Annotated in this window: 42 protein-coding genes, 2 pseudogenes and 1 riboswitch (1 of these 45 running past the window's edge); of the genes and pseudogenes, 20 read left to right on the forward strand and 24 right to left on the reverse strand. The window is 65.4% G+C overall.

Annotated features, from left to right (window positions below; all coding sequences use genetic code 11):
- Positions 1 to 135: 135 nt before the first annotated feature.
- Both CH285_RS01975 and CH285_RS01980 read right to left on the reverse strand, forming a co-directional pair.
- On the reverse strand, positions 136 to 765 hold the full coding sequence (locus CH285_RS01975) for a lipocalin family protein (RefSeq protein ID WP_094644408.1): 630 nt from the start codon (positions 763 to 765) through the stop codon (positions 136 to 138).
- The gene (locus CH285_RS01980) at positions 762 to 2,816 is read right to left on the reverse strand and encodes an MMPL family transporter (protein ID WP_255032210.1); all 2,055 of its coding nucleotides are present in this window, start codon (positions 2,814 to 2,816) and stop codon (positions 762 to 764) included. The genes CH285_RS01975 and CH285_RS01980 overlap by 4 nt, the downstream gene beginning before the upstream one ends.
- Positions 2,817 to 2,963: 147 nt before the next feature.
- On the opposite strand from CH285_RS01980, the gene CH285_RS01985 reads away from it, so the two are divergent.
- Both CH285_RS01985 and CH285_RS01990 read left to right on the forward strand, forming a co-directional pair.
- Positions 2,964 to 3,443 (forward strand): MarR family winged helix-turn-helix transcriptional regulator, encoded by a 480-nt coding sequence (locus CH285_RS01985; protein ID WP_032371734.1) that lies wholly within the window; start codon positions 2,964 to 2,966, stop codon positions 3,441 to 3,443.
- 280 nt (positions 3,444 to 3,723) lie between these two features.
- The gene (locus CH285_RS01990) at positions 3,724 to 4,062 is read left to right on the forward strand and encodes an STAS domain-containing protein (RefSeq protein ID WP_230073692.1); all 339 of its coding nucleotides are present in this window, start codon (positions 3,724 to 3,726) and stop codon (positions 4,060 to 4,062) included.
- Between the two features lie 143 nt (positions 4,063 to 4,205).
- Here CH285_RS01990 and CH285_RS01995 read toward each other — a convergent pair whose 3' ends face one another.
- The 4 genes from CH285_RS01995 to pruA form a co-directional block, all read right to left on the reverse strand.
- A complete protein-coding gene (locus CH285_RS01995) occupies positions 4,206 to 4,394 on the reverse strand; it encodes a hypothetical protein (protein ID WP_027495777.1) in 189 nt (62 codons plus the stop codon).
- Between the two features lie 231 nt (positions 4,395 to 4,625).
- Entirely contained in the window at positions 4,626 to 6,488 is a 1,863-nt protein-coding gene (locus CH285_RS02000) for an HNH endonuclease signature motif containing protein (protein ID WP_094644409.1), read from the reverse strand.
- Between the two features lie 63 nt (positions 6,489 to 6,551).
- Positions 6,552 to 7,496 carry a proline dehydrogenase family protein gene (locus CH285_RS02005; RefSeq protein WP_032367516.1) on the reverse strand — a complete coding sequence of 315 codons (945 nt, stop codon included), beginning with the start codon at positions 7,494 to 7,496 and terminating at the stop codon, positions 6,552 to 6,554.
- Entirely contained in the window at positions 7,493 to 9,142 is a 1,650-nt protein-coding gene (gene pruA / locus CH285_RS02010; protein ID WP_032371593.1) for an L-glutamate gamma-semialdehyde dehydrogenase, read from the reverse strand. Before pruA ends, CH285_RS02005 begins: the two co-directional genes overlap by 4 nt.
- A gap of 100 nt (positions 9,143 to 9,242) precedes the next feature.
- Between pruA and CH285_RS02015 the strand changes: the two genes are divergently transcribed.
- Complete coding sequence (locus tag CH285_RS02015; RefSeq protein ID WP_094644410.1) at positions 9,243 to 10,814, forward strand: PucR family transcriptional regulator; 1,572 nt, start codon at positions 9,243 to 9,245, stop codon at positions 10,812 to 10,814.
- On the opposite strand, the gene CH285_RS02020 is transcribed toward CH285_RS02015, so the two are convergent.
- The 8 genes from CH285_RS02020 to CH285_RS02055 all read right to left on the reverse strand — a co-directional run bounded on the left by CH285_RS02020 (position 10,799) and on the right by CH285_RS02055 (position 19,059).
- Entirely contained in the window at positions 10,799 to 11,824 is a 1,026-nt protein-coding gene (locus CH285_RS02020; RefSeq protein ID WP_032367931.1) for a LacI family DNA-binding transcriptional regulator, read from the reverse strand. The genes CH285_RS02015 and CH285_RS02020 overlap by 16 nt on opposite strands.
- Positions 11,825 to 11,897: 73 nt before the next feature.
- Positions 11,898 to 13,226, reverse strand: a complete 1,329-nt coding sequence (gene mmsB / locus CH285_RS02025) for a multiple monosaccharide ABC transporter permease (RefSeq protein WP_027495782.1) — start codon at positions 13,224 to 13,226, stop codon at positions 11,898 to 11,900.
- Complete coding sequence (gene mmsA / locus CH285_RS02030) at positions 13,223 to 14,761, reverse strand: multiple monosaccharide ABC transporter ATP-binding protein (protein WP_057473943.1); 1,539 nt, start codon at positions 14,759 to 14,761, stop codon at positions 13,223 to 13,225. The genes mmsB and mmsA overlap by 4 nt, the downstream gene beginning before the upstream one ends.
- An 8-nt stretch (positions 14,762 to 14,769) precedes the next feature.
- Positions 14,770 to 15,906, reverse strand: coding sequence for a multiple monosaccharide ABC transporter substrate-binding protein (gene chvE / locus CH285_RS02035; protein ID WP_032374214.1), 1,137 nt, complete (start codon positions 15,904 to 15,906; stop codon positions 14,770 to 14,772).
- A 198-nt stretch (positions 15,907 to 16,104) separates the two neighbouring features.
- Entirely contained in the window at positions 16,105 to 16,908 is an 804-nt protein-coding gene (locus CH285_RS02040) for a hypothetical protein (RefSeq protein ID WP_027495785.1), read from the reverse strand.
- 32 nt (positions 16,909 to 16,940) lie between these two features.
- A complete protein-coding gene (locus CH285_RS02045; protein ID WP_094621575.1) occupies positions 16,941 to 17,255 on the reverse strand; it encodes a DMT family transporter in 315 nt (104 codons plus the stop codon).
- A gap of 13 nt (positions 17,256 to 17,268) precedes the next feature.
- A riboswitch (guanidine-III (ykkC-III) riboswitch) is annotated at positions 17,269 to 17,332 on the reverse strand.
- A 45-nt stretch (positions 17,333 to 17,377) separates the two neighbouring features.
- On the reverse strand, positions 17,378 to 18,112 hold the full coding sequence (locus CH285_RS02050) for a TIGR03943 family putative permease subunit (protein WP_032407171.1): 735 nt from the start codon (positions 18,110 to 18,112) through the stop codon (positions 17,378 to 17,380).
- Positions 18,109 to 19,059, reverse strand: a complete 951-nt coding sequence (locus CH285_RS02055; protein WP_228139357.1) for a permease — start codon at positions 19,057 to 19,059, stop codon at positions 18,109 to 18,111. The genes CH285_RS02050 and CH285_RS02055 overlap by 4 nt, the downstream gene beginning before the upstream one ends.
- Before the next feature lie 151 nt (positions 19,060 to 19,210).
- Between CH285_RS02055 and CH285_RS02060 the strand changes: the two genes are divergently transcribed.
- Complete coding sequence (locus tag CH285_RS02060) at positions 19,211 to 19,918, forward strand: response regulator transcription factor (protein ID WP_240934918.1); 708 nt, start codon at positions 19,211 to 19,213, stop codon at positions 19,916 to 19,918.
- On the forward strand, positions 19,915 to 21,327 hold the full coding sequence (locus tag CH285_RS02065; protein WP_032381603.1) for a HAMP domain-containing sensor histidine kinase: 1,413 nt from the start codon (positions 19,915 to 19,917) through the stop codon (positions 21,325 to 21,327). The genes CH285_RS02060 and CH285_RS02065 overlap by 4 nt, the downstream gene beginning before the upstream one ends.
- 5 nt (positions 21,328 to 21,332) lie before the next feature.
- Here CH285_RS02065 and CH285_RS02070 read toward each other — a convergent pair whose 3' ends face one another.
- From CH285_RS02070 to CH285_RS02080, 3 genes are read right to left on the reverse strand one after another with little or no spacing between them, the layout of a single operon-like run.
- Complete coding sequence (locus CH285_RS02070; protein WP_094644413.1) at positions 21,333 to 22,436, reverse strand: AbrB family transcriptional regulator; 1,104 nt, start codon at positions 22,434 to 22,436, stop codon at positions 21,333 to 21,335.
- Positions 22,433 to 22,843, reverse strand: coding sequence for a universal stress protein (locus CH285_RS02075; RefSeq protein ID WP_027495792.1), 411 nt, complete (start codon positions 22,841 to 22,843; stop codon positions 22,433 to 22,435). The genes CH285_RS02070 and CH285_RS02075 overlap by 4 nt, the downstream gene beginning before the upstream one ends.
- A 35-nt stretch (positions 22,844 to 22,878) precedes the next feature.
- The gene (locus CH285_RS02080; RefSeq protein WP_094644414.1) at positions 22,879 to 24,264 is read right to left on the reverse strand and encodes a CitMHS family transporter; all 1,386 of its coding nucleotides are present in this window, start codon (positions 24,262 to 24,264) and stop codon (positions 22,879 to 22,881) included.
- 169 nt (positions 24,265 to 24,433) lie between these two features.
- Here CH285_RS02080 and CH285_RS02085 point away from each other — a divergent pair, with 169 nt between their 5' ends.
- Together CH285_RS02085 and CH285_RS02090 are read left to right on the forward strand one after the other, a co-directional pair.
- The gene (locus CH285_RS02085) at positions 24,434 to 26,098 is read left to right on the forward strand and encodes a sensor histidine kinase (protein ID WP_094644415.1); all 1,665 of its coding nucleotides are present in this window, start codon (positions 24,434 to 24,436) and stop codon (positions 26,096 to 26,098) included.
- Complete coding sequence (locus tag CH285_RS02090; protein ID WP_032388913.1) at positions 26,095 to 26,751, forward strand: response regulator; 657 nt, start codon at positions 26,095 to 26,097, stop codon at positions 26,749 to 26,751. Before CH285_RS02085 ends, CH285_RS02090 begins: the two co-directional genes overlap by 4 nt.
- On the opposite strand, the gene CH285_RS02095 is transcribed toward CH285_RS02090, so the two are convergent.
- Positions 26,734 to 28,116 carry an MFS transporter gene (locus tag CH285_RS02095; RefSeq protein WP_094644416.1) on the reverse strand — a complete coding sequence of 461 codons (1,383 nt, stop codon included), beginning with the start codon at positions 28,114 to 28,116 and terminating at the stop codon, positions 26,734 to 26,736. The genes CH285_RS02090 and CH285_RS02095 overlap by 18 nt on opposite strands.
- A gap of 74 nt (positions 28,117 to 28,190) precedes the next feature.
- Between CH285_RS02095 and CH285_RS02100 the strand changes: the two genes are divergently transcribed.
- Positions 28,191 to 28,715 (forward strand): winged helix-turn-helix transcriptional regulator, encoded by a 525-nt coding sequence (locus tag CH285_RS02100; protein WP_032367528.1) that lies wholly within the window; start codon positions 28,191 to 28,193, stop codon positions 28,713 to 28,715.
- A gap of 10 nt (positions 28,716 to 28,725) precedes the next feature.
- Here CH285_RS02100 and CH285_RS02105 read toward each other — a convergent pair whose 3' ends face one another.
- Positions 28,726 to 29,151 (reverse strand): HIT family protein, encoded by a 426-nt coding sequence (locus tag CH285_RS02105; RefSeq protein WP_027495798.1) that lies wholly within the window; start codon positions 29,149 to 29,151, stop codon positions 28,726 to 28,728.
- A gap of 88 nt (positions 29,152 to 29,239) precedes the next feature.
- On the opposite strand from CH285_RS02105, the gene CH285_RS02110 reads away from it, so the two are divergent.
- The 3 genes from CH285_RS02110 to purD all read left to right on the forward strand — a co-directional run bounded on the left by CH285_RS02110 (position 29,240) and on the right by purD (position 33,829).
- A complete protein-coding gene (locus CH285_RS02110; protein ID WP_094644417.1) occupies positions 29,240 to 30,511 on the forward strand; it encodes a bifunctional glycosyltransferase family 2/GtrA family protein in 1,272 nt (423 codons plus the stop codon).
- Positions 30,508 to 32,502 carry a glycosyltransferase family 39 protein gene (locus CH285_RS02115; RefSeq protein ID WP_094644418.1) on the forward strand — a complete coding sequence of 665 codons (1,995 nt, stop codon included), beginning with the start codon at positions 30,508 to 30,510 and terminating at the stop codon, positions 32,500 to 32,502. The genes CH285_RS02110 and CH285_RS02115 overlap by 4 nt, the downstream gene beginning before the upstream one ends.
- Before the next feature lie 76 nt (positions 32,503 to 32,578).
- The gene (purD, locus tag CH285_RS02120) at positions 32,579 to 33,829 is read left to right on the forward strand and encodes a phosphoribosylamine--glycine ligase (RefSeq protein ID WP_094644419.1); all 1,251 of its coding nucleotides are present in this window, start codon (positions 32,579 to 32,581) and stop codon (positions 33,827 to 33,829) included.
- A 67-nt stretch (positions 33,830 to 33,896) separates the two neighbouring features.
- On the opposite strand, the gene CH285_RS02125 is transcribed toward purD, so the two are convergent.
- Positions 33,897 to 34,733, reverse strand: a complete 837-nt coding sequence (locus CH285_RS02125; RefSeq protein WP_094644420.1) for a DUF559 domain-containing protein — start codon at positions 34,731 to 34,733, stop codon at positions 33,897 to 33,899.
- Between the two features lie 167 nt (positions 34,734 to 34,900).
- On the opposite strand from CH285_RS02125, the gene CH285_RS02130 reads away from it, so the two are divergent.
- The gene (locus tag CH285_RS02130) at positions 34,901 to 36,049 is read left to right on the forward strand and encodes a pyridoxal phosphate-dependent aminotransferase (RefSeq protein WP_094644421.1); all 1,149 of its coding nucleotides are present in this window, start codon (positions 34,901 to 34,903) and stop codon (positions 36,047 to 36,049) included.
- Positions 36,050 to 36,114: 65 nt separating this feature from the next.
- On the opposite strand, the gene CH285_RS02135 is transcribed toward CH285_RS02130, so the two are convergent.
- On the reverse strand, positions 36,115 to 37,128 hold the full coding sequence (locus CH285_RS02135; RefSeq protein WP_255032205.1) for a GntG family PLP-dependent aldolase: 1,014 nt from the start codon (positions 37,126 to 37,128) through the stop codon (positions 36,115 to 36,117).
- 58 nt (positions 37,129 to 37,186) lie between these two features.
- Between CH285_RS02135 and CH285_RS02140 the strand changes: the two genes are divergently transcribed.
- On the forward strand, positions 37,187 to 37,834 hold the full coding sequence (locus CH285_RS02140; protein ID WP_032367536.1) for a TetR/AcrR family transcriptional regulator: 648 nt from the start codon (positions 37,187 to 37,189) through the stop codon (positions 37,832 to 37,834).
- A 136-nt stretch (positions 37,835 to 37,970) separates the two neighbouring features.
- Here the strand turns inward: CH285_RS02140 and CH285_RS02145 are convergent, their stop codons facing one another.
- Positions 37,971 to 38,621: a DsbA family oxidoreductase gene (locus tag CH285_RS02145; protein ID WP_176458421.1), complete on the reverse strand. Its 651-nt coding sequence runs from the start codon at positions 38,619 to 38,621 to the stop codon at positions 37,971 to 37,973.
- Positions 38,622 to 38,751: 130 nt separating this feature from the next.
- On the opposite strand from CH285_RS02145, the gene purB reads away from it, so the two are divergent.
- Positions 38,752 to 40,176: an adenylosuccinate lyase gene (gene purB, locus CH285_RS02150; protein WP_032367933.1), complete on the forward strand. Its 1,425-nt coding sequence runs from the start codon at positions 38,752 to 38,754 to the stop codon at positions 40,174 to 40,176.
- Positions 40,177 to 40,222: 46 nt separating this feature from the next.
- On the opposite strand, the gene CH285_RS02155 is transcribed toward purB, so the two are convergent.
- Positions 40,223 to 41,014 carry an HAD-IIA family hydrolase gene (locus tag CH285_RS02155; RefSeq protein ID WP_032381794.1) on the reverse strand — a complete coding sequence of 264 codons (792 nt, stop codon included), beginning with the start codon at positions 41,012 to 41,014 and terminating at the stop codon, positions 40,223 to 40,225.
- Positions 41,015 to 41,105: 91 nt separating this feature from the next.
- Here CH285_RS02155 and CH285_RS02160 point away from each other — a divergent pair, with 91 nt between their 5' ends.
- Positions 41,106 to 41,531: an HIT family protein gene (locus CH285_RS02160; protein WP_094621587.1), complete on the forward strand. Its 426-nt coding sequence runs from the start codon at positions 41,106 to 41,108 to the stop codon at positions 41,529 to 41,531.
- Here the strand turns inward: CH285_RS02160 and CH285_RS02165 are convergent.
- The gene (locus CH285_RS02165; RefSeq protein ID WP_094644424.1) at positions 41,518 to 42,729 is read right to left on the reverse strand and encodes an ABC transporter substrate-binding protein; all 1,212 of its coding nucleotides are present in this window, start codon (positions 42,727 to 42,729) and stop codon (positions 41,518 to 41,520) included. The genes CH285_RS02160 and CH285_RS02165 overlap by 14 nt on opposite strands.
- Positions 42,730 to 42,845: 116 nt before the next feature.
- On the opposite strand from CH285_RS02165, the gene CH285_RS02170 reads away from it, so the two are divergent.
- From CH285_RS02170 to CH285_RS02185, 5 genes and pseudogenes are all read left to right on the forward strand, one after another.
- On the forward strand, positions 42,846 to 46,337 hold the full coding sequence (locus CH285_RS02170; RefSeq protein WP_094644425.1) for a non-ribosomal peptide synthetase: 3,492 nt from the start codon (positions 42,846 to 42,848) through the stop codon (positions 46,335 to 46,337).
- Positions 46,338 to 46,380: 43 nt separating this feature from the next.
- Complete coding sequence (locus tag CH285_RS02175) at positions 46,381 to 48,036, forward strand: (2,3-dihydroxybenzoyl)adenylate synthase (RefSeq protein ID WP_094644594.1); 1,656 nt, start codon at positions 46,381 to 46,383, stop codon at positions 48,034 to 48,036.
- An 8-nt stretch (positions 48,037 to 48,044) separates the two neighbouring features.
- Positions 48,045 to 49,457: pseudogene (locus tag CH285_RS28770) on the forward strand (condensation domain-containing protein); the annotation flags it as partial.
- 78 nt (positions 49,458 to 49,535) lie between these two features.
- A pseudogene (locus tag CH285_RS28775) lies at positions 49,536 to 51,353 on the forward strand (amino acid adenylation domain-containing protein); the annotation flags it as partial.
- A gap of 75 nt (positions 51,354 to 51,428) precedes the next feature.
- Positions 51,429 to 57,671: the 5' portion of a non-ribosomal peptide synthetase gene (locus CH285_RS02185; protein WP_094644427.1), read on the forward strand. 1,395 nt of this gene lie beyond the right edge of the window; 6,243 of the gene's 7,638 nt are visible here — the first part of the coding sequence; the start codon lies at positions 51,429 to 51,431; the stop codon falls past the right edge of the window.

Consider the following 57,671-nt stretch of genomic DNA (forward strand, 5'->3'; position numbering starts at 1 on the left):
GGTCGATAACCCTTCGCCACCAACACATTGTCCCGCACCACCGACAATGGGGTGCCTCGACACTCGAGACACCCCACCATCAAAATGCAACAGCCCCTCTGCGGCACATAACCACGCCACTGCGGCTCCGCCGCACTACACGGTCGAGAGCTGCTGAATCGTCGTCGCGCCGCCCGGGGTGGGCGTCGTGGTGATGAAGTTGGAGTCGTAACCCAGCGATTCGACGACGCTGCGGATCTCGCGGAACTGCTCGACGCTGACGTCGGGCGTGCGCTTGAGCACGAATCCGGACGTGCGGTTGGGGCTTCCGACGAAAGCCCACGAGTAGTCGTCTGCGATGTAGGCCACGATGTAGTTGGTCGGCCCCTCCTGGCTCTCCTGCGTGGGGACGCCCGGGAAGCTCACGTGCAGTTGGGCTTTGGTGACGGTGTCGTTGACCCGAGCATTGCCGACGATGCGGTTCTCGCCGCCGGTCCAGGTGGTGCAGGTGTTCTCGACGCGAATGTTGAGTTCGTCGATCATCTGGTAGTTCGCCTGCGTGTCACGGGCGCAGATCAGGTTGAACGGCTGCGGCACCGCGGCAACCTGGTTCCAGGTGCCCAGGTACCGTTCGACATCGAGTGACGGGATCGGAGCCAGTGGATCGAGACCGACCGACCCCAAAGGGCCGACCGGTTGCGCTTGCGCCGGGGCCGCGCCGAGCAGGGCGCCTGCTGCGACTGCTCCTGCAATTGCGGTGCGGCTCAACATCGTACGTACCTTCATGAATTTCGCTCCTTGGTTGCGGTCGTCTCGTTGTCGATCGTGCTCGGCCACCAAATCCCCGGGCCGATGAGGGTGAACAGGGCGGGAATCACGACGGTGCGTACCACGAAGGTGTCGAGCAGAATGCCGAGACCGACGATGATTCCCAACTGGGTGAGGGTGATCAGGGGTAGGACGCCGAGTACGCAGAACACTGCTGCCAGAACGATTCCCGCGCTGGTGATGACGCCGCCGGTGGCCGAGACCGCCCGCACGATCGCAGATCTGGTGCCGTGTCGAGCCGTCTCCTCCCGGGTCCGCGTGACCAGAAAGATGGTGTAGTCGACACCGAGTGCGACGAGAAACAGGAACGCGAACAGGGGAGTGTTGTCGTCGAGCGCGGGAAAGCCGAAGACGTGCAGGCTCACCCAGCTACCGATCCCGATGGCGGCCACAGCACTCAGGACCGTGGTGGCGACGAGAATCAACGGTGCGACGACAGCGCGAAGCAGTATCAACAGCACGAGTAGGACGACCGCCAGGATCGCCGGGATCACCACGAGCCGATCGCGGGCGGCAGCGTCGGTGGTGTCGAGGGCCTTGGCGTCACTGCCGCCGACTCGTGCGTCGTCGACACCCGCAAGGGCGGACCGAAGGTTGTCGACGACGGTGAAGGATTCGTCGGAGGCGGGGGCCGCGTCGGTGACCACCGACAGCCGGGTCAGTCCTATATCGGAATCGGCAACCCGATCCACCGAGACGACGCCGTCGACGTCCCGGACGGTGGCGACGACGCCGTCGATGTCCGTGGTGGGTGCGAGCACCGTCATCGGGTCGGCGGATCCGGCCGGAAAGTGTTGCGAGAGAGTGTCGAAGCCTTCGACGGATTCGGCGCTCACCCGGAATTGCTCGGTCTGCGACAGCCCGATCTGTGTGCCCACCAGGGCAGCGCAGCAGGCGAGCAGTACGGCGATCGTGATGGACGCGGTCGCCACCGGACGGCGAGCGACACCGGCGGCGACCGAATGCCAGACGCCCTCGGTGGTGGTGTCGCGATCGGACGGTTTGGGGACGAACGGCCAGAACAGCTTCGGGCCGCACAGCGCCAACAACGGCGGCAGTACGAACAGCACGAACACCGATGCGACGACGAGTCCGGCCGCGGCCAGCGCTCCCAAGCTGCGAGTGCTGGGGAGGATGGCGAGCAACAGAGTCAGCAGTGCGAGGACAACCGTCGCGTTACTGGCGAGGATGGCCGGGCCCGCGTTCCGGACGGCGTGGCGCAACGCGAGCCGGTGATCGGACTCGCGGCGGAGCTCTTCGCGGTAACGAGAGATCAACAGCAGGGCGTAATTGGTGCCTGCGCCGAAGACGAGCACGCTGGTGATCCCCGAGGTCGAGCCGTCGAACGACAGCCCGGTCGCCTGGGCGAGGGCTGTGCCGACGGTGGAGGCGAACCGATCTGCGAAACCGATGACGGCAAGCGGAACCAACCACAGAATGGGCGATCGATAAGTGGCGATGAGGAGCACTGCCACCACGAGTGCGGTGACGGCCAGCAACGTGAAATTGGCCCCGGAGAACGAGTTGGCGATGTCTGCTCCGAATGCCGGCCCGCCGGTGACCTGGGCGTTGAGATCGGACGGTAGGCCGTCCGTCGCCGCGGATCGGAGGCTTGTGATCAGGTCGTTCAGGGTGAAGCCGGACAGTTCCGCGTTCACCTGAACGAACGCGATTGCGGCCTTCCCGTCCGGTGCGACGATCGGAGGCGGTCCAGGTTCATCGGTCACCGACCGGTCGACGGTGAGCAGCCTGGCCTGCGCAGCAGCGGCTGCCTCGATATCGGCCTGGGTCAGGTCACCGCCATCGACGCGGCTCAGAACGAGGATCACCGGTGCGGTGTCGGAGTCCGGGAACTGAGAGAGCAGCTCGTCCACCTGGTAGGACTCGGCGGAGGTCGGCAAGGAGTTCGGCGACTGACCGGCAGAATCGTTGCTACCGACGAGCCCGATCACGGCAATCGAGAGAATCAGAATGGCGAGGGCGAGCGCCCACGATCGACGATGCGTCACGGCCGCGGCGATGCGGTCCCAGGCTGCGGTGGTCTCGGTACGGGTGCTGTCCACGAAGAAACAATCTCATTTACTTAGATATTAAGCAACTGAATCTCTTGCGGGCAGTAGTCTGACCATGACCGCAGCGAAGGAGTTACCACCGCCATGACCGACCGAAACCATCTCGAATCCGCGATATCGGCGGACCTTCGGGCGCTGTCATCGGTGTCGGAACAGATCGGTCAGGTATTCGGTGCGTTGCACAGCTTGCGGCCCAACGACTTTCGCGCTCTGCTGCATGTGATGGTCGCCGACGTCGAGGGCGCGCCCCTCACCGCGGGTGAGCTCGGCACGATGCTCGGACTGTCGTCCGCGGCGATGACGTATCTGGTGGAGCGGATGATCGCGTCCGGTCATATTCGACGCGAATCCGACGCGTCGGACCGACGTAAAGTCATACTTCGCTACGACGAGCACGGTATGGAGGTTGCTCGCGGGTTCTTCGGACCACTGGGAGCGCGCACCAGCGCTGCGCTCGAGGACCTACCGGATTCGGATCTCGACGCTGCCCACCGAGTGTTCGAAGCGCTCATCGGAGCCATGCGCGAGCATCACGCCGACCTGGGAAACAGCACCCGCACGTAGCCCGCGTTCGCATCGGGATGTTCGAACCGCTGGTGGGGGCCCGCATTGTGCCAATGCTGGACTCCGAGCGTGCCGGTGCCGTAGGGTTGGCCGTGGTTGAGCTAACAGCCGGTCACGGGGAAACGCAGCGAAGTGTGCGCCCGGGTCAGGCGGAGAATTCTGCTCCCGTTGCGTAGATCGGTTTCCCCTTCAGTTCGACCGATCGATGGGATCTGCCATGAGTGTTGAATCACGAGGCAACAAAGTTCGAACCACTTCGGTGAGCGTCGCGGAGAAGTCCGTGTCCGTTGCAGCAACCGGAGCCATCTTCACCGCGCACGACGGCACCGACGGTTCACTCGTCGTCGCCGTCCACGGCGACATCGACATGCTCAGCGCGCCGATGTTCTCCGATTTCGTCTGCAGTCGCGTGTCCAGCAAACGGCATCTGACTCTCGACCTGTCCAATGTCGAGTTCTTCGGCATCGCCGGACTCTCCGTCTTCGATGCAGTTCGTGAATACACGGCTGGCATCGGTGCTTCGTGGTCGATCGTGGCAAGCCGATCGGTGACCCGCCTGCTGCAGGTTGCCGACCTCGAGTCGACGATTCCGACCTCCCGACCGACGACCGACCAATAGAACTGGCGGCGACATCGCCGCGACAAGAGGTGGGCAGCTCCTGCACAGGGGCTGCCCACTGTCGTTTGCCGTCCCCCCGCACAACGATCGGGCGGTCCCGCGAATCACTGGGACCGCCCGATTGTCGTGTGAAAGCACAAGGTCTAGTCCTTGGTGCCTTCCGAGTCGCTGAAGAATGCCCAGTCGCCGTCGTGCTCGACTTCGAGGCGCCAGCCCAGCTCCTCGTTGTCGGCGCGGCTGTCCTTGAACCAGGCGTGCGCGTCCTCGGAACTGGTGATGTCCTTGGTGGCGACGACGGTTCCGTGCGGGTCGATAACTCTGTAATTTGCCATGCGGTGAGGGTGCCCCGATGTTGCGCAACCTAACCCAGCCGCATCACCGGCACCGGCCGCTAAGAGAAGCAGAAGCCAATGCCGCGTACTCCGGATAGAGCTGGGCAGAAGCCGGGGCTGGGTAGTAAGGCCGGGTTGTCTTGGAGGCCGGGCTGTGTGGGGACGGCCGGGCTGTGTGGGAGGCGAGGCTGTGTTGAAGGCAGAGCTGTGCCGTGGTGGTGGTGTGGGTCGTCAGGCGGGTTGTCGTGGTTCTTCGTCGCCGGTGTCGCGGGTGTTGTCGTTGTGCTGGTCGGGTGGGTAGAGGACTTCTTCTGGGTGGTGTGCGTGGTTGATCAGCCCACGGCGTGTGGGGTCCATCCCTGTCGGTGGATGCCACAGGGTGCGGCCCGGATAGCGATGTCCTGCTGTGGTTTTGGTGGTGGCCCACTTGCCGGGTCCGGTGCCGACAAGTGCGTGGTGCATATCGCAACCGAAGGTGAGGGAGTCGATGTCGGTGGGTCCGCCCTCGACCCAGTCGTCGAGGTGGTGGGACTGGCACCAGGTCGCGGGGCGGGTGCAGGAGGGGAAGCTGCAGCCGCGGTCGCGGGCGATGAGCACGATGCGTTGGTCGGCGGAGGCGATGCGTTTGGATCGGCCGAGGTAGAGGGCTCTGCCGTTGTCGTCGAAGATGGTCAGGTAGTGGTGGGCGTGCGAAGCCATGCGGATGGCGTCGCGGATCGAGACGCGGGATCCGGTGGCGGTCATGGCGTATCCGCAGCCGGCGTCGAGGTCTTTCAAACTCATGGTGACGATGGCGGTGACGGGTAGGCCGCGGTGGGTGCCGAGGGTGCCGGAGGCGAGGGTGTGCCGGAGCGCCATCTTCAGTGCATCATGACGGCGTTCGTTCTGGGTGCGTCGATCCCGCGCGGCGGCAGCATCACGAGCAGCGGTGTCCGATGCGTCGGCGTCGGCGTGGCCGCCGGGTTCAGCAGTGCTGTCGGAGCCGGCATCGTCGTTGGTGTCGTTGGTGTCGGGCGTGCTGTGTGGCGTTGTGCCGCAACCACAATCGCTGCTGTCGGTGCACTCACCCTCACCGCGGTCTTCGCCACTGCGGTCGTCGCCACTGCGGTCGTCGTGACCGTAGAAGTTGGCACCGTTGTCGTCGGTCCCATCCCACAGGTATTCGTCATGCGATCGAGCATCGCTGGATCCTGCCTCGTCGGGCATCGGCCCGGGCTTTGGCGTAGCCGCACTGCCACTCCCGCCGCCGTCCTCGTCGCCGGCGGTCTCATCCTCGTGGACGATCGATGTCGGGTCGGCAGGGTTGTTGACTCCCGGCTTCGCGGCCTTGGAGAACAAGGCTTCGAGGTAGGCGCGTAGTTCGGAGTCGACGCAGAACTTCCCCTCGGACATTCCGTCGGAACCCTGCTCACCGAGGTAGAAGAACGCATCCCGTTTCCGTGGTCTCGGCTTTCCGTTCTTGTCCTCGTCTTCGTTCTCGTCGAAGTCGCCGTCGGGGTCGAGTATCGAGTCCAGATGCGCCACCAGTGGCGCGAAGTCGTCGGGCCGCCTCGTCGAGGCGAGACCCACCAACTGCTGCTCGGCGCGATCGCGGGTCTGCGGATCCACACTCGACGGCAGATGCCGGAAGAATTCGCGGATCATCTGCACGTGCTGGGCATCGAGCAATCCCGCCCGCACCGCTGCAGCGGTGTGCGGCAACAACGGAGGCAGCACTTCGCCGGACAATGCGGTGCGGTCACCCAACTCCGCGGCCAGACGTACTCGCGCCCCGGCCGCGCGTGGGGTGATTCGCAGCATCCATGCCACCGAGCACGGCACCGAACCCGGATAGACGTCGAGGCCGTGTTGTGCGATCAGTTCGTTGAGCCAGGTGTGCGAGTACGCCGTCACAGACCGCGACACAGTTTCCATGCGTTGGATCACCGCACGCCGGTCGGTATTCGACCATGCCGCCGACCCTTGCCCCGCCAACTCGGCGACCGCCGACTCCACCGCGTCGACCAACCCCGCCAAGACAGGGTCGGACACGTCAGGGGCAGGCGGCACCGTCTCGATGCCGTCCACCCCTGATCCGCCGTCCCCCGAAAGCATGAACAGAATCTACCGCGACCCACCGACACACTTTCGAACACACGTTCGCCGATCCGAGTGAAGTCAGTTGCGAGAGAGCAGCGACCGCGCGAAGAACATGAGGTTGGCCGGCCGCTCTGCGAGTCTGCGCATGAAGTAGCCGTACCACTGCTCTCCGTAGGGCACGTAGACACGCACGTGCTGGCCGGCGTCGACCAGTCGTCGTTGTTCCTGGTCGCGGATTCCGAACAGCATCTGGAACTCGAAGTCGGCTGCGGACCGTCCGGCGTTCGCGGCGAGCCGCTCCGCCGCCTCGATCATCTCGGGATCGTGGGAGGCGACCATGGGGTAGCCGCTGCCGTTCATCAGCACTTCCAGGCACCGTAGGTAGGAGTCCGAAACGTCCCGTGCACTCTGGAACGCCACCGACGCGGGCTCGTTGTACGCGCCCTTGCACAGTCGGATGCGAGATCTCGGTCCGGACAGTTCTCGGCAGTCGGCCTCGGTTCGTTTCAGGTACGCCTGCAGCACCGTGCCGAGATCGGGAAAGTCCTGCCGCAGTTCGCGCACGATGGACAGGGTCGAGTCGGTGGTGGTGTGGTCCTCGGCGTCGACGGTCACCCACACTCCCGCCGCTGTTGCCGCGGTACAGATTTCGCGCGCGTTCTCGAGCGCCAGCGTCCGGTCGATTCCCTGACCGAGGGCCGAGAGTTTGAGCGATACCTCGAGCGCGGTCTCGGCGGTACTACGCGTCGAAAAGCGTTGTATCAGTGACAGGTACGACTGAACGGTGGCTGTCGCCTGCGCGCGGTCGGTGGTGTCCTCGCCCAGATAGTCCACCGAGACGAATCGTCCCGACGCCAGCAGGGCATCGACGGCGGTGACCACGGCGGGCTCCGATTCACCGGCGACGAAGCGGTCGACGAGCGATCGGGTGGCACGCAGCCGCGTCACGGTGGCCTGCAATTTCGGTGAGCGTGCGGCCGCCAGCAGAGCCGGCCGCAGTGGGTTGCTCAGCACTGTGGTCATCGTGTGCCCTCGCCTTCCTGATGGGGGTAGCCGTGTGCGGTCGGCGGGACGAACGTTTCCTTGACCGTGCGTGCCGATGCCCAGCGCAACAGGTTCTGCGGTGAGCCGGCCTTGTCGTTGGTACCCGACGCACGCGCTCCGCCGAACGGTTGCTGACCGACGACCGCGCCGGTGGGCTTGTCGTTGACGTAGAAGTTTCCGGCGGCGAATCGCAGTGCCGAATGGGCCTGCTCGACGGCCGTGCGATCGGTGGCGATGACGGCACCGGTCAGTGCGTACTTCGATCCGGTGTCGACGGTGCGCAGTACGTCGGCATAGGCGTCGGGCCGGTTGTCGTCGTAGACGTGCACGGCCAGAATGGGGCCGAAGTACTCGGTGGTGAAGGCTTCGTCGGTGGGATCGTCGCCGAGAAGGACCGTGGGAGAAACGAAGTACCCTTCCGTGTCGTCGCACGTTCCACCGGCGGCGATGGTCAGGCCGGTCACGGATTTCGCGCGGTCGAGCGCTGCTGCGTTGCGGTCGAACGCCTTTCGGTCGATGACGGCACCGCCGTAGTTCGACAGGTCGGTGACGTCGCCGTACTTCAGGGCCGACACCTGCTCGATGAACGTCTCACCCATGCGAGCCCACAGCGACTTCGGCACGAATGCCCGCGAAGCGGCCGAGCACTTCTGCCCCTGGAAGTCGAAGGCACCGCGAATCATGGCCGTGGTCAACACGTCCGGATCGGCCGAGCTATGCGCGACTACGAAATCCTTGCCGCCGGTCTCGCCGACGAGCCGCGGGTAGGAGTGGTAGTTCGAGATGTTGTTGCCGACCTCGCGCCACAGCGTCTGGAAGGTCGCAGTGGATCCGGTGAAGTGGATGCCCGCCAGGCGTGGATCGGCCAGGGCTACTTCGGAGACCATCGGACCGTCGCCGAGGACGAGGTTGATCACTCCCGGCGGCAGACCTGCCGCCTCGAGGAGCTGCAGCGTCAGGTACGCGGCAACTGCCTGGGTGGGAGACGGCTTCCACAGCACCGTGTTGCCCATCAGTGCAGGCGCTGTGGGCAGGTTGCCGGCGATGGCGGTGAAGTTGAACGGTGTGATCGCGTAGACGAAACCCTCGAGCGGGCGGTACTCGACGCGATTCCACACGCCCGGGGCCGACACCGGCTGATCGGCGAGGATCTGTCGTGCGAACGCGACATTGAACCGCCAGAAGTCGATCAGCTCGCACGGTGCGTCGATCTCGGCCTGGTAGGCCGACTTGGACTGCCCGAGCATCGTTGCGGCAGCGATCCTTTCGCGCCACGGACCCGACAGCAGATCGGCCGCGCGCAGGAACACTGCAGCTCGCTCGTCGAACGGAAGATCGCGCCAGGCCGGTGCAGCTGCGGTCGCCGCCGAGATCGCGTCCTGCACGTCCCGGTGCGTTGCCTCGGCGAAGCTACCGATGACCGACGCGTGCTTGTGGGGTTCGACCACATCGGTATCGGTGCCGGCGGCGTCGCGGTGGACACCGCCGATCACCTGATGGATGCGGACGGGGTTCGCACGCAATTCGTCCAAGCGGATGCGCAGCCTGGCGCGCTCGGCGCTTCCGGGGGCATAGGTGTTGACCGGCTCGTTGACCGGGGTGGGAACTGATGTGACCGCGTCCATGGTGACTCCTCGCACTCGGGTGTGTGCTGCTCATTGAAGTCGCCTCGACGTCCCGTTCAATCAGCTCATCGGCCAAAGAATTCGTGGTGTACTTGTCCGCATGGCCAATACTGTGACGCTGCGGTCTCTGCTGACGTCGCTGCACAGCGCCGTGGTCGAGCTCGTGGTCGCGCCGGCGGGAACCGAGATCGCCGTCGAGTCCGTGGCCCTGCTCGACGGCGACGACCTTCGTCGACCACCGGGAACGGCTGCCGATCTGACCCTGCTGGTCGGCGTCACCGAGACCAATGCGCTGCGTTGGTTCGACGATCTGGCGTTGCGTCCGGTGGTCGACAGGCCCCTTGCGGTGCTGACCAAGGTGGCCGACTCGACCGCGTTGGCCCACGCTGCCCGAGAGACCGGAATCGCCTTGGTCGCGGTACACCACCAGACCCGCTGGGAATTGCTGCTGTCGACGATGCGCGGGGTCCTCGACCAGTCACGCTCACCGGCCTCGGACGACGGGCTGTTCGGGGCGGACACCGATCTGTACGAGCTGGCGCAGACGGTTGCGTCCTTGACCAAGGGCATGGTGAGCATCGAGGACGAGCGCTCGCACGTATTGGCGTACTCGGCATCGGACGACTCGGCCGACGAGTTGCGGACCCTGTCGATCCTGGGGCGAGAAGGACCGGCCGACTACCTTCGCCGTCTGCACGAGCGCGGGGTGTTCGACCGACTCCGCCGTACCGACGACGTCATCGACGTACCGGCCGATGCCGAACTCGGTATTCGTCGACGCCTTGCCGTCGGGATACGTCGAATAAGCGGCGCAGCAACAACACTGGGAACGATCTGGGTTCAGGAAGGCGCGCGTCCGCTGTCGGTGGACGCCGATGCGGTGTTGCGCGGAGCGTCGGCGGTCGCCGCCCGGCTGATCACCCGCATCGCGAACGCCCCGACCAACGAGGCGCTGCAGATTCAGCGACTGCTCGGCGCGCGGGGTGGCGGCGTGGACATTCCGTCGCTGGCCGCGGCGCTGTCGATTCCGACCACGGGGACGGCCGCGGTCGTCGGATTCGCCGCCTGTGGTGAATTCGACATCACCGGTCTGGCTCCGTCGATCCGGTTGCACGCCAGCGCATTCAGGCGAGACTCGCTGGTGACCGTCATCGGCGAGAGAATCTACGTACTGTTCTCCGGAGCTGCGTCGGGGACGGTGATTCCGGTGTGGACCGCAGATGCCGTGTCGCGCATCGAGACTCGAACCGGACTGTGCTTGCGCGCTGCGGTGGCCGCGCCGATCGCCGATCTCGACGGGGTGGCTGCAGCCCGGTTCGAGGTCGACCGAGTATTGGACGCGACCACCGGCGACGTTCGGGTCACCACGCTCGCAGAGTCGAGAACGTCTGTGCTGCTGGGTGAGATCGTCGACATCATCTCGAATCACGAGCAGTTGCGTGACCCGCGCATCGCAGCGCTGGATCGGTACGACGCCACCCACGACGGCGCGATGCGAGAGAGTCTCGAGACGTATCTGGCGTGCTTCGGTGACGTGCGTGCCGCAGCGGAGAGGCTGCACATCCACCCGAACACGGTGCGTTACCGCATCCGACGCGTCGAGCAGATTCTGGAGTTGGATCTGTCGGATCCGGACGCGCGGTTGTTGGTGGAGATTCAGCTGCGGATGTGAGCGTCGCGGGCCTCGGCAGTGCTGGACCGGATCACCAGGCTCGGCTCGATACGCGAACGTCGGGTACTGCGGTTGCCGGAATCGATCTGGGCCAACAGTATTTCGACGCTGCGGATGCCGACCTCGCTGAATTCCTGACGAATCGTCGTCAGGGGAGGGGAGAAGAACTCCGCGTCGGGAACGTCGTCGAAACCGACCACGCTGACGTCCGTCGGAACTTTTCGGCCGTGCACTTCGAGGGCGCGCAACACCCCGAGGGCCATCGCGTCGTTCCCGGCGAACACCGCTGTGACATCCGGGTTCTCGGCCAATCGGCAGCCGGCCTCGAAGCCGGACTTCGCGGTCCAGTCGCCGGCGAGAACGAGTGGCGGTTCGACACCGGCCTGCTCGTGGGCCGAGCGCCACCCGATGACGCGGTCGGCCGCCTCGTACCAACCCGAGGGGCCTGCGACGTGCCAGACGGCGCGGTGACCGAGTGAGAGCAGATGTGTGGTGGCGGATTGCGCGCCGGCGACCTGATCGACCGAGACAACCGCCAGATCGCCTTCCGGCGATCCTTCGACGGCCACCAGTGGCAGTTCGGCGGCCAACTCGGCGATGTCGCCGCCGTCGGTGCTCAACGGCGCGATGACGACGACGCCGTCGACGCCCTGTTTCTGCAACCTGCGCACGCAGGTGCTGATCGCCACCTCGTCGAACGAGGTGGGGACACCGACGACGACGGAGTATCCGGCCTGTCGTGCGGCCTGTTCGACGCTGTAGAGCGTCGACACCGGCCCGTACAGAGCGTTGCCGGTGCCGACGATCCCGATGGTGCTGCTGCGGCCGGTGACCAGAGCACGAGCTGCGGTGTTCGGCCGGTAGCCTAGCTCCGCGATCGCCTGCTCGACCCTCGTTCTGGTCGCCTCGGTGACGTTGGGATGGCCGTTGATGACCCGAGAGACGGTCTGGTGGGACACACCCGCGAGCCGAGCGACGTCGGTCATGGCCGGTCCGCGGGTCGGCGTCATCGCACGCATCCTCCTTCGCTGGTCGAACACCATCTCAGCATGCCCGGACCGGATCGGCGCGTCACCGCCCGGATCACGTCGTTTTCGTCATCGATGCAGAGGTCGGCGGTGCGGGCTTTCCGGGCTCGCCGGGGGAGAACATCTCGGCGGGTACCGGTACGCCCAGGTAACTGGTGGGGGACGCGGCTTTGTCTCCCTTGCCGCCCTTACCGCTCGCCGCACGACGCTTGGTCCAGATGTCGAACGCCACGGCGGCGAGCAGCACCAGACCCTTCACCAATTGCACTCTCTCGCTGGGTGATCCGATCAGCGACATGCCGCTGTTGATCACGGCGATGATGAGTCCACCGGTCAACGCGCCGACGATGCGGCCGACGCCGCCCTGTACGGCTGCGCCGCCGATGAACGCCGCCGCGATGGCGTCGAGCTCGAAGCCGTTGCCCGCAGTAGGACCGGCCTGGTTGAGGCGTCCGGCGAAGATGATTCCGGCCAGAGCCGAGAGGACACCCATGTTGACGAAGATCCAGAACGTGACCGGCTTGACCTTGATACCGGACAGGGACGCGGCGTGAATGTTGCCGCCGATGGCGTACACGTGCCGACCGAATACGGTCTTGCCGGCCAACGTCGAGTAACCCATGACCAACACGGCGAGCAGGATCAGCACGTACGGCAGGTTCTTGAAACGAGCCAACTGGACGGCGATCGCAAGCACGAGAGCGGCGGCGAACGCCATCTTGATCAGGAACAGCGGCATCGCGTCCACGGTCTGGCCGTACTTCTGCCGGCCCGTTCGAGAACGCCACTGGCTGAACACGATTCCAGCGACCGCGAGAATCGCGACGAGCAACGTGAAGATGTCCGCCCCACCCAATGGCCCGAGTCCCACATTGCCCATGAAGCCGGGCAGGAAGCCGTTGGACAGTGTGCGTACCGGTCCGGGGAACGGCCCGATGCCCTGGTTGCCGAGGACGATGAGAGTCACCGCGCGGAAGACGAGCATTCCGGCGAGGGTGACGATGAACGCGGGAATGCCGAAGTACGCGACCCAATAACCCTGCCAGGCACCGATCAGGCCGCCGACGATCAACGTGATCAGCACCGCCAGTGGCCACGGCACGTTCTGTTGGACCATGAGGACACCGGCGATGGCTCCGGTGGCCGCCACCACCGATCCGACGGACAGGTCGATATGGCCGGCGATGATGATGACGACCATGCCGATGGCCAGAATGAGAATGTACGAGTTCTGCACCACCATGTTGCTGATGTTCTGCGGCACCAACAGCTGACCTCCGGTCAGCACGGTGAAGAGCACGATGATCAGCGCGAACGCGATGAAGATTCCGCTCTGTCGGAGGTTTCGCGTGAGCAGCCCCCGAACGGTCGACAGCTGGTTCATCGAAGTACTCCTGTTCCACGGGTCATGAGATGCATGAGAGATTCCTGGGTTGCGTCCTCGCGGTCGACCTCACCGGTGATCCGGCCGGCGGACAGCGCGTAGATCCGGTCGCACAGACCGAGAAGTTCCGGAAGTTCGGACGAGATCACCAGCACTGCCTTTCCGGCGTCGGCGAGTTGGTTGATGATCGAATAGATTTCGAATTTCGCGCCGACGTCGATTCCTCGCGTCGGTTCGTCGAGGATGAGCACGTCGGGATCGCTGAAGATCCATTTGCTCAGCACGACTTTCTGCTGATTGCCGCCGGAGAGTTTGCCGACCACGGCGGAGACGTTCGGTGCCTTGATGTTCATGCTCTTGCGGAAGCCCTCGGCGACCTTGTATTCCTGGTTGGCGTCGACGAAGCCTCCCGTCACCAACTTGTCCAGCGCCGCGGTGGAAATGTTGCGCTTGATGTCGTCGATCAGGTTCAGCCCGTACCGTTTCCGGTCCTCGGTGGCGTACGCGATGCCGTGATGGATGGCATCGTTGACGGATTTGACGTGAATTTCCTTGCCGTACTTGTAGAGCCGTCCCGAGATGTCGATCCCGTAGCTTCGGCCGAAGACGCTCATGGCCAACTCGGTACGGCCGGCACCCATCAACCCGGCGAGGCCGACGATCTCACCGCGCCGCAGCGTGAGGTTCGCCTTGTCGACGACGGTTCGGCCCTGCTGGGTCGGACTGTGCACGGTCCAGTCCTCGATGCGCAGAACTTCCTCTCCCACAGTCGATTCGTGGGGCGGAAACCGGTGCTCGAGATCGCGGCCGACCATCAGTGAGATGATGCGATCCTCGGTGACGTCCGGGTCTCGCATGTCCAGCGTCTTGATGGTCTTGCCGTCCCGAATGATCGTGGTCCGGTCGGCAATGGCCGCGATCTCGTTGAGCTTGTGCGAGATGATCACGCACGTGATGCCCTCGTCCCGTAGACCGCGCAACAGATCCAGCAGATGTGCGGAGTCGGAATCGTTGAGTGCCGCAGTGGGTTCGTCGAGAATCAGCAGGGTCACGTCCTTGGACAGTGCCTTGGCGATCTCGACGAGTTGCTGCTTGCCGACGCCGAGATCGCTCACGACGTTGACGGGATTCTCCCGCAGCCCTACCCGGTTCAGTAGGGCTGCGGCCTCGGAATTCGTTCGGTTCCAGTCGATGAACCCGCGCTTGGACCGCTCGTTGCCGAGAAAGATGTTCTCGGCAATGGAGAGATGCGGACTCAGTGCGAGTTCCTGATGGATGATGACGATGCCCTCGGCCTCGCTACTCCGGATGTCGGAGAACGAGCGCTCTCGACCGTCGAACACGATGTCGCCGTCGAATGTGTCGTGAGCGTACACACCCGACAACACCTTCATGAGCGTCGACTTGCCTGCTCCGTTCTCGCCGCAGATCGCGTGGATCTCGCCGCGATTCACCGAGAGAGTGACATCCTGTAGCGCCTTGACGCCGGGAAATGTTTTGGTGATGCCGCGCATCTCCAGAATCGGGCTCGTCATCGCCGAACTCACTTCAACTGATCCTCGGTGTAGTAGCCACCCTCGACGAGCAGCTTCTCGTAGTTGTCCTTGTAGACGATCTCGGGCTGCAGCAGGTACGCCGGAACGACCTTCTCGCCGTTGTCGTAATCGGTGGTGTTGTTGGTCTCGGGAGTTTGACCGTTGAGCATGGCCTGAGCCATCTGGATCGTGACCTCGGCCAGCTGGCGCGTGTCCTTGTAGATCGTGGAGTACTGCTCACCGGCGATGATCGACTTGACCGACGGCACCTCGGCGTCCTGTCCGGTGACGACCGGGTAGGGCTGACCGGCGGTTCCGTAGCCGTTGCTCTTGAGCGCGGACAGAATTCCGATCGACAGACCGTCGTACGGGGAGAGCACGCCCTGAACCTTCTGGCCCGAGGAGTACGTCTTGGTCAGCAGGTCTTCCATGCGCTTCTGTGCCGTCGCCGGATCCCAGCGCAGGGTGGCAGCGGTTCCGAAGTCGGACTCGCCACTACCGATCTTCAGAGTTCCCTTGTCCAGGTACGGCTTCAGGGTCTCCATGGCACCGTCGAAGAAGAAGGTGGCGTTGTTGTCGTCGGGCGAACCGGCGAAAACCTCGATGTTGAGCGGGCCGGCGGGCGCGTCGGCCTTGTCGGTGCCGTCCTCGTTCTTCAGCCCGAGGCCGACCAACAGTGAGGTGGCCTGGTCGACGCCGACCTTGTAGTTGTCGAACGTCGCGTAGTAGTCGACGTCCGGGGAGTTGCGGATGAGCCGGTCGTAGGCGATGACACCGATGCCGTTGTCCTTGGCTTCCTGCAGCTGGGTGGTGATGGCGGTGCCGTCCACCGAGGCCACGATCAGCAGCTTCGCGCCCTGGGTGATCTGGTTCTCGATCTGGTTGACCTGGGTGGGAATGTCGTTCTCCGCGTACTGCAGGTCGACCTTGTATCCCTGGCCCTCCAACGCGCTCTTGAGGTTGTCGCCGTCGGCGATCCAACGGGCGGAGGACTTCGTCGGCATGGTGACGCCGATCAACGCACCTGCGGTGCTGCCGCCCTCGGCCGGAGCCTCGTCTGCGGTCTTGGTACTCGATCCGCACGCACCGAGCGTGAGGGTGAGGGCCACCGCGGCCGTAGCCACGGATAGCTTTCGAAACTTCATCGTTTCTCCCTGTGTTGTGAGGTAGACCGTGAAGCGGAGGCCGTCGGGTGGTCCCGTGTGGTTCGCATCACATCAAAACGAAAGTGTGAGCGATAACATCGGCATTGTCAAAGTTTTCTTTTTGCACCCCACGTGAGCGGTGTGAGCGCTAACATTTGTCGCCTACGACTCTCGGCGAAGCGCCGAAGTTGCGGCCCGTCAGTGCAGCTCGTGCACCGACTGCTTACCGCTCTTGAGCCAGCGGCTCGGCAGCCGGCCGACCAGCTCGCCGAGTGGATGCACCGCCGCCGAGAGGATCTCCACGGAATCCTGCAGGATGTCGATCGAGATACTCATACGCTCGATGTTCGGAGCCACGGACGTCAGCGTCTCGGAGAGTTTGACCAACTGGTCCAGCGGCCCGCCCTTGGCCGTCAGACGCTCGACGGCACCGTCCTCGGCCAGCATCGTCTCGAGGATGCCGTTCTCCGCGATGGCCCGTTCGATCAGACCGTCCTGACGCGTCAACACCTCGAGCGGACCGTCCTTCGCCGTCAGGCGCTCGAGGGGGCCGTTGGTGGCGGTGATCCTGTCCAGTAGACCGCCCTCGGCGAGCAACCGTTCGAGCGGTCCGTCCTCGGCGAGCAGTCGGTCCAAGGGTCCGCCGGGAGCGAGAATGCGTTCGACCGGCCCACCCGGAGACAGCAGGCGCTCGAGCGTGCCGTCCTCGGACGTGAGTCGATCGACGACGCCGCCCTGGGCGAGCAGGCGGTCGAGTGGCCCGCCCTCCTTCAGGGCGTTGCCCAGCGCGCGATCGTCGGAGGTGAGCTGGCCGAGCTGGGTGAGCAGCTGCATCGTGCCGCCGCGCGGATTGGCGAGCGACGCCACTCCGGCCGTGCCGGACGCGCCGGTGGCCAACGCCATCCTGGTGGTCGCCAACGCGACCTCTGCGACGCCGATCGCCTGCTCGGCGATGGCCAAGCCGGCCCGTGCGGGCAGTGTGATCGCTGACACCCAGTTCATCGTTTTACTGTAACTGCTTGTAGCCGGGAAAATCAGTGAAGAACCTTCAGTCCCACAACGCAGCCGACGATGCCGACCAGAAGTACGACTTTGAGGAACGACGCTGCTTCGGCACCGGTGATCATCGCGTACGCCACGGTCAAGGTGGCACCGATTCCCACCCACACCGCATACGCGGTTCCGGTGGGCAACGACCGCATCGCGACCGCGAGACCGATCATGCTGAGCACCACCGCGACACCGAAAACTACCGATGGTCCGAGCTTGGAGAAGCCCTCGGACTTACCGAGCGCAGTCGCCCAGATCGCTTCGAGAACGCCGGAAACGATGAGAATCAGCCATGCCATGAGAAATCACCTCTCGGCACCGTCTTGTCGCTGTTCGGGTACGGCGCGCCTCGTCCGATTGTCGGAAGTGACCTGTACGACGGTACCAATTTTTCTTCGGCGGGGACGCGAATTTTCCGGTGTCAGTACGCGTACGTGTTCGTCGGCGGGTCGATGCGCCGGGCCGTCGAGACCGTCATCGTGGGGGTGAAGGCGGTGGCTTCGGTCGCGGTCGATGCGTCGACGGTGCCGGTGAGCTGCAGCCAGGTTCCGTCCGGAACCTCTTCGAGGACAGTCGAATTGGAGTCCAGGTGAATTCGGATGGATCGTGCGTCGGCCGCGCAGCAGATGATCAGGACACGGGCGAGGTCGAGGCCGTCGGTTGTGCCGTCGACGCGCGGCGACCCACCGTTCGCGGTCGCCACGGCGAATCCGGTGACACTGATCTCCCGGCCGTCGAGGCTGCCCTCCGAATCTCGGACGGCCCGCTGCACGACGTCGAGCAACGGGACGTCGGGGGCCTGCCCGTCGGGTAGCGGCGGGAAGGGTGTCTTCTCGTGGGTCGAGACGGCGTCCACGGATCGGTCGCCGACCGCCGAGACACCGAGCGCGGGCGGGGCGACGAGGAGGATCACCGCAATCGGCACGAGCAGCAGCCAATACGGGCGTGCGTCGTGATCGTGGCCGTCCGTCGGCCCACCGCGCCGGATGTCGGCGACGATCGAGGCTGCCGCGAGGACGACGATCAGCACGCCCGCGATCAGCAGATACGGATGCAGTGACGGTTTGACGTACCGAACGAAGCTGCCGTCGAGCGAGATCTTCACGATCGCTCCGCCGAAAAGGAACAGCAGGACGTTCTGCACCTCGCGTTTCATCGCGCGCCGATCAGGAGTCCGCCGACGACCGAGGCGCACACGATCGCCACGACGAAGGTCAGTGGTGCGAAGCGGAGGACGAAACTGCGCCCGAAGCTGCCCGCCTGCATCGCCATCAACTTCAGATCGACGGCAGGACCGACCACCAGGAAGACCAGGCGCGGGAGCAGCGGCAGCATCGACATACTGGCCGCGACGAACGCGTCGGCCTCCGAACACAGCGCCAGCAGAACCGCCAGAACGGCCATCACCACGATGGCCAGCAGAAGCTGACCGGCCAGGTGCTCGTACACCCGGTCGGGAATCACCAGGTGCAGGGCCGCGGCTGCCGCGGCACCGAACACCAGAAACGCCCCGGCCTGCAGCAGGTCTGCACGAGCCGACTCGCGGAACGTCTCCCACCTCGAGCCTTCGTGATCGTGACCTCGATCCGCCAGCCGCGCGGTGATCCACTCGGCCTTACCGAATCGCGTCCACAGCCAGCCCATCACCACAGCGGTGGCGAGCGAGGCGAGGAATCGGGCGAGAACCATCGCCGGCTCACCAGGAAAGGCCACCGCAGTCGACACGAGAACGACGGGGTTGATCGCCGGTGCCGACAGCAGAAAAGCCAGAGCCGCCGACGTCGGCATTCCCTGATCCATCAACCGCCGGGAGACGGGAACAGCTCCGCACTCGCACCCGGGCAATGCCATCCCGGCGAGTCCGCTCACACCGACCGCCGCGGGCTCGTTCTTCGGGACCACACGTCGAAGCACGGCCGGGGAGACGAACGCGGCGATGCCGCCGCTGACGAGCACGCCCAGCACCAGGAACGGCGTCGCCTGCACGAAGATCCCGGTGAAGACGGTGGCTCCGGTTCGCAGGGCAGGGGAGGCGGCGACCCACTCGGCGAGGTACGGACCTGTCACGATGCCCAACACGAGCAGAGTTGCGAATACGTGCATGGAAGTGACCGTCGGCCTGCGCCTCGTGCGGCGATCGGCGTTCGCAGGGTGCATCGCGCTCCATCATGCCCTCTCTTCGGGCCCCTCTCGTTCGGGGCTCACAGCAACCTCACAGCGAGAGTCCAGCGGACGAGCAGCAACGCGCGCGATGATGGACACCGTGAGCGAAACCCCCGAAGCGCGTGTACTGATCGTCGACGACGAACCGACCATCGTCGAGCTGTTGGCGGTCAGTCTCAAGTTCCAGGGATTCGAGGTCGCGACGGCGTCCTCCGGCCCCGAGGCCTTGGACAAGTCGCGTACCTTTCGGCCCGAGGCACTGGTCCTCGACGTCATGATGCCGGGCATGGACGGCTTCGGTCTGCTGCGCAGGCTGCGCGCAGACGGAGTGGATGCTCCGGCGTTGTTCCTGACGGCGCGAGATTCCGTGGAAGACAAGGTGACCGGTCTGACGCTCGGCGCGGACGACTACGTCACCAAGCCGTTCAGCCTCGAGGAAGTGGTGGCTCGGCTCCGGGTGATTCTGCGCCGGTCCGGTCGGACCGAGGAGACCGAATCGTCCCGAGTTGCGTTCGCGGACATCGAACTCGACGACGACACCCACGAGGTGTGGAAGGCAGGCGAGCCGGTCTCGCTCTCGCCGACCGAGTTCACACTGCTGCGGTACTTCATGGTCAATGCCGGAACAGTGCTGAGCAAGCCCCGCATTCTGGATCACGTGTGGCACTACGACTTCGGCGGTGAGGTGGGAGTGGTGGAGTCGTACGTGTCGTATCTGCGTCGTAAGGTCGACACGGGGGATACCCGATTGATCCACACGTTGCGGGGCGTCGGCTACGTCATGCGGCAGCCGCGGTGACCGGCCTCCGCTCACGGCTGGGGGACATCCCGTTGCGCTTCACTCTGGTTGCGGCCCTGCTGCTGTTGGTCGGGCTCGGACTGCTGGCATCGGGTGTCGCGGTGACGTCCTCGTTGGAGACGTCGTTGATGCGTCGCCTCGATCAGCAGTTGGTCGAGGCATCTCGGGGGTGGGCGCAACCTGACTCCCGCCCACTTCCACCCATCGGCGAGCCCAATCCTGGTCGCCCGCCGTCGAATTTCTACGTCCGGTCCGTGGCGAACGACGGCACCGTACGGGGTCCCATCAACGATGTGGCAGAAAGTGTTCCGGATCTCTCCGGTGTCACCGCCGATCGGCCGACGACGGTCGGCTCCGAGAGCGACCCAGGGAAACAGTGGCGCGTGTTGACGGTGACCAACAGTGACGGATCCACCACTGTGGGAATTCCGCTGGGTCCCAATCAACAGACCGTCAGCCGACTGATGGTGCTCCAGTTGTACATCGGGGCAGCGGTATTGGTGGTGTTGGGTGTGGTGGCGTACTTCGTGGTGCGGCGCAGTCTGCGGCCGTTGCGCGAGGTGGAGACGACGGCAGCCGCGATTGCCGCAGGCGATCTGCACCGGCGGGTGCCCCACCGCAGCGAGAGAACGGAAGTCGGTCGACTGTCGGCGGCGTTGAACGGAATGCTCTCGCAGATACAGCGGGCGTTCGCGGCGACCGCCGCCTCGGAAGAAGCGGCGCGGGCGTCCGAGGATCGGATGCGCCGGTTCGTCGCCGACGCCAGCCACGAACTGCGGACTCCGCTGACGACCATCCGGGGATTCGCCGAGCTGTACCGGCAGGGGGCTATGAGCGACATCGCATTGTTGATGACGCGGATCGAGGGCGAATCGGCGCGCATGGGACTACTCGTCGAGGATCTGCTCATGCTCGCGCGACTCGATGCCCAGCGTCCCCTCGAGGTACGTCGAGTCGACGTGCTGACCATCGCCGCCGATGCCGTGCACGATGCGAAGGCCGTCTCGCCCGCACGCGACATCTCGTTGAAGGTATCGGCAGGACCAGGTATTCCGGAGGTCGCCGGCGACGATGCCCGGCTGCGTCAGGTGTTGGCCAACCTCGTGGGGAACGCAGTGCGGCACACGCCCGAGTCCGCGTCGATCACGGTGTGCGTGGGCACCACCGAGGAGTCGGTGGTGCTCGAGGTGCAGGACACCGGCCCCGGGCTGGGCGAGGAGGAGGCAGCTCACGTCTTCGAGCGCTTCTATCGCACCGACTCGTCCCGGACCCGTGAGAGCGGGGGCAGTGGGCTCGGCCTGTCCATAGTCGCAGCCCTGGTTACCGCCCACAACGGGACCGTGGACGTGCGAAGTACTCCCGGCGCGGGTGCCACGTTCCGGGTCGAACTACCCAGGGCTGCAGACTGATCCGCTCACCCGGCCATGGACCGATCCTTCTTGCGTTCGGCGATCTTGGTGTACGCGGCAGCAGCGAGGGGCGCGGCCACGAGCATCGACACCAGCCGGATCACCTGAACGCAGGCGACGAACGTGACGTCAGATCCCGTCGTCGCGGACACGGCGAGCACTGCGGCGAGTCCGCCGGGCGTCGTCGCGAGATAACCGGTCAACATGCTGACTCCGGTGACGGCGGACAGCGCCCAGCCCAGGAGTGCGCAGATCAGACCGATCGTGAGTACGAGCAGCGCGGCCCACGGAAAGATGCGCCCGATGGCCCGCAGGCTGGCGACGGTGAAGGCAAGTCCCGCTTGCCATCCGATGACGATGAACGCCAACGGCAGTAGGACTTCCGGGACGGTGATGTCGACGGGCCAGCCGAGTAGCTCGCAGGCTCCGGCGACGATCAGCGGTCCGAGCGTGGCGGGGGCGGGGAGTCGGATCGCCTTCGCGAGCAGGATTCCGACGACGACGGCACCGATCAGAAAGGCCGTGCCGATGTACCACGGTGTCGTCGACGCCTCGTCGCTACCGGAGGTGCCACCGGTGTCGGTGTGAAAGGCGAAGGTGACGATCAACGGCATCGTGACGACCACCAACGCCACGCGGAGATACTGGACCACGGCGACGATGCGCTCGTCGCCGCCGAGCTCGCGGGCGACCGAGACCAGACCTGTTGCGCCACCGGCAATCAGAGACAATGCTCCGGTCACCGGATCGACGTCGCGGTGCAGTGCCAGCAGAGCGCCGCAGCCGGCACTGACGATCAGGGTCGCCAACCCGACGGTGACCGCGGGAAGCCAGTTCTCACCCAGCGCAGCGAGGGTGTCGGTGTCGAGCATGAGTCCGATCGTCACCGCCAGCGTGCCCTGCGCAGCCATGGACGCAGGCCGGGGCACGGCAGCCGGACCCAACCCCGTCAGTGCGAACACCACGGCGACGACGAGTGCGGCGAACAGCGACGGCGCGGTGAGGCCCAGAGCGGCGAAAAGGGCCCAGCCCCCGACGGATACGGCCGCGAGGCCGATCCATCGGAGGCTGTGCCGCACTACGGTCGTCACCTTGTCGGCAACACTCACGCTCCGGACTTGACCAGTAGAACCGGAACCGGAATTTCGAGCAGCAGGCGCTGAATCGTCTGTCCCATCAGGAACTTGCCGACTGCCGAGCGGTGCCGGGAGCCGACGACGAGGATCTCGGACTTCTGCTCCTCCACCAGAGTCAGCAGAGTGTTCACGGCGTCGGGATCGGGGCGACCCACCGCCACGGTCCAGGCCACGGCCTCGGCGTTGTCGATGTCGGCCAAGGCGGTCTCCACTGAGGTGGAGACCGCAGCGGTTTCGCCTGCCTCGGCGGACGGCTCGGCCGATCCCGACAGTGCGTGCAGGACGACCAGATCGGTCTCTCTGATCCGAGCTTCTCGAACGGCGGCCGCGAGTGCTGCGCGGCCCTCGGGTGAATTGTTGTGCAGTACGCCAACAGTCATGACGGTGTCTCCTTCGGGAAGGTGGGGGTGAGGGATCAGCCGAACGGAATCTGACCGAGGACGATGCCGACCGCCAGCATTGCGAGGGAGACGACCACCGCTCGCCACAACACCTTCTTGTGGTGATCGGCCAGCGAGACTCCGGCGAGCGTGACCAGCAGCAGGATGGCCGGAACCAGCGGGCTCTGCAGGTGGACGGGCTGACCGGTGATGGAGGCACGGGCCATCTCGACGGGGTCGATGCCGTACTTGCTCGCGGTCTCGGTGAGCACCGGCAGGATGCCGAAGTAGAACGCGTCGTTGGTCATGAAGAACGTCAGCGGGATGCTCAGGATGCCGGTTATCACGGCCAGGTACGGGCCCATGCCCGACGGGATGACGTTGAGCAGCCACTCGGCCATGGCTTCGACCATGCCGGTGCCCTGGAAGACGCCCGTCAGGATTGCTGCGGCGAGCACCATGGCGACGACGGAGACGATGGAGGACGAGTGTCGAGCGATCGCGTCGCCCTGCTCCTTGACCTTCGGGAAGTTGACCGTCAGCGCGATCGAGGCAGCGATCATGAACAGCACGGGGATGGGAAGAATGTCCATGACCAGGATGACGAGGAGAACGACCGTCAGAGCAGCGTTGAACCACAGCAACTTCGGGCGCAGCGTGTCGCGATTGGGGTCCAGACCGTCGAAGAACTGACCCGATTCGCCGGAGCCGTCCGAACCGCCGGCGCCCGATCCGTTTCCGCCCTTACCGCCCTTGCGGATGCTTCCACCACCGCCGGATGCAACCAGCTCGGGTTCGTAGATCAGCTTGCCGATGCGTCGACGCTCCATGATGCCGAGGTGAACGGCGAAGAGCAGCACGATGATCAGGCCGACGATCATCGACGGAACCATCGGAACGAACACGTCGGACGGGGAGATTCCCAGAGCTGACGCAGCGCGAACCGTCGGGCCGCCCCACGGGATGATGTTCATCGTGCCGTTGGCGAGTCCGGCGACGACCGTCAGAATGACCGGGCTGACACCGAGTTTCAGGTAGAGCGGCAGCAGTGCGGACGTGACGATGATGAAGGTGGTCGAGCCGTCGCCGTCGAGCGAGACGACCATGGCCAGAATGGCCGTTCCGACAACAAGTTTCATCGGGTCGTTGCGTACGACACGCAGGATGCCGCGCACCAGTGGGTCGAACAGTCCGACGTCGATCATGATTCCGAAGAAGATGATGGCGAAGAACAGCAGGGCCGCGGTGGGGGCCAGGGACTTGATGCCGTCGGTGATCATGTCACCGATGCCGAGTCCCGCGCCGGCCAGCAGACCGAAGATGACAGGGACGAGGGTGAGTGCGACGACGGGCGTGGCTCTCTTGGTCAAGATCAAGAACATGAAGGCGGCTACCATGAGGAAGCCGAGTATCACCAACATCGTGCACTCCTTCTCGAAATGTGTGAGGTGGGTCCGGTTGGACTACGTGTTGTGACTGAAGTTACGTAACCGGCATCACATGTTCGCCGTTGTGCGCACTACCCGCGCAAGCAACGTAAAGAGCCTTTTGCGCATTGTGCTCGAGCAGCTCTCGCTCTAGCCTTGGCTGGTGCGATTGAGGACTCAAGTGCTGCTGCTGCAGGCCGCGTTGGTTGCGGTGGCGCTGGCAGTGGCGTTCGGAGTATTCGCGATCAGTAGCGGCGAACAGGCCAGCGAGGAGTACGGCGAGCGGGCACTCGCGGTCGCGCGGACCGTGGCCTCCGACCCCGAGGTGCGTTCGCTCGTGGGGCAGTTCTCGGCCGCGGACACCGCGGGGACCGATGCTGCGCCGGCGGGAGTGCTGGCAGGCGGTGCACTGCAACGGACGGGCGAAAGCGCCCGGGAGCGCACCGATGCACTGTTCGTCGTCATCACCGACGACCGGGGACTGCGCCTGGCACATCCGGATCCGACCGTCCTGGGACAACGGGTGAGCACCGATCCGTCCGGGGCGTTGGCCGGCAACGAGGTCGTCGAATCCCAACGCGGCACACTGGGCGACTCCGTCCGTGCCAAAGTGCCCATCCTGGCTCTCGGCTCGGCGGACGTCGTGATCGGCGAAGTGAGCGTCGGAATCTCCACGACGGCAGTGCGAACCGAGCTGGTGAAGGATCTGATCAACGGCGCACTGGTCACCGGCGCAGTCCTGCTGTTGGGTGTGCTGGGCTCGATCCTGCTGGCGCGCAGGTGGAAGCGGCTGACCCTGGGCCTCGAACCCGAGGAACTCGCCGAGCTCGTGCGCGAGCAGGAGGCGGTGCTGCACGGCATCGGCGAAGGCGTGGTGGCCATCGATCCGGACGGCATCGTCACCGTCGTCAACGACGAGGCGCGCACCTTGCTCTCGATCGAGGGGAAGCCGGGAATGCGCGTGGAGGACATCGGTCTGACGCCCAGATTGCTCGAGGTCATCGAGATCCCTACGGGCGAGCCGGTACTCGCGGCCGTCGACGAGGTCGTCGTCATCGCGGCTGCGCGAAAGGTGCTGCGTGACAATCGAGATCTGGGAACGGTACTCACCGTGCGAGATCGAACGGACGTGGAGGCACTGACGCGTCAACTCGACGCGGTGCAGTCGATGTCCGCGGTGCTGCGCGCCCAGCGACACGAGTTCGCGAACCGGATGCATCTGGTCAGTGGGCTGCTGCACGAGGGCCACCCCGATCGGGCGTCGGAGTACATCGACGAGATTCTCGGTGTCGGACCGAGATCGGAGGCGGTCGAGGGCATCGATGCGGTCTCCGACGCCTACCTACGTTCCTTCCTCACGGCCAAGGCGGCACACGCGCGCGAGAGTGGCGTGCGACTGGTGTTGGGGGAGAACACCTGGGTCGGTGGAGAACTGGTCGGACCGGTGGATGTCACCACCGTGCTGGGCAACCTGATCGACAACGCCATCGACGCAGCACGGCTCGGTGCACGTCGACCTGCCGAAGTGGAAGTCGAGCTGGTGCAGGAGGATTCGACCCTGCATATCGTCGTCGTCGATTCGGGTGACGGCGTTGCGTTGGCACCCGAGCAGGTGTTCGTCGAGGGAGTCTCGACCAAATCGACGGCGGACACGCCGGGTGGCCGAGGCGTGGGACTGGCACTGAGCCGACAGATCGCGCGAACCCGTGGCGGAGAGGTGACGTTGGCCGATGCCGGCGGGCAGATCACCGCCGACAACGACCGCGGGGGCGCAGTGTTCATCGCCTCGATTCCCGACGCACTACTGATCGAAGAGGTGACGCAATGAAAGTTCTCGTCGTCGACGACGACTTCCGGGTCGCAGATCTGCATGCCGCACTGGTGAATTCGCTCGACCGGTACGAGGTGGCCGCAGTGGCGACGAGTATCGCCCAGGCACGCGAGCTGCTGACGACACAGTCGTTCGACCTGGCACTGGTGGACGTCTATCTGCCGGATGGGTCCGGTATCGACCTGGTGCGAGAGCTGCCGTGTGACGCCGTGGTGCTCTCCGCTGCTGCGGATCAGCACACGGTGCGCTCGGCGATGACCGCGGGCGCATGGACGTATCTGATCAAGCCGTTTCCGCGCTCGGCGCTGGTCGATCGCCTCACCGGGTATCTTGCATACCGCGGCGCGCTCGACCGTACAGACGAACTGACTCAGGCGGACATCGACGGTGGGCTCGACGCCCTCCGCCCGCGCGCTGCGGCTCCGTTACCGGCCTCGCAGTCGGTCACCCGCGACCTGGTGCTCGACGCGGTGCGCGGAACGGCGGAGCCGATGTCGGCCGGAGAAGTTGCTGCGGCCATCGGCATATCGCGAGCGACGGCCCAGCGGTATCTGGCCACCCTGGTGTCCAAGGGGCGGTTGCGAATGCAACTGCGGTACGGATCGACCGGGCGTCCAGAGCAGGAGTACTCGCTACCGCCGGGTGCGTGACATCGCTACGACCGCAGCTCCGACGAGCGAAATGGCCGCGGTGAGCAGAGCCGCGGTGTTCCACCCCGTGACCAGAGCGGCCGCGGCATGATCGCCGGCCGGCACGGCAACCACAGCAACGACGGTGACCCCTATAGCGGATCCGACGTAGCGCGCGGTGTTGTTGGCCCCGCTGCCCATACCGCCGCGTCCGACCGGGACGCTGGCCACGGCCTCGCGCCCCAGCGCGGCGTTGAGGATGCCACTGGCGACGCCCGCCGCGAGCAGTCCCGGCAGCAGCCGAGGCCAGCCGGCGTCCGCGGCGAGGCCCGTCAGCATCACCATGCCCAGTGCCACTCCGATCAGTCCGGCGGCGAGCTGGGTCCGGCCGCTGACCGCGGCCGGGATTCGCCGAGCCAGCAGGGCGGTAACGACCGAGGTCGCAGACCACGCGAACAGCAGAATTGCTGCCCCGAGGGCATCGATGCCCAGCGCGGTGCCCACGAACCCGGCCATGTACGACATCAGTGCGATGATTCCGCCGCCTGTGGCCAGAGCGGCGACCGTGGCGGCGAGAAACGGAGGGTGGCGGAAGAGGGTGAGATCCAGCATCGCTGTTGCGCTGCGTAATTCGAGGATCACGAAGGCGGCCAGGAGTAGTGCGGCGAGGACGAACAGAACGATGGGAGTGACGGCGGTCCAGCCCTGCCTGCCCTCGACCAACGCAGCCAGCAACGCGGCAATGCCCGTGGCCAACAGCAGCGCACCGAGGGGATCGAGCCCACGCGGGGCGTCGGACATGGATTCTTCGACGCGCAGCTGCGCGACGACGGCGAGCACGAGAGTGGCGATCGCGAGGACCACGTACGCCTCCCGCCAGCTGGCCCATCGGTCGAGAAGCGCGGCGAGCAGCGGTCCGAGCGCGATACCGGCCCCGACGCTGGCACCCCAGACTCCGCTGGCCTTGGCGCGCACCGGCCCCGCGGGGTGCGTGTGCGCGATGATGCCGAGGCTCGACGCGACGACCGCCGCGCCGCCGAGGCCCTGCAGGATGCGGGCGAGGACGAAGATCAGGGTGTTGGGAGAGACGGCACAAACGATGGCGCCGACGGCCAGAACGGCTGCTCCGAGTACGAAGGTGCGGCGACGGCCGAAGTCGTCTGCGACGGTCCCGGTGGTGAGCAACGCGGCGGCGAGACCGATGCTCATCGAGCTCAGAATCCAGGTCCGTCCCGCTGCGTCCGACATCAGGTCCAGCGCGGTGCTGTTGATCGTCGCGAGCGGAGCGGTGAACGCCATCAGCGTCAACAAGGTGCCCGATGCGGCGACGGCCAGTGCGCGGGTGCCGTTCGTGGTGCCGGCGGGCGTGGGTGCAGTGTCGGTCATCGTCGTCTCTCTGGTCTGGTGATCGAACTGTAAACGGCCAACTTGGTTCGGTCAACAGACTGTACGATCGGCGCATGGCACTCGGAACCGACTACGCCCGCCAGGACTGCCCCTTGGCCCGCGCGCTCGAACTCGTCGGCGAGCGCTGGACCATGCTCATCGTGCGCGACAGCTTCTTCGGGGTCCGGCGCTTCGGCGACTTCCAGGTCCACCTCGACATTTCCAAGGCAGTTCTGGCTCAACGGCTCGGCACCCTGGTCGACGCCGGATTGCTCGACCGGCAAGCCCGAGCCCATGGCGGCGGCCACGACGACTACGTCCCGACGCACGCCCTCGAAGGACTGTGGCCGGCCGTCTACGCCCTGAGCTACTGGGGTGAGGAACAGAACCCGAAGCCCACGGGCACACGTCGCCGATTTCTGCATGCGACCTGCGGGACAGATCTGGGACCGCTCGGACTGTGCCCCGAGTGTGGCGTCGCACCCGGCCCACGCGACATCGATACCGACATCGGACCGGGTTACGACCCGGACAACCGATCCGACGCGGTATCGACGCAGCTACGAACGCGCCGACGGCTACTGGCACCTCTGCGCTGAGCGAGGCGCATCAGTTAGGGACGTGAGCCTCGTGCCCGAGGTGGCGTAGCGCTGCTCGAAGCTTGTCGGCAGCCTCGTCCTGTGACTCCGCGGACGGGTTCGGATCCGCACCGGAGATATCGAAATTGCCCATGTCGTACGCCGGAAACACGTGCAGATGCAGGTGCGGCACCTCGAGACCGGCGATCAACAGCCCGGCCCTGGGCGCGTCGAACGCCGTCCTGACAGCCTGACCGATGATCTGCGCGACCGCAGTGATCTTGGCGAACACGGCACCGTCGACGTCCTGCCACTGATCGATCTCCGCACGCGGAACCACCAACGTGTGTCCCTGAGTGACGGGCGCAATCGTCAGAAACGCCACGACGTCGTCGTCCTGCCAGACGAACCGTCCGGGAATCTCGCCTGCGATAATCTTGCTGAAAATAGAAGCCATGGGAACAGAATGCCTTATTGGGGCGTCTCCCAGGTGATTGCCAGGTTCGTCGCAGCGTGGGTCCAGCTGCACACACGAGTGTTGCCTCATGACAACGAACTACCTCGCCCGAGCAGGAGACCACCGGCCCGGCTCGAACGCAACGGCCACGCTCGAGGTGGTCATCCCGGTGTACAACGAAGAGGAGGATCTCGAGCAGTGCATTCGTCGACTGCACGAGCATCTCGAGGAAAGGATCCCGTTTCGGTCGCGAATCACCATCGCCGACAACGCAAGTACCGACGGCACCCTCGCGGTGGCGCATCGGCTCGCCGACGAGATCGACGGAGTTCGGGTTCATCATCTCGACGAGAAGGGACGCGGGCGGGCGCTCAAAGCGGTGTGGCTCGTGTCCGACGCCGACGTCGTTGCCTACATGGATGTCGATCTGTCCACCGACCTCAACGCCCTCATGCCGCTCGTCGCTCCACTGCTGTCGGGTCACTCGGACCTCGCCATCGGCTCTCGGCTGAACCGGTCGTCCCGGGTCGTTCGCGGAGTGAAACGTGAATTGATCTCGCGCAGTTACAATCTCATCCTGCGCACCTCGCTGCGCGCCCGCTTCTCCGACGCTCAGTGCGGGTTCAAGGCGATGCGCACCGATGTTGCTCGCCAGTTGCTTCCACTCGTCGAAGACACCGGATGGTTCTTCGACACCGAACTGCTCGTCATCGCCGATAAGGTCGGCCTACGGATTCACGAGGTGCCGGTCGATTGGGTCGACGACCCCGACAGCAGCGTCCACCTCCTCGATACCGCCGTCAAGGATCTGCAGGGATGCTGGCGCGTCGGTCGTGCCCTTGCGACCGGAATGCTCCCCGTCGCCGAACTGCGTCGAAGCCTGGGACGGGAGCCGCTCGTGGCCGGTGTACCGCACGGAATGATCGGCCAGCTGGTGCGATTCGGCATCATCGGTGTCGCGAGCACCGTGGCCTACGCACTGCTGTATCTGGTGCTGCATCCCATGATCGGAGCACAGGCCGCGAACTTCGCCGGACTGCTCATCACCGCGATACTGAACACAGCGGCCAACCGTGCCTTCACTTTCGGCGTCCGAGGGCCCGCGAGCGCGGGTAAGCACCAGCTGCAGGGTCTGGCGATCTTCGGTGTCGCGCTGCTGATGACCAGCGGCTCGCTCGCGGTACTGCACGCCTGGTCCCCGGACGTGTCGCGGCACGTCGAACTCGCCGTTCTCGTCGTCGCCAATCTCGTTGCCACCGTGTGCCGATTCGTCGCACTGCGGTGGGTCTTCCGTAATCCGGAGTCCGATCTTTCGGAGTCCGATCTTTCGGTGTCCGATCCTTTGGGGGAGAACCGATGACCACGACGATCGAACGGCCGTCCGCGGCCGCGCCGACCGAGCCGGCGACCTCCCGGCGGTGGGAACTCCTCGGGTTGGCCGCTCTGCTGATCGGCACCGGCGTGGCATACATCTGGGGACTCGGTGCCTCGGGTTGGGCCAACTCCTTCTATTCCGCAGCGATACAAGCAGGTTCGGTGTCGTGGAAGGCCTTCTTCTTCGGATCCTCCGACGCGGCCAACTCCATCACCGTCGACAAGCCGCCGATGTCACTGTGGCTGATGTCGTTGTCGGTGCGGGTGTTCGGGCTCAACACCTGGGCGATGCTGGTGCCGCAGGCGCTCCTCGGAGTCGCCTCCGTTGCGCTGCTCCGAGCCGTCGTCGTCCGCCGATTCGGTGCGTCCGCCGGGCTGCTCGCCGGACTGGTGCTGGCGCTGACTCCCGTTGCCGCACTGATGTTTCGGTTCAACAATCCCGACGCGTTGCTGGGGCTACTGATGATCGCCGCCGTCTGGGCCATGTTGCGAGGCGTCGAATCGGGAAAGACCAAGTGGCTGTTGATCACCGGTATGTTCGTCGGATTCGGCTTTCTCACCAAGCAGCTTCAGGTGATGCTCGTCGTACCGCCGCTGGCCTTGACGTACTTGATCGCCGGGCCGCCCAAACTCGGCACTCGAGTGCTGCAACTGTTCGCCGCACTCGGAGCCATGATCGTCTCGGCCGGTTGGTGGTTGCTGATCGTCGAATTCTGGCCGGCATCCTCGCGGCCGTGGGTCGGTGGCTCGCAGAACAATTCGATTCTGGAACTGACTCTCGGCTACAACGGGTTGGGTCGACTCAGTGGCAACGAGACCGGCAGCGTCACCCCGGGCGGCGGTGGTGGCGGCGGGTCGATGTGGGGCGAGACCGGCATCCTCCGCATGTTCGACGCCTCCCAGGGCGGCCAGATCGCCTGGCTCATACCTGCCGCATTGTTGCTGCTGGTGACGGGACTGGTGTTGCGAGGCAAAGCCCCTCGCACCGATGCGCAACGCGCGTCGTTGATCGTCTGGGGCGCATGGCTGCTCGTCACCGGTCTGACGTTCAGCTTCATGGCCGGCATCTTCCACTCGTATTACACGGTCGCACTCTCGCCTGCCGTCGCTGCGCTCGTGGGTATCGGCAGTGTGATGCTGTGGCGCGAACGACAGCGGTTGTGGGTCCGGATCGCGATGGCGCTCGCGGTGGCGTCGACCGTCGCACTGGCGTGGGTGCTGCTCGGCCGTAGCGCGAGCTTCGTGCCGTGGCTGAAGTGGGCGATCCTGGTCGTCGGTGTGGTGGCGGTGGTGGCTCTGCTGATTCCGGCCCTCACTCGCGGCAGGCTCGCCGCGGTCGCGATTCTCGCGGTGATGTTCGCCGGACTGGCCGGGCCGACGGCGTACGCGGTGGACACGATCGGCACCCCGCACACCGGATCGATCGTGTCCGCCGGGCCGAACACCGGTATGCGCGGATTCGGCGGCATGGGTGAGGGCCGGCGCGGGCAGGGTGGTCTGCCGGGTGGAATGCAGTTGCCTCCCGGTGCACAGATGCCGGCCGGAATGCAGCCACCGGCGGGACTCCCGGGTCAGGCCGGCCAGCTGCCGGGCGGAGCCGAGATGGGCATGGGCGGCGGTATGGGTGGACTGCTCGAAGGCAGCACCCCGACCGCCGAGGTCACCGCAATGCTCGAACAGGACGCAGGTTCGTACACCTGGGTGGCGGCGGCCATCGGTGCCAACACCGCGGCGGGTTATCAACTGGCCACCGAGGATCCCGTCATGCCCGTGGGCGGCTTCAACGGAACCGACCCGTCGCCGACCCTCGCCGAGTTCCAGCAGTACGTGGCCGACGGCCGAATCCACTACTTCATCGGAGGCGGCGGTATGGGTGGCAGGGAGTCGGGTTCCTCGGCCGAAATCTCGGCATGGGTGACCGAGAACTTCACCGCGACCACCGTCGACAACGTCACGCTGTACGACCTGACACAGTAATCTCGCCATCCCCGACGGGCCCCGCATCACGACAGGTGCGGGGCCCGTCGGCGTCGAGCAGATAGTCTGATGCACTGTGCGCGTACTCGTCATAGGTTCCGGTGCTCGTGAGCACGCCCTTCTACTTGCGTTGAAGGCCGACCCGTCGGTCGACAAGCTGTTCGTCGCTCCCGGCAATGCAGGCACGGCCACGCTCGCCGAACAGCACGCCGTCGACGTGGCATCCGGTGAGGCGGTGACAGCACTGGCCACGAAGCTCGAGGTGGACCTCGTCGTCATCGGCCCCGAGGTGCCCCTGGTTCTCGGAGTGGCCGATTCTCTGCGCGAAGCCGGCATCGCCACATTCGGCCCGTCGGCCGACGCCGCACGCATCGAAGGATCCAAGGCCTTCGCCAAAGACGTCATGGCACAGGCCGGCGTGCGAACCGCACACAGCGAAATAGTCGACTCGCCCGCACTGCTCGATGCCGCCCTCGACCGATTCGGCCCCAACTGGGTCGTCAAGGACGACGGACTCGCAGCAGGCAAAGGCGTCGTCGTCACCACCGACCGCCTCGTCGCTCGCGACCACGCCGCCGAACTCCTCGAAAACGGTCACCCGGTACTGCTCGAGTCGTTCCTCGACGGCCCCGAGGTGTCCCTGTTCTGCCTCGTCGACGGCGAGACCGTGGTGCCGCTGCTGCCCGCGCAGGACCACAAACGCGTCGGCGACGGAGACACCGGCCCCAACACCGGTGGCATGGGCGCGTACACCCCACTCCCATGGTTGCCCGAAGGTGCGGTCGACGAGATCGTCCGTGACGTGGTGAAACCCGTTGCGGCCGAGATGGTGAAGCGTGGAGTGCCGTTCTCGGGTCTGCTGTACGCCGGTCTCGCGATGGGTGCCGACGGCCCGGCCGTCGTCGAATTCAACTGTCGCTTCGGCGATCCCGAGACTCAGGCGGTGCTGGCCTTGCTGGAGTCACCGCTCGGCGAGGCGCTGAACGCGACGGCCACCGGCACGCTGGCGTCACTGCCGCCTCTGCGCTGGAAGGACGGCGCGGCGGTCACCGTCGTCATCGCCGCCGAGAACTACCCCGGTCGCCCCCGCACCGGTGACGAGATCCTCGGCTCCGAGGGCGAAGGCGTCCTGCATGCCGGCACCGCTGTGAAGGACGGCGCGGTCGTCTCCGCGGGTGGACGCGTGCTGAGCGTCGTCGGCACAGGATTCGACCTCACCGCCGCCCGAGATGACGCCTACTCCCGGATCGCCGGAATCCGATTGCCGGGCAGCCACTTCCGCACCGACATCGGCCTCGCTGCCGTGGAGGGTCGCATCTCGCTGTAGGTGACCTCAGCGCCCACTATTCGTGCTGAAACACCTTTTCCCGATTTTGGGAGCGAATTGTGGGCGCTCAGGTCAGTGCCTTCCGGCGTCGACGCACCGTATCGATGATCTGGTCCACCACGTAAGCGAGGTTGCTCATCACCATCGCTGCCGAATAACGCAGAACCAACCAACCGTCGAGTTGCAGAGAGTTCTGCCGAACTCGATCGCTGGTGAACACCTTGGACTCTACGTGGAACTCACGGCCGTCTATCTCCACGATCACCCGTGACCTCCGGTCCATCAGGTCGGCAAAGTACCGGCCCACCTCGGCGTTGATTTCCAAGTGGTAGCCCCGCGCCGTGAGTGCGCGCGCCACTATTCGCTCCGGCTCGGACAAGGTGCGTGGACAACACACGCGTAGTTGTTTTCTCACCGCTGCAATCCCGGCCATCCCCGCAGACTCCTCACACTGCAGCGCAACCGCCCGCCAGCTGACCTTGTGCGTGAGTGCGGCGTCGAAGAATTGCTCCAGTGCAGTCGTGGGCAACATGGCTGCAGCGTCGATGATGCACTGTTCGATCGTGACAACGGGAAGCAGATCGACGTAGCTGGACTCGATCAGGGTTCGGCGGTATTGGCGAACCCACGGCGGGCCTGCCCGTTTTGTAGAGCGAGCGATCGTGACGTGAACCTGCTCCGGTTCGTGGTCGAGCAGGGTCCACCACCACGCAGCCGTCAGGTGACTGAGCACGGCTTTCGGTTGCCACAACGTGACCGCGGCGCACCGGTCGCGGAAATCGGGCTCGCCGGTGCAGTAGATGGCAGGCAGTATTCGCGTCAACTTTCCGGTCTTGGTGCGGTAGGTGATAGCTCCTCTGGTCATTCCCGAATCGAGTAGTTGTTGTTGCGTGTACACCGTCATTCGCACAGCCTTGCGTCGAAATAGTCGTCGCGGGAGAGAGATTCGCGAATTGTGGATAGCCTTGATTCCTGTGGATAACTGACCTCAGGTCACACTTTGCGAGGACTCCGACGGTATGCCGTGTGGTAGTGCGAATAGTGGGCGATGAGGTCAGTAGTGTCGATGGAATGCACAGTGAATCGCAGCGATCGAAGGTCGAGCCGTTCCACGTGATGGATGTGTTCGCCGCGGCGGCCGAGCGGGCGCGTACTCACGGTGATGTGCTGTCGCTCGCCGCAGGTCAGCCGTCGACCAGGGCACCCGAGCCGGTGTTGCGCGCCACCCGAGACGCGCTGGATTCGCATCTGCTCGGGTACACCGAGACGCTGGGCATTCTGCCGCTACGGCAAGCGATCGCGGAGTACCACAGCACGCGGTACGGCATCACCGTCGAGGCCGGCGACGTGGTGATCACCACCGGGTCGTCGGGCGCATTCACGTTGTTGTTCCTCGCTGCGTTCGACGCGGGGGATACCGTCGTCATGGCCAGGCCCGGGTACCCGGCGTATCGAAACACGTTGGCGGCGTTGGGCTGTCGCGTCGTCGAACTGGATTGTGTGGAGGAGACACGGTTCCAGCCCACCGTCGCGATGCTCGACGAACTACCGGAGCCGCCTGCCGGGCTCATCGTTGCCAGTCCGGCCAATCCCACCGGCACGATCATCGACCCCGACGAGCTGGCCGCCATCACACGCTGGTGCGACGAGCACGGAACCCTGTTGATTTCCGACGAGATCTATCACGGCATCTCCTACGGCGATGCGCACACGTCGAGCGCGTGGGAGACGTCGAAGGAATCCGTGGCCATCGGATCGGTGTCCAAGTACTTCTCGATGACGGGGTGGCGCATGGGCTGGATGCTGCTGCCGGCCCGATTGCGCAGGGCCGTCGAACGTTTGGCGTCGAACATGACGGTCTGCCCGCCGGCTATTTCGCAGGTGGCAGCCATTGCGGCGTTCACCGAAGAGTCGCGCCGCGAGCTGGATTCGCATGTCGAGCGGTACGCCGTCAACCGCAGGATCCTGCTCGACGGTTTGCCTGCGTTGGGTATCACCGATCTGGCTCCGGCCGACGGTGCCTTCTACGTGTACGCCGACATCGCGCATCTCACCGACGACTCGCGTAGTTGGTGCGCCCGAGTGCTGGCCGAGACCGGTGTCGCGTTGGCACCCGGCGTCGACTTCGACACCGTCCGTGGGAACCACACGGTGCGATTCTCGTTCGCGGGCACCACGTCCGACGTCGAAGAAGCGTTGGAGCGACTACGTCGCATGTGAATGGAAACTCGTAGCAGGCTACGAGGCAGGAGTGGAGCCTGCGGAACGACAGGAAAGCGCTGCGCTCACATGCGGCGCAGCCGCTCCAGCACCTCGTCGATGTCGGCGGCGGATACGTCGCGATGCGTCACGAAGCGCACCTTGGCGGCGACGGTGACGGCGGCGATGCCCAGATCGGCCAGCTCGGTCACCGTCCGAACAGGATCGGCGACGGCGGCGAGCACGATATTCGTCTGAGGTTCCGCGACCTCCCAGCCCCGTTCACGAAGGCCGCGTGCCAGCGTCGAGGCATTTGCGTGATCCTCGGCGAGATCGCCGATTCGATCAAGGGCGACGAGCCCTGCCGCAGCGAGCACGCCACCCTGACGCACGCCGCCGCCCAACATCTTTCGCACACGCCGGGCCTCATGGATTCGCGCCGCATCGGAGACGAGCATCGAGCCGACGGGTGCACCGAGCCCCTTGCTCAGGCATACTTGCACCGTGTCTGCGCCGGCGGTCAACGACGCGATCGGAACATCCAGTGCCACAGCGGCATTCCACAGCCGAGCCCCGTCGAGGTGAATTCGCAATCCCGAGTCACGTCCGGCAGCAACGAGTTCCGCCCACTCGTCCGGTCCCAACACGGCACCGCCGGCGAAATTGTGTGTGTTCTCGAGCGAGAGCAATGTGGTCCGCAGGGCGAAGTACGGTCCGACGCCGCCGGCTGCCGCACGCACCGTCGACGCAAGGGGGCGTCCGGGGCCACCGTCGTGAGGAAGTGCTTCGGGCATTCCGCCCGCCAACCAGGCTGCGGTGCCGAGCTCGGAGCCCAGGACGTGCGCGTGCTCCGGGGCCAGGAATCGATCGCCGCGCTGCAGATGGAGCATCAGCGCGATGATGTTGCCCATCGAACCGGACGGCACCCACAGCGCCGCCTCGAAGCCGAGCAGATCCGCCACTCTTTCCTCGAGCGCCGCCATCGTCGGATCGTGATCGAGGACGTCGTCGCCCACTTCGGCGTCGACCATTGCTTGTCGCATGATCGAATCTGGTCGGGTGATGGTGTCGGAGCGAAGGTCGATAGGTCGATGAGCCACGAACACTGACAATTCCATAGCGCGAAAGCAGTCCGACGAACGGCTGCGAGCTGGCACGATGACTGGAATGTCCGCAGGTCCGACCGAGTCGCAGCACAAGGTGTCGGGTGCGACTCCGAAGGGAGTGCGCCGCCGCCACGCTCTGGCGTCGGCGGCTGCAGACCTGCTGGTCGAGGGTGGATTCGACGCGGTTCGGCACCGGTCGGTGGCCGCTCGCGCCGGACTGCCGTTGGCGTCGACCACCTACTATTTCGAGTCGCTCGGCGACTTGGTGGCCGCGGCGGTCGACGTCGTCGGGACCCGCGAGATCGACGTCATGCGCGGACGTATCGACGACGAGGGCAAGTGCTCGCAGAAGATGGAGTCGACCGTCGACCTCATCGTCGACCTGCTGATCGGCCCGCAGGGCGGTCACGAGCAACTGGTCGCGAGATACGAGCGGTTCATCGCGTCGGCTCGGCATCCCGAACTGCGCGAGGTGCAGTTGAGGCTGCGCGCCCAGATCGACGACCTGCTCACCGACGTGCTCCGCAGATCCGGCCGAACGGTGCAGGAAGAGCAGTTACGACGACTCGTGGCAGTGGTCGACGGTGCAGTGGTGGGCGCGCTCAGCGAGGTGGATCCCGATCCGCGCGAAATGGCGCGGAGCATGCTGTTGGCCGTCATCGACATCGTGGCACCGGCGGAACAGGTGTCGGCCGATTGACTCCGGCACCCTCAGGCCGGCGTGTTCAGCCCGAAGTCGTTCTCGTCCGAGTCTGCGTCTTGAATCGGTGGCACCTCGCACACACCGTCCTCACAGACGGGGCCGCGGTCGTCGCCGACCATCTCCAATGGACCGTTCACGAGCCGGCTGCGGCCTTGCGCAGGACGTCGGTGAACACCGACGCTTCCTGCGCGCCCGACACACCGAGCCGTCCGTCGATCACGAAGAACGGCACACCACTGATCCCGTAGGCGATGGCCTGCTCCTTGTCCGCGCGCACTGCCGGCAGGAACTCCTCGGACTTCAGCGCCGCGACCACCTCGTCGCGGTCGAGGCCGACCTCCGTGGCCAGATCGGCGAGGTCATCGACACGTCCGACGTGGCGGCCCTCCTCGAAGTAGGCCGCCAGCAGCCGTTCCTTCATCTCGACCTGCTTGCCCTTCGACTTGGCGAAGTGCAGGAGCTCGTGTGCTTTGACGGTGTTGGTGTGCTGCAAGGCGTCGAAGTCGTACGCAAGCCCCTCGGCTGCGGCCAGCTCGGTCATCTGCCCCAACATCTGCGTGACCTGGGCGGCAGGCATGCCTTTGTGAGAGACGAGGAAGTCGACTTCGGTGCCGTCGAAGTCGACCGGTGTGTCGGGTGCCAGCTCGAACGAGTGGAACTCCACCTCGAGCGTCCCGCCATCGGCGATGAACTCCGCAGCGCCTGCCTCGAAACGGCGCTTACCGACGAAGCACCACGGGCACGCGATATCGGACCAGATGTCGACCTTCACTGTTCGGCTCACGGCGACTGCAACATCGGAATGCGGTGATGTTATTCCACGCGGCGATGATCGCGGGAGGTCGTTGGCGGCAGTCCACTTTCGAAACAGTGCAGTCGTCTTCCGAGACCGACAACTGGGCCACGTAAGCTGGATGCTCGTGAGCATCCCGAATGTCCTGGCCACCCGTTACGCAAGCCCCGAACTGGTGGAGCTGTGGTCTCCGGAATACAAGATCACGCTCGAACGGCAATTGTGGATTGCCGTGCTGCGCGCACAGTCCTCGCTCGGAGTCGACGTGCCCAACGCGGCGATCGCCGATTACGAAGCTGTCGCCGACCAGGTCGACCTGGCATCGATCGCCGAGCGGGAACGCGTCACCAGGCACGACGTGAAGGCTCGCATCGAGGAGTTCAACGCCCTCGCCGGTCACGAGCACATCCACAAGGGACTCACCAGCCGTGACCTGACCGAGAACGTCGAGCAGCTGCAGATTCTGCGTTCGCTCGAACACGTCCACACGCACGGTGTCGCAGTGGCGAAGCGGTTGGCCGAACGCGCCGCCGAATACTCCTCCCTCGTCATGGCCGGTCGTAGCCACAACGTCGCCGCCCAGGCCACCACGCTGGGCAAGCGCTTCGCGTCGGCCGCCGACGAGCTGCTGCTCGCACTGTCCCGGCTGCAGGAACTGATCGCGCGTTACCCACTGCGCGGTATCAAGGGGCCGATGGGCACCTCGCAGGACATGCTCGACCTGTTCGGCGGAGACTCCGCGAAGCTCGTCGCACTCGAACGCATCGTCGCCGATCATCTCGGCTTCCGGCACACGCTCACCAGCGTCGGCCAGGTGTACCCCCGCTCGCTCGATCACGAGGTCGTGTCCGCGCTGGTCCAGGTGGGTGCCGGGCCGTCGTCGTTCGCGCACACCGTCCGCCTGATGGCGGGCCACGAGCTGGTCACCGAGGGCTTCCAGCCCGGCCAGGTCGGGTCGTCGGCGATGCCGCACAAGATGAACACGCGCTCGTGTGAACGCGTCAACGGCCTGCAGGTGGTGCTTCGCGGCTACGGATCGATGGCCGCCGAGCTCGCCGGAGCTCAGTGGAACGAGGGCGACGTCTTCTGTTCCGTCGTGCGTCGCGTCGCGCTGCCCGACGCGTTCTTCGCCATCGACGGTCTCATCGAGACCTTCCTGACCGTGCTCGACGAGTTCGGCGCGTACCCCGCCGTCATCGCCAAGGAACTGGATCGCTACCTGCCGTTCCTCGCGACGACCAAGGTGCTGATGGCGGCCGTACGTGCAGGCGTCGGCCGCGAGACCGCGCACGAGGCGATCAAGGAACACGCCGTCGCCGTCGCGTTGGCCATGCGTGAGCAGGGACTCGAGCCCGACCTGCTGGATCGCCTGGCCGCCGACGACCGCCTGCCGCTCGACCGCGCTGCACTCGATGCGGCGCTGGCCGACAAGACGGCCTTTGTCGGCGCTGCGGACGCTCAGGTCAGTGCGGTCGTCTCGGCCGTGGAGCGGCTGATCGCGAAGTTCCCGGCCGGTGCGGCCTACAGCCCGTCGCCGATTCTCTGAGTTCTCTGTTGTGAGTGGAAACTCGTAGTGGGCTGCGAGTTTCCAGTCACATCAGGACGTCCGGCAGGTCTGCGACGGAATCGATCACGTGATCGGGTTCCATCGCGAATTCGTCGGTGATGCGTCGATCGAGCACGTCCTGACGGAACTTTCCGGTGCGCACCAGGACACCGGTCATGCCGACGACCTGGGCGGCGAGGACGTCGTTGTCGAGGTCGTCGCCGACCATGACGACGTCGTCCGGGTCGACGCCCATCCGCTCGGACGCCGTGCGGAAGCCCAGGGGAGCGGGCTTGCCGATGGCTTTCGCGGCGTGTCCGGACGCTTGCTCCATCCCGGCGAGGTACATGCCGGTGTCGATGCGCAACCCGCCACCGGTACTCCACATCAACGATCGATGCATCGCGACGACGGGAATGCCGCGACACAGCCAGTCGTAGACGCGACTGAGACGCTCGTGCGTGAATTCCGGGCCGGCACCGCCGACGACCACGACATCCGGATCCCCGGACGACTCGTCGACGAATTCGATGCCCGGCATATCGGCCGCGATCTCGCCGTTGTTGATCATGACCACCCGAGCATCCGGGTAGTTCTCGCGTAGATGATCCGCGGTGAGCGACGCGGCGGTGACGATCTCGTCGGAATGGACGTCGAGTCCGACGTCGCGCAATGCCGCCGCTATCTGCTCGCGCGTCTTCGAGGTCGTGTTGGTCAGGAACGCGCGTGCAATGTCGTTGTTGTCCAGGTACTTCAGCGTCGCGGCTGCTCCGGGTACCGCCTGCCACGACGTGACGAGTACGCCGTCGATGTCGAAGAGAACCCCGCCGATGCTCATCGGCAAACAGTAGTCGGGTCGAGTCAGTCGTGCAGTTTCAGCAGTCGCGGTGTCGTTCGTGCAGTCTGCGCTCACGCCTAGGCTCGATGCCGTGAACCCCTACACGATTTTCTCCGAGATCATTGCTGGGACCGCCGAGGCGTCGCGCGTCCACGAGGACGACACCGCGATCGCGTTCATGGACATCAGGCCTCTCACCACCGGGCACGTGCTCGTGGTGCCCAAGCAGCAGTATCGGACGCTGGCCGAGTTGCCGCCCGAGATCGGTGCGCATCTGTTCGTTATCGGGCAGAAGGTGGCTGCCGCTGTGCGAGCGAGCAATCCGCGCGTCGCCGGGGTGAACCTGTTCCTCGCCGACGGCACGGTGGCAGGTCAGGAGATCTTCCACGTGCATCTGCACGTCATCCCGCGCATGATCGGCGACGGATTCGGCCTGCGGGCTCGGCCGTCGTCGCCGCATCGATCCGAACTCGACCGACTGGCGGCGGAGATCGCGGCCGCGCTTACTCGGCAGTGACCTTCTGCGCCTTGGACAGTGCATCGGCGTAGACGTTGATGGTGTTGGTGTAGCGGCTGTAGCTCTTGTTGGCGCCGTAGTCCCACAGCACCATCTGTTGCTTCTCGACGGCGGAGATGGTGTCGAAGCCGGGGTAACGGCTCGGGATGTCGGCAAGCTTCACGTCGGATGCGTTGGCAACGTCGTGGTAGACGAACGCGACATCGGCATCGACACTCGAGACGTTCTCCCAGGACACCTTCTTCCAGTAGCCGTCGTCGGTGCCGTCGGGTGTGTACATCTTCAGGCCCCAGCTTTCGTAGTCGCTGAAGTCGGGATCCGCCGACGGGTCGAGTACGTAGGCGACGTCGAGGGGCCAGACTCCGACTCCGGTGAGGTCCTGACGTTCGGACGCAACCTTCTTGAAGTTGGTGACAGCAGCGTCGTAGTCGGACTTGATGTCTGCCAGCTGTGGGGTGTCGAGGTCGACGCCGAGCGACGACGCCAACCCGGCGTAGTTCTCGATGGTCTTCGCGGTCGACGTCGTGTCCAAGGTGACCCCCAGGGTGGGAGCGATCCGATCGATCGGGTCGGCCTTGGACGAATCGGCCGTCGTGGTCAACTTGCCGAACTGGCCGAATCTCGGGTTGAACTCACCGATGACGAGATCCGGGTCCAGGCTGGCGGCTTTCTCGAAATCGAAGGTGCCCCAGGTCTCGCCGACCGATTCGATGCCCGTCAGATCGGAGCAACTCAGAATCGGGCTGGTCCCCATCGGCGTCGTCGACCAGATGGCGATCGGCTTGATTCCGTACGACATCAGCGCAGCGGCGGATTCCTCGTCGGCGATGATTCTGGTCGGTTGTGCATCGAGGGACACGGTCCGTCCGCGGCCGTCGGTATATGTGAACGGTCCGGACGCTCGGTCGACCGAATCGACGCGGTCGTTCGCACTGCACGCGGCGGGGTTCGCGTTCAGGTCGACGGCCTGGGTGCCGGCGTCCTCGGTGTCGGTGGTGCCGCTGCTGCACGCGGCAGCAGCGAGAAGCACGAGAACCGCTATGCCTCCGGTGAGGGCGCGGGGTGCGGAGCCGAATCTGCTCGAAATCGGTGTCACGTGTCTGCTTTCGTCGAGGCCGAGATGGCCGATGTCGAGTGGAGCGCCGTTCTTCCTGGTGTCGAGGTAGGGGCCGAGGGCACCCTCCTCGCGGTAGCCCACAGATGCTAGCCTCCTCAGGGTCGACTAAGCGAGGGTAGCCTTTCCTTATGGACTGGCTCTGGATATCGCCTGGTCGCGCGCATACGCAACACAGTCGATCGAAGGGGACTCACCGAATGGATCAGCGGGGAATCGGACGGGACGAACTGCGGGCGGTGGTTGCAGAACTGATCGGTGCGGAACCCGGGGCTGTGTCGATGGACGCGGATCTGTTCGAGCTGGGTCTCGAATCGATCGTTCTGATGCGGTTGGTCGGGAGATTCCGCAAGCAGGGGTCGACGGTGACGTTTGCCGAGCTCGCCGCGCAGCCGAACATTTCTGCCTGGTCCGAATTGATCGGTGGTTCGGCCGAATCGAGTTCCCGAAACCCCGAGCGGCAATCGACTCTGGTCGAACCGGACACGTCGGAGTTCGATCTCGCACTGTTGCAGCACGCCTACTGGATCGGGCGCAGTGCCGAGCAGCGGTTCGGTGGGGTCGCACCGCATCTCTACACCGAATTCGACGGCGAGGCAGTGGATCCCGATCGACTACGTGCGGCGCTCGATGCCGTCGCACAACGGCACGAGATGTTGCGGGCCCGGATTTCGGACAACGGACAGCAGCGCATCGAACCGACCTCGGGGTGGCGCGGGTTGACGGTCCACGACCTACGATCCGAGTCCGACCCGACCGACCGCCTCGAAGAAACGCGGCTCCGTCTGACCCACCAGATGCTCGATATCGAAGCGGGCGAGATGTTCTCGGCCGATCTGTCGCTCCTGCCGAACGGTCGCACGCGTCTGCACCTGGACATCGACATGATCGCCGGCGACGCAGTGAGTTTCCGTATTCTGGTTGCAGACCTGGCGCGGGCCTACGACGGCGATCCCCTCCGGGCAATCGAGTACAGCTATTCGCGGTACCTCGCCGATCGGCCGCTCGATCGACGCAGCGCCCGTGCTCAGGCCGAACGCTACTGGTCCGAGCGCCTCGACTCACTGCCCGGAGCGCCGACTCTTCCGTTGCTGGAACATGATTCGGGTGCTCCGGTAGCATTGCGTCGGGCATTTCATCTCGACTCCGCGGCATACGGCGATCTCCAGACGCACGCCAGAGCCCACGGAGTCACCCCGGCGGTGGCAGTGGCCACGGCGTTCGCCGAGGTGATCGGTGCCTGGTCTCGCGAACAACGGTTTCTGCTCAACGTGCCAATGTTCGATCGCGCTCCGACGCATCCCGACGTCGAGAATCTCATCGGTGACTTCTCGTCGTCGGTCATGCTGGAAGTCGATCTGAGCGAGCCGCTCTCGTTCGTCGAACGTTCCCGTCGGATCCGGTCCCGACTGCACGAAGACGCCTCGCACGCCGACTATTCCGGGGTCGAGGTGCTGCGCGACCTCGGCCGCCGTCGAGGAGAGCCGGTGCTGGCTCCCGTCGTCTTCACGAGCGCGCTCGGTTTGGGCGAGTTGTTCGACGCTCGCGCGCGGCAGGTCTTCGGTGATCCGGTGTGGATCATGTCGCAGGGGCCGCAGGTGGTTCTCGACGCGCAGATCACCGAACTCGACGGTGGCGTGTTGGTCAACTGGGACATACGCGAGAACGAGTTCCTCCCAGGAGTTCCCGACGCGATGTTCGACGCGTTCGAGACGCTGGTTCGCGCACTCGTGGTCGACGGTGACTCCGTGTGGGCGGAGCCTGTGGGTCAGCTGGTTCCACCGCGTCAGCTGATGTCGCGAACTCCGTCAGCCGATGTACCCCGAACGGACGCGTCGCAGTCGGCCGGGAACGAGACTCTGCACCGCGCCTTCTTCGATCGCGCGTCGCAGCATCCCGACGCGCTGGCGCTCGAGTGGGGCGAGAACGAGTCGATGACGTACGGAGACTTACGAGATCGTGCTCTGAAAGTAGCTGCTGCGCTGACCGATCGCGGCGTGGGGGTGGGCGACACGGTGGGCGTGACCTTGCCCAAAGGGCCCGATCAGGTGATCGCGATCCTGGGTGTTCTGGCCGCGGGCGGGGTGTACGTACCGATCGGCGTCGACCAACCGTCGAGCCGTGCTGCGCTGATCGCCCGAAAAGCGGGGTTCACGGTGACGATCGGCGGGTCGGGCGACGACGGTCTCGCGGTGTCCCACGCGATCCTGAGTGAGCCTCGGCCCGCCCCGCACCTCGGCCCCGACACCGCGCCCGCGTACATGATCTTCACCTCCGGCTCCACGGGTGAACCGAAAGGTGTTGTGGTCTCGCATCGAGCCGCGATGAACACGATCATGGATCTGGTCGAACGTTTCGACCTGAACGAGGGCTACCGTCCATTGTGCCTGTCCGAGTTGGACTTCGACCTGTGCACGTTCGACCTGTTCTCGGTGTTCGCGGCCGGCGGTACGGCCGTGCTCATCGAGGAACACGAGCGCAAGGATCCGCAGCGCTGGGCCGCGCTGATTCGTGCGCATCGCGTCACGGTGATCAGCTGCGTGCCCCCGCTGCTGGACATGATCCTGTCCACCGGTGACGATATGGGCGGTTCGCTCGAGGTCGTCATGCTCGGCGGCGACAAGGTGAGTATCGACCTTTACCGGCGGCTGACGGCGGCGGTTCCCGGATGTCGGTTCGCCGGACTCGGTGGCGCTACGGAAACCGCGATCCACAACAGCATCTGTGAGGTCGTGGACGTCGATCCGAACTGGCGCACGGTCCCGTTCGGGGTGCCGCTCGCGTCGATGGCGCTTCGGGTGGTCGATGCGCGTGGGAACCAGGTGCCGGACTGGGTGCCCGGTGAGTTGTGGGTCGCGGGCGTCGGTCTCGCCGACGGCTACCTGGGCGATCCCGAGCGTACGAACGAGCGCTTCGTCGAGGCCGACGGCTACCGCTGGTACCGCACCGGAGACCTGGTTCGGTACTGCCCCGGCTCGACGGCCGAGACCGGCTCCATGGTCGAATTCGTGGGCCGTGTGGACAACCAGATCAAGATCAACGGATTTCGGATCGAACTCGGAGAGATCGAAGCGGCACTCACCGCGGATCACGAGGTGGCCACTGCCGCAGCCGTTGTCGACCGCACCGCAGCTCCGATCCTGCTGTCCGCCGTGGTGCCGACCGATCGAGACGCGGATCCCCGTGAGACGGTAGCGGCCGTGAGGGCCAGGGCCGCCGAGCGTCTCCCAGCGCACATGGTGCCGGAGCAGATCGTGACGGTCTCCGCGCTGCCGCTGACCGTCAACGGCAAGATCGACTCCGCTGCCGTCGTCCGGCTGTGTCGCGCAGCGGGAGAAAGCGAACGGGTCGATGCCCGGATTGCGCCCAGAACTCACCTCGAAAGCGCCCTCGCCCTGATCTGGCAGAAGGTACTCGGGGTCGACGGCATCGGTGTGACGGACACGCTCTTCGCGCTCGGCGGCGATTCCGTCCTGGCGACGACCATCGTCGCCCGCATTCGCGAGTCCTTCGACATCACGTCGGTCACCGTGCGCATGATGTTCGCGGCACCCACCGTGGCCGGGCTCGCGGACCGGATGATCGACGCAGAAGGTGACGCAGAATTCCTCGAAGCCACCGCCGAGATCTTCCTGTCGGTCGAAGCGATGTCGGAGGACGAACTGTCGGCCGCGCTCGAACACCATTCCTGACCCGCTTCGCATTCCCGGAGGACGAGAATCCATGGTGCAGAACATGACCGAACTTGCCGAGCCGGACGCCGACGTCGACGCTTTCGTACCGTTCGGCGACGAGCGTGCCCGGAGGTACCTCGACGCCGGGTTGTGGCGAGGTGAAACCCTTCCAGAGGTGTTCGCAACGTGGGCGACGCAGTTCGGCCCTTCGAGGGCGGTCGTCGACGATCGCACGGAGCTGAGGTACGACGAGCTGCTTCGACGAGTGCGGAGCGTCGCAGCCGGATTCGCCGATCGCGGCATCGGACCGGGCGACCGGGTGGTCGTGCAATTACCGAACTCCGTGAACTTTGCGGTCGTGCTGTTCGCCTTGCTCGAATGCGGAGCGATCCCGGTGCTGACGCTGCCTGCACATCGCCGACGTGAGATCACCCATCTCGCCGCCACCGCATCGGCGGTGGCGTACGTGATCTCCGATCGGGACGGCGACTTCGACTATTGCGAACTCGCCGATGAGGTTCTCGCGTCGGTGACGAGTGTTCGGCACGTCTTCGTCGACAGTTCCGGACCCGAATCGAACGGCGGCGGGTCCCATACCTCTCTGTCCGCGGTGGCCGGGGTGCCCCGACAGTTTCCGCGCGCCCGGCCGACCGATCCTGCCTTACTGCTGGTCTCCGGTGGCACGACGGGATTGCCCAAGCTGATTGCCCGTACGCACAACGATTACGAATACAACGCCAGGGCCAGTGCGGAGGTCTGCGCTCTCGGTCCCGAGGACGTGTATCTCGCCGTTCTCCCTGCTGCACACAACTTTCCGCTCGCATGCCCCGGGCTGCTCGGTGCCCTCGGGGTAGGGGCAACGGTGGTGTTCTCCGGCAGTGCCAGCCCAGACCACGCGTTCGCGCTGATCGAGAGGTATCGCGTGACGATCACGGCGCTGGTTCCGACGTTGACTCATCTGTGGTGCGAGGCAACGGAATGGGAGGATGCAGACCTGTCCAGCTTGCGGTTGCTGCAGGTCGGGGGAGCGAAGCTGGCACCTGAGGTCGCCAAGCTGGTCGAGCCCGCGCTCGGATGCCGGCTGCAGCAGGTGTTCGGCATGGCCGAAGGACTACTGAACTACACCCGAGCCGAGGACAGCCCGGAACTGGTGATCGGAACGCAAGGCAGGCCGTTGTCCCATCTGGACGAGGTGCGCGTCGTCGATGCGGACGGAAACGATGTATCGCCCGGGGAAGTCGGTGAATTGCTGACGCGGGGCCCCTACACCATCAATGGCTATTATTCTGCGGCAGAACATAATACGACTGCCATCACCCCGGATGGGTTCTATCGCAGTGGGGATCAGGTGCGCGAGCTCGAGTCGGGCCATCTCGTCGTCACCGGTCGCATCAAGGACGTGATCACCCGAAACGGCGAGAACGTCGCGGCCGACGAGCTCGAAGACCTGCTGCTCACCCATCCTGCAGTAGCGCGGGTCGCGGTGATCGGGGTGCCCGATGCCGCTGTGGGCGAAAGTGTCTGCGCAGTCGTGGTGCCGAACGGAAGCGGTCCGACCGTCGCCGACGTGCGGGCCTTCCTGACGGCGGCCGGCTGCGCCGGATTCAAACTGCCCGATCGCGTGGTGACACGAACATCGCTGCCCGTCACCGCCATCGGCAAAGTGGACAAGTCCTTGCTCGTCACACAGTGCACGCAACAGCAGCCGACTCGATGAAGGAACCCATGGATCTCGACGACGTCAGACGTAGGTTGGTGCAGGAGCGGTTGCGGCGTGCCCGAGGCGACGAGGCCGCACCCGAGGCGAGCCGCGGCCCACTCGCAGACGTCGAGTCCGCCGAATTCGAGTCGTTGAGGGAGCAATTCGGATCCATCGACGACGTCTGGCCACTGTCACCACTGCAGCTCGGGCTCGTCTTCCAGGTAGGTGTCGACGCCGATGCCACCGAGCTGTACACCGTCCGCACCGTCGTCGAGGTCGACCGCGTCCTCGACGACGACAGGATCAGGCGAGCTCTGCAATCGGTCGTCGATACCACCGCGGCGATGCGGACGGCCTTCGTGACGCCGGACGACACCGCGCCGGCCCAGGTCGTGCTCTCTGCGGTGCAGGCACCGTTGACGGTGGTGGATCTCCGTGCGTGCCCGGCGAGCGAGGTGGACGATCGATGGAGCCGGATTCTCGCGGACGACCGGGCGCTCTCGTTCGACATCGCTGCGCCGCCACTGTTTCGGGTCACCCTGGTGCACCTTCCCGGAGGGGTCGACCGACTGTTGACCACCTACTGGTTCGGGTGCTTCGACGGCGGATCCTCGGCACTGCTCGTGGCTCGAGTCCTGGAGCAGCACGACGAGAACGGCACGCCCGTTCCGCCGGACCACGGCTACCGTGAGTATCTGCGTTGGCTGGCTTCTCGCGACCGTGCCGAGTCCGAGCAGGCGTGGCAGCGGTACTTCGGCGATATCGACAGCCCGACCTCGGTGGCCGCGGAGGCCACCCGTGGGGACGGTTCACCCCGCAGGATCGAACGCAGAGTGACGGCAGCGGTGTCCGGCGCGCTGGATCTGCACGCACGTCGATCCGGTTCGACTCTGTTCACGGTTCTCGCAGCGGCCTGGGCGAGTGTGTTGATGCGTGTGGTGGGGCGGTCCGATGTGGTGTTCGGTACCGCCGTCGCCGGTCGGCCCATGGATGTGGCCGGTTCCGACACCGCGATCGGCGCGTTCATCAGCACGGTGCCGATCCGGGTGACGGCAGGTGGATTCGATTCGGTCACCGATGTGGCTGCGCGCGTGCAGGATCAGCGTCTCGACCTGATGCCGCACGACACCCTCGGTCTCGGTGGAATTCAGCAGGCCATCGGTGCGGGGGCTCTGTTCGACACCCTGCTCGTCCTGCGTAACGCTGCCGGGCCTGCGGGACGACAAGAATCGACGTCGGCGGGGAACGAGCGCCGCGTGCGACACATCTCGACCGTCGATGGGTCCGAGTTCCCGGTGTCCATCGCAGTGGATCCCGGCGATGAACTGAACCTGTCGGTGACGTATCTACCCGATTCTGTGGACGACGAGCGTGCCCGATCGCTGCTCGACTCGTTCGCATCGGCACTCGATACCGTTGCAGCGCAGCCCGATCTGCCGATCTCGCGCTGGCCGTCTGCCCCGGGCGACATGCCGAGTGTCGTCGAGAACGAGTTCGACGGCCGATCGGAACGACTGCAGGACAACACGATCGCCGAATTGCTCGCCGCACGCGCCGCGGCCGTTCCCGACGACATCGCGTTGGTGTTCGGAGACCGGCGGCTGACCTTCGGCGACCTCGACCGGCGGGTGAACGCCTGCGCACTGGCGCTGCTTCGCCGGGGTGCCGCTCCCGAACGCATCGTGGCCCTCGCTCTGCCGAGATCGGTGGAGATGGTGGTGGCCCTGTTCGCGGTGCTGCGTACCGGTGCCGCGTACCTGCCCCTCGAACTCGACTATCCGACAGAGCGTCTCGACGTCATGTTGGCCGACGCGCAACCGGCCGTTCTGGTGACGACGGTGGACACGGAGAGCCGGGGATTGGCCACCACCGCCACACGGATGGTCGTCGACTCCCCTGAGGTCGTAACAGAGTTGGCGTACGACATCGACGCGTCGGAAGTCGAGGCGGCCACAGCGTCGGTCGGTTTTGCGTCCGGCACCGTCGGCCGACTCGAGCACCCCGCCTACGTCATCTACACCTCCGGCTCGACCGGAACACCGAAGGGCGTCGTCACTCCGTATCGCGGTCTGACGAACATGCAGATCAATCACCGGAACGAGATCTTCGCTCCCACCGTCGCCGTGGCAGGAGACCGCACCCTGCGGATCGCACACACGGTGTCGTTCTCCTTCGACATGTCGTGGGAGGAGTTGCTGTGGCTCGTCGAAGGTCACGAGGTACACATCTGCGACGAGGAATTACGCCGCGACGGTGAGGCATTGGCTCACTACTGCGAGCAGAACAGAATCGACGTGGTCAACGTGACGCCCACGTATGCCGGACATCTGCTCGATCTCGGACTGTTGGACGAACGCGACGGACATCGAATTCCCCTGGTCTTGCTGGGTGGTGAGGCGGTACCGGATGCACTGTGGAGTCGGCTCGACGGCATCGGCTACAACCTGTACGGGCCTACCGAGTACACGATCAACGCGCTCGGTACCGGAACAAGGGACAGCGTCGGGCCGTCCATCGGTTCGCCGATCCTGGGCACACGTGCGTCCGTCCTGGACCAGTGGCTACGGCCGGTCCCGATCGGTTCGGTGGGGGAGTTGTACCTCTCCGGTGTCGGTCTTGCGCGGGGCTATGTGAACCGATTCGGCGACACGGCAACGAGATTCGTGGCCGACCCCTTGACTCCGGGCGCACGGATGTACCGCACCGGTGATCTGGTTCGCATTCGAGCCGACGGTCTGTTCGACTACCTCGGTCGCGCGGACGACCAGGTGAAGATTCGCGGCTATCGAGTGGAGACCGCAGAGGTCGAACGCGCCGTGGCCGCATGCGAGGGTGTGGTGGGCGCGGTGGTGCGTACGGTGCAGATCGGGAGTGGTACTCGCGCCCTGGCCGCATACATCGTTCCTCGCGACGGCGGTACGACCGACACGTCCGTGCTGTTCGGTTCCATTCGAGACCGGCTGGCAGCGACGTTGCCCGAGTACATGGTGCCGACGTTGTTCGCTGCCCTGGAACGCATTCCGATGACGATCAACGGCAAGCTCGATGTGCGGGCTCTTCCGACCGTCGACGCCGTGGGCGGAGGCACGTTCGTACCGGCCCGAACGCCGGTGGAAACGATGTTGTGCGAGATCGTCGCGGCGGTTCTGGGTGTCGGACGCGTGGGGATCGACGACGACTTCTTCGCGCTCGGCGGCGACAGCATCACCTGCCTGGCCGTGGCATCGCGGGCGCGAAAGGCCTCGATTCCGCTGGCACCGCGTGAGGTGATGCGCAAGCGGACGGTGCGAATGTTCGGGGCGGAGCTCACACCGGACGCCGACGCACGCCCCGCTGTCCACGCCGCCGCCACGGTGGAACTGTCCCAGGACGAGCTCGACGAATTCGAAAGCAGTATGTGAGCAGACATGACGACCGATACCGCGGCCACGTCGCAGTCCAAGATCGCCGCCGTACTCCCACTCACCGCACTGCAGGTCGGGATGTACCTGCAATCGACGCTCGCCGAGCGAGCGCAGGATCCGTACCTGTCACAGACGGTGCTCGACCTGTCCGCCGCGGTGGATCGCGGCCGGCTCGATCGTGCCCTCGAACTGCTGTTGGATCGCTACCCGAACATCAGAGCGCTGCTGCGGCAACGCCGTAACGGTGATCTGGTCTGGGTGGTACCGCGCGCGTCGACGCCGGTCGTGACGGCCGTCGACGACGAGTGGGATGATCATCTCCGACGAGACCGCTCGGCCGGGTTCGCGTTCTTCGAGCAGCCGCTGATTCGCTTCTCCTACTCCACTTCTGCGCGCGCCCCGCGAGTTCTGATCACCTACCATCACGCGCTGATGGACGGGTGGTCCGAGGCCATCTTCGTCAGGGAGCTGATCGCTCTCTACGAATCGGGCGAGGGGGCGCGGTTGCCGCCTGCACCCGACTTCGGCGATTATCTCGCGTGGACAGCGTTGCAGGACAACGTCACTGCGCGTCAGCGGTGGGCCGACTACCTCGACGGGTTCGAGTCCGCGACTCTCGTTGCCGGGGACCGAGCGAATGGGTCCAGCGCGGGCACGCGCTCGCGCCTGGACGTCGATATCGACGATGCGTTGGCCCAGCGGGTGTCCGAATACGCGCGTCGTACCGGCGTGACCACGAACGTCGTCGTGCAGACAGCCTGGGCGGCGATGCTTTCGGCGAGAACCGGTTCCGACGATGTGGCCTTCGGGATGGCGACGTCGCTGCGGCCGTTCGATCTCGATGGTGCCGAGGCGATGGTGGGTTTGCTGCTCAACACCGTGCCGGTCCGCCTGCGGTGGAACTCGGCTGCAACGGCGACCGAGATGCTCGCACGCGTGCAGGCAGACCACCTCGACCTGGACGAGTATCGGTTCCTCGGGCTGTCCGACATCGCCGGAACAGTCGGCGGCGGAGAGCTGTTCGACACCATAGTCGTGTACCAGAACTATCCCGCACCGATACCCGAGACGAGCGGGACCGTCGACGAGATCACGGTGCTGGGTGCGCACATGAGCTTCCCGATGGCGTTGATCGTGGGCCCCGATCCTGCTCTGTGGGCGTTCGTACTGCACGACGAGGCCGCTGTCGGCCGGCGGCAGGCCGCCATGTACGCCGAGACGTTCGTCGAGATGCTCGATCGGATGACGACAGTGTCGGACATCGACGTCACTCGACTGGTGGCCGCCCCACATGGCCAGGGGCGCAGCGTCGGACCGGACCGAACCGTGGTGCCGATCGAGACCGCTCTGGCAGCGCGCTTCGAGCAGTCCCGCGACGACGTGGCACTGCTGATCGGCGGCGAGCACATCACGTTCGGGCAGTTGTCCACGCGGGTCGGACAGGTGTCCGCGCTGCTGCGTGTGCACCACATCGGTGTCGAAAGCCGCGTCGCTGTTGCGGTGAGCAGAGGTCTCGACATGGTGGCGGCGCTGTTGGCGACCATCGACGTCGGCGCAGCGTTCGTACCCGTCGACATTCGCTACCCGCGTGAGCGGATCGAACTGATCCTGTCCGATTCCGGGCACGACCTGCTGTTGATCGACGATGCGACCCCCGCGGCACTGACGGATATGGAGACTGCGGTCCGTGTCGATACCGCTGTACGACAACAGGACTGGACGCCGCCGTTCGGTCGGAGCGTCCCGGGTGAGTGCGCGGCCTATCTCGTGTACACGTCGGGTTCGACCGGAACGCCCAAGGGTGTGGTCGGCACCAGGAACGCGTTGGCCAACCGGCTGCAGTGGGCGGTGACGCGGTGGGGCAGACCGGGCAGCCGAGTTGCCAAGAGTTCGCTGGCGTTCATCGACGGCGCGACGGAGTTGCTCACCGGCATTCTCGCGGGCCAACGTGTGGTACTCGCACAGGATCACCAGTACGGCGATTCGGGTGCCGTGGCCTCGCTCATCGGACGGTCCGGTGCCGAACAGGTCACCGCCATCGGTTCTCTGGCTGCCGCGTTGGCCGCTACGGCACCGTCGGACTGCGCTTCGGTGACCGGTTGGATACTCAGCGGAGAACCGTTGACCGACCACATGATCGACGTGATCCGAGCGGTGACGCCGGACGCCACGATCGACAATTCCTACGGATCCTCCGAAGTCGCAGGCGACGTCGCCGTCCAGCGGGTCGACGGCGACCCTGCGGTCATCGGAACCTCGGTGGACAACACCACACTGCGGCTGCTCGACTCTCGGCTACGCCCGGTTCGGAACGCCGTTCCTGGCGACCTGTACGTGTCGGGCGTGCAGCTCGCCCGCGGATACTCCGGGAAACCGGCCGAGACCGCGACTCGCTTCGTCGCAGATCCCGGCGGCGATGGCGCGCGAATGTACCGCACCGGGGACCGTGCCCGTCTCGTCGACGGCGTCCTGGTATTTCTGGGTCGAGACGATCGGCAGGTCAAGATCAGAGGCCATCGCGTCGAACTGGGGGAGGTCGAAAGTTGGACGGCCAGTGACCCTTCGGTCGACGAGTGCGCCGTGGTCGCTGTGTCCGACGGTGACGGCGTCGGTGTGCTGGTGGCCTACGTGACTCCCGACTCGGTCGACACCGCGTCGGTGCGGGAGGCGCTTCGTCGCCGGGTTCCCGACTATCTGGTGCCCGCATTCTGGGTGGCCGTCGACAGTATTCCCAGAACCCCCAACGGCAAGGCCGATCGAAAAGTTCTGCAGGAGCGCGGAATACCCGACGGTGGTCCCAGCCGATCGCGACCGGCTGCATCCGAGGACGAGCGAGCGCTCGCGGCGCTGTTCGCAGACACCACCCGTGCGGAGAGCGCCCAGTCCATCGGCGTCGACGACGACTTCTTCTCGCTCGGCGGCGACAGCATCACCGCCATCACCCTCGTCCATCACGCGCGCACCGCCGGACTTCCGATCACCACCGCAGACGTCTTCGAGTGTCGAACGGTCGCAGGGCTGGTGGAGCGGGGCCGAAGCGCCCGGGCCGTTGCGATCGTCGACCGGCCCGACAGTTCGGTAGCGCTGCTGACCGATGCCGATGTAGCCGAATTGCGCTCTCATGGAATCGATCCAGAGGCAGCTCGCCCGGCCACTCCGCTGCAGCGGGGCTTGGCATTCCAGTCCGTAGCCTCGGGCGACGGAGTGGAGGAAATCTACGTCATCGCCACCGAATTCGAGGTGCACGGGCTGCTGGATCCGCGACGTCTCGGGGGCGCACTCGACGCGCTCCTCGACCGTCATCCAGCGCTGCGCTCGCGCTTTCTGACGTTGAGCACCGGGACGACCGTCGCGATCCGCGATACGGGTCGAGTCGTACTCCGCCGTCATGTCGTCGACGATCCGACGTCGCCTACCGCCCGTGACCTGATCGACCAGGACAGGCGTGCGTTCGACATAGAGCAGGACTCGCTCGTCCGAATTCTGCTGCTGGACTGCGGGAACGATCGTCACCGGGTGGTGCTGACCGTCCACCATCTTCTCGTGGACGGGTGGTCCATGGGCACTGTGGGTATCGAGCTGTTCAAGCTCTACCGGGGCCTGGCACTGCCGGAACCTGCGCGGTTCGACGACTACCTGCGGTGGCTCGCGCGCCGCGACGACTCGTCCGTCGACGCGTGGCGTCGCGCGCTCGGCGCGGACGTGGCACCGACGATGGTGGCAGCGTCGGCATCGGCATCGTCGTCGGTACGTTCCGAGGCGCACGAGATCGACCTCGAGTGGAGTGCGCAGGACACCGCTCGGCTCATCGAGTCGGCGCGTCGTCGATCGTCGACGCTGAGCGAACTGGTCGATGCAGCATGGGCCGTGGTGCTCTCGGCATTCACGGATTCTCCGTCGGTCGTGTTCGGCTCGACGGTCTCGGGGCGTCCCACCGACCTCGATCGTGTCGCAGACATGGTCGGACTGTTCATCAACACCGTTCCCGTCCGTGTCGACGTCGGACCCGATGCACGTCTGTCGACCGTGCTCGCTGGTCTGCGGGACTTCTCGATCGCCGTGGCTCCGCATCATCACGTGGGCCTGGCAGACATTCAGAAGGCCGTCGGACGGGGAACGCTGTTCGACACACTCGTGGTGTTCGAGAACTTCGCTGCTGCAGACACTTCGGGTGTCGATGCCGAGAACTTCTCGGTGTCGGTCGCCGGATTCCACACAGTGACGCACTACCCGCTCGTGTTGACGGTCCATCCGGGCGAACGGATGCGGCTGGTGGTCGAATACCGCAGCGACTCGGTGCCCGTGGCTCGCGCCCGCGCAGTGGCGTCCGCACTGACCTCGGTGTTGGGTGCGTTCGCCGACGAAGGCGACCCGCCGATCGCCGCACTGTGTCTCGTCGACGAGACGACGACTCGGATTCTCCGCACCGAGTACGCCGGCTCGCAGCGTCGGTATCCGGACGGGACGATGGTGGACCTGTTCGCCGACCGCGTCGCGTTGCAACCGGACACCGTTGCTGTTGCAGACGCCGCCACGGCTCTGACGTTCGCCGAGCTCGATCGCGTCTCCAATCGAATCGCGCGATGGCTCCTCGGTTTCGGTGTCGGCGCGGAAGATATCGTGGCCGTCGAGGCCCCACGAACCGTGACGACGATGGCGACGATCCTCGGGGTCATGAAGTCCGGGGCCGCCTACCTCCCGATCGACCCGAACTGGCCCACCGAACGCGCGCGGCAGATTCTCGACGATGCGCAGCCGGTGATCACGGTGACGGCATCGGCGGTCGAGGCCCTGACGCCGTCGTCGACGGACAGGATTGCCGTCACCGATTCCGAGCGTCGGTCCGCATTGCATCCCGACCACCCGGTGTACTTCATCTACACCTCCGGTACGACCGGTGTGCCCAAGGGAGTCTCGGTACCGCACCGAGGACTGGCGAATCTCTATCACTCCCATCGCGAGAGCGTGCATCTGCCGACGGCGGCGCGCGCGGGCACGGACACTCTGAACGTGGCGCATGCCTGGTCGATGGCCTTCGACGCATCCTGGCAACCGCAGTTGTGGATGTTCGGCGGGCACACAGTACATCTCATCGATCCCGAGGTCGTTCTCGATCCGAGAGAACTCACCGAGCGACTGCGAACGCTGTCGGTGCATTTCATCGAGGTCGTGCCGTCGTTGCTCGAACAGATGATGCGGTCGGGATCGATCGACACACTGACGTCAGTCGGGGTCGGCGGCGAGGCGGTATCGGTCGAGTTGTGGAACAGGTTGCGCGCGAATGAGTTTGTTGTCGCGTACAACTTCTACGGACCCACCGAGGCCACCGTCGATGCGGTGTTCACATCGACGGATCTGTCGCCCGAGCCCGTGATCGGTAGGCCGGTGACCAACCTGAAGGCATACGTGTTGGACGCCTGTCTTCGGCTCGCGCCTCCCGGGGCGCTCGGCGAGCTCTATTTGGCCGGGCCGGGCGTGGTGCGCGGGTATCGCAACGCGCCGGGGCGCACCGCGCACCGCTTCGTTGCCGATCCCTTCGCCGCGGACGGTACTCGGCTCTATCGGACCGGGGATCTCGTGTCGTGGACCGAATCCGGCACATTGAGGTATGCCGGTCGCGCGGACGACCAGGTCAAGATCCGCGGGCACCGCGTCGAAGTGGGGGAAGTCGAAAGTCGATTGCGAGAGATCGATGCCGTCGCAGACGCGCGGGTGCTGGTGCATACGTCGGGTATCAGTACCGGGCAGGCGACCCTCGCTGGATACGTCGTTGCTGCGCCGGGACGGACGATCGACGTGAGCGCCGTGCGCGCGGGTCTGGGCGAACTCCTTCCGTCGTACATGGTTCCATCGTCGGTGACCGTGCTCGATGCGTTCCCTGTGCTGCCGAACGGAAAGCTCGATGCGGCCGCGTTACCCGACCCCGTCCCGACCCTCGGTTCCGGGCGCGCGCCGCGCACCGACGTCGAGCGGGAGATATGCCGCGCAGTAGCCGCTGTGCTGCATGTGCCGGAGGTCTCCGCGGACGACGACTTCTTCGATCTCGGGGGCGACAGCATCATGGCCATGGAGTTGTCGGCGCGGCTGCGGACGGTGGGCATGGCGGTCTCGCCCCGTCACATCGTCGCTCGGCGCACGCCGGAAGCACTTGCTCAGCAAGCGGAGTCGGCGCAACCGATGGCCTCCGGCGTCGAGGAACTGTCGCCGTACGGAGAAGTCCCGTTGACACCGATCCTCCGCTGGATG

This window comes from Rhodococcus sp. 05-2256-B1, assembly GCF_002258465.1.
Classification (GTDB): Bacteria; Actinomycetota; Actinomycetes; order Mycobacteriales; family Mycobacteriaceae; genus Rhodococcoides; species Rhodococcoides fascians.

Coding starts and splice junctions, on each gene's coding strand:
- chvE (WP_032374214.1), bottom strand. CDS start 15,906: ATGAAGTTTCGAAAGCTATCCGTGGCTACGGCCGCGGTGGCCCTCACC.
- pruA (WP_032371593.1), bottom strand. CDS start 9,142: ATGGACGCGGTCACATCAGTTCCCACCCCGGTCAACGAGCCGGTCAAC.
- CH285_RS02140 (WP_032367536.1), top strand. CDS start 37,187: ATGACTGGAATGTCCGCAGGTCCGACCGAGTCGCAGCACAAGGTGTCG.
- purB (WP_032367933.1), top strand. CDS start 38,752: ATGCTCGTGAGCATCCCGAATGTCCTGGCCACCCGTTACGCAAGCCCC.
- CH285_RS02130 (WP_094644421.1), top strand. CDS start 34,901: ATGCACAGTGAATCGCAGCGATCGAAGGTCGAGCCGTTCCACGTGATG.
- CH285_RS01975 (WP_094644408.1), bottom strand. CDS start 765: ATGAAGGTACGTACGATGTTGAGCCGCACCGCAATTGCAGGAGCAGTC.
- CH285_RS02000 (WP_094644409.1), bottom strand. CDS start 6,488: ATGCTTTCGGGGGACGGCGGATCAGGGGTGGACGGCATCGAGACGGTG.
- CH285_RS02005 (WP_032367516.1), bottom strand. CDS start 7,496: ATGACCACAGTGCTGAGCAACCCACTGCGGCCGGCTCTGCTGGCGGCC.
- CH285_RS02075 (WP_027495792.1), bottom strand. CDS start 22,843: ATGACTGTTGGCGTACTGCACAACAATTCACCCGAGGGCCGCGCAGCA.
- CH285_RS02100 (WP_032367528.1), top strand. CDS start 28,191: ATGGCACTCGGAACCGACTACGCCCGCCAGGACTGCCCCTTGGCCCGC.
- CH285_RS02170 (WP_094644425.1), top strand. CDS start 42,846: ATGGATCAGCGGGGAATCGGACGGGACGAACTGCGGGCGGTGGTTGCA.
- CH285_RS02105 (WP_027495798.1), bottom strand. CDS start 29,151: ATGGCTTCTATTTTCAGCAAGATTATCGCAGGCGAGATTCCCGGACGG.
- CH285_RS02050 (WP_032407171.1), bottom strand. CDS start 18,112: ATGAAACGCGAGGTGCAGAACGTCCTGCTGTTCCTTTTCGGCGGAGCG.
- mmsA (WP_057473943.1), bottom strand. CDS start 14,761: ATGACGAGCCCGATTCTGGAGATGCGCGGCATCACCAAAACATTTCCC.
- CH285_RS02020 (WP_032367931.1), bottom strand. CDS start 11,824: ATGACGCCGACCCGCGGACCGGCCATGACCGACGTCGCTCGGCTCGCG.
- CH285_RS02055 (WP_228139357.1), bottom strand. CDS start 19,059: ATGCACGTATTCGCAACTCTGCTCGTGTTGGGCATCGTGACAGGTCCG.
- CH285_RS02125 (WP_094644420.1), bottom strand. CDS start 34,733: ATGACGGTGTACACGCAACAACAACTACTCGATTCGGGAATGACCAGA.
- CH285_RS02090 (WP_032388913.1), top strand. CDS start 26,095: ATGAAAGTTCTCGTCGTCGACGACGACTTCCGGGTCGCAGATCTGCAT.
- CH285_RS02060 (WP_240934918.1), top strand. CDS start 19,211: ATGGACACCGTGAGCGAAACCCCCGAAGCGCGTGTACTGATCGTCGAC.
- CH285_RS01995 (WP_027495777.1), bottom strand. CDS start 4,394: ATGGCAAATTACAGAGTTATCGACCCGCACGGAACCGTCGTCGCCACC.
- mmsB (WP_027495782.1), bottom strand. CDS start 13,226: ATGAACCAGCTGTCGACCGTTCGGGGGCTGCTCACGCGAAACCTCCGA.
- CH285_RS02045 (WP_094621575.1), bottom strand. CDS start 17,255: ATGGCATGGCTGATTCTCATCGTTTCCGGCGTTCTCGAAGCGATCTGG.
- CH285_RS02015 (WP_094644410.1), top strand. CDS start 9,243: ATGGCCAATACTGTGACGCTGCGGTCTCTGCTGACGTCGCTGCACAGC.
- CH285_RS02110 (WP_094644417.1), top strand. CDS start 29,240: ATGACAACGAACTACCTCGCCCGAGCAGGAGACCACCGGCCCGGCTCG.
- CH285_RS02115 (WP_094644418.1), top strand. CDS start 30,508: ATGACCACGACGATCGAACGGCCGTCCGCGGCCGCGCCGACCGAGCCG.
- CH285_RS02080 (WP_094644414.1), bottom strand. CDS start 24,264: ATGTTGGTGATACTCGGCTTCCTCATGGTAGCCGCCTTCATGTTCTTG.
- CH285_RS02095 (WP_094644416.1), bottom strand. CDS start 28,116: ATGACCGACACTGCACCCACGCCCGCCGGCACCACGAACGGCACCCGC.
- CH285_RS02040 (WP_027495785.1), bottom strand. CDS start 16,908: ATGAACTGGGTGTCAGCGATCACACTGCCCGCACGGGCCGGCTTGGCC.
- CH285_RS02155 (WP_032381794.1), bottom strand. CDS start 41,014: ATGAGCATCGGCGGGGTTCTCTTCGACATCGACGGCGTACTCGTCACG.
- CH285_RS01985 (WP_032371734.1), top strand. CDS start 2,964: ATGACCGACCGAAACCATCTCGAATCCGCGATATCGGCGGACCTTCGG.
- CH285_RS02175 (WP_094644594.1), top strand. CDS start 46,381: ATGACCGAACTTGCCGAGCCGGACGCCGACGTCGACGCTTTCGTACCG.